The organism is Actinacidiphila acididurans, from assembly GCF_016918855.1.
Taxonomy (GTDB): domain Bacteria; phylum Actinomycetota; class Actinomycetes; order Streptomycetales; family Streptomycetaceae; genus Actinacidiphila; species Actinacidiphila acididurans.
This window is the reverse complement of record NZ_JADKYB010000013.1, coordinates 1-56,274: the sequence shown is the minus strand read 5'-3', so window position 1 is coordinate 56,274 and position 56,274 is coordinate 1. Positions and strand designations below refer to the sequence as shown.

At 73.7% G+C, this 56,274-nt stretch carries 53 protein-coding genes and 1 pseudogene (1 of these 54 only partly in view); 32 read left to right on the top strand and 22 right to left on the bottom strand.

Annotated elements, in window-relative coordinates; translation table 11 throughout:
* Positions 1 to 1,685, top strand: the 3' portion of a protein-coding gene (locus tag ITX44_RS23465) for an FtsX-like permease family protein (protein WP_307795466.1). It extends 844 nt beyond the left edge of the window; 1,685 of the gene's 2,529 nt are visible here — the last part of the coding sequence; its start codon lies off the left edge, out of view; it ends in the stop codon at positions 1,683 to 1,685.
* A 476-nt stretch (positions 1,686 to 2,161) separates the two neighbouring features.
* Here the strand turns inward: ITX44_RS23465 and ITX44_RS23460 are convergent, their stop codons facing one another.
* The 5 genes from ITX44_RS23460 to ITX44_RS23440 all read right to left on the bottom strand — a co-directional run bounded on the left by ITX44_RS23460 (position 2,162) and on the right by ITX44_RS23440 (position 8,479).
* Positions 2,162 to 2,692 (bottom strand): ATP-binding protein, encoded by a 531-nt coding sequence (locus tag ITX44_RS23460; protein WP_205359511.1) that lies wholly within the window; start codon positions 2,690 to 2,692, stop codon positions 2,162 to 2,164.
* 195 nt (positions 2,693 to 2,887) lie between these two features.
* Positions 2,888 to 4,228 carry an aminotransferase-like domain-containing protein gene (locus tag ITX44_RS23455; RefSeq protein WP_307795453.1) on the bottom strand — a complete coding sequence of 447 codons (1,341 nt, stop codon included), beginning with the start codon at positions 4,226 to 4,228 and terminating at the stop codon, positions 2,888 to 2,890.
* A gap of 154 nt (positions 4,229 to 4,382) precedes the next feature.
* Positions 4,383 to 5,960, bottom strand: coding sequence for a phospholipase C (locus tag ITX44_RS23450; protein WP_205359310.1), 1,578 nt, complete (start codon positions 5,958 to 5,960; stop codon positions 4,383 to 4,385).
* 66 nt (positions 5,961 to 6,026) lie between these two features.
* A complete protein-coding gene (locus ITX44_RS23445; protein ID WP_205359309.1) occupies positions 6,027 to 6,692 on the bottom strand; it encodes an NHL repeat-containing protein in 666 nt (221 codons plus the stop codon).
* A gap of 293 nt (positions 6,693 to 6,985) precedes the next feature.
* A complete protein-coding gene (locus ITX44_RS23440) occupies positions 6,986 to 8,479 on the bottom strand; it encodes an alkaline phosphatase family protein (protein WP_236061407.1) in 1,494 nt (497 codons plus the stop codon).
* Positions 8,480 to 8,799: 320 nt separating this feature from the next.
* Between ITX44_RS23440 and ITX44_RS23435 the strand changes: the two genes are divergently transcribed.
* The 5 genes from ITX44_RS23435 (at position 8,800) to ITX44_RS23415 (ending at position 13,311) form a co-directional block, all read left to right on the top strand.
* Positions 8,800 to 9,627 carry an alpha/beta fold hydrolase gene (locus tag ITX44_RS23435; protein WP_307795452.1) on the top strand — a complete coding sequence of 276 codons (828 nt, stop codon included), beginning with the start codon at positions 8,800 to 8,802 and terminating at the stop codon, positions 9,625 to 9,627.
* A gap of 170 nt (positions 9,628 to 9,797) precedes the next feature.
* Positions 9,798 to 10,562: a molybdopterin-dependent oxidoreductase gene (locus tag ITX44_RS23430; RefSeq protein ID WP_205359308.1), complete on the top strand. Its 765-nt coding sequence runs from the start codon at positions 9,798 to 9,800 to the stop codon at positions 10,560 to 10,562.
* Positions 10,546 to 11,208: a cytochrome b/b6 domain-containing protein gene (locus ITX44_RS23425; RefSeq protein WP_236061405.1), complete on the top strand. Its 663-nt coding sequence runs from the start codon at positions 10,546 to 10,548 to the stop codon at positions 11,206 to 11,208. The genes ITX44_RS23430 and ITX44_RS23425 overlap by 17 nt, the downstream gene beginning before the upstream one ends.
* Positions 11,209 to 11,326: 118 nt before the next feature.
* Positions 11,327 to 12,736 carry a GlnX family signal transduction membrane protein gene (locus ITX44_RS23420; RefSeq protein ID WP_205359307.1) on the top strand — a complete coding sequence of 470 codons (1,410 nt, stop codon included), beginning with the start codon at positions 11,327 to 11,329 and terminating at the stop codon, positions 12,734 to 12,736.
* A 215-nt stretch (positions 12,737 to 12,951) separates the two neighbouring features.
* Entirely contained in the window at positions 12,952 to 13,311 is a 360-nt protein-coding gene (locus ITX44_RS23415; RefSeq protein ID WP_205359306.1) for a hypothetical protein, read from the top strand.
* Between the two features lie 47 nt (positions 13,312 to 13,358).
* Here the strand turns inward: ITX44_RS23415 and ITX44_RS23410 are convergent, their stop codons facing one another.
* On the bottom strand, positions 13,359 to 14,201 hold the full coding sequence (locus ITX44_RS23410; protein WP_205359305.1) for a DeoR/GlpR family DNA-binding transcription regulator: 843 nt from the start codon (positions 14,199 to 14,201) through the stop codon (positions 13,359 to 13,361).
* Between the two features lie 455 nt (positions 14,202 to 14,656).
* Here ITX44_RS23410 and ITX44_RS23405 point away from each other — a divergent pair.
* Positions 14,657 to 15,092, top strand: a pseudogene (locus tag ITX44_RS23405) (hypothetical protein); the annotation flags it as partial.
* On the opposite strand, the gene ITX44_RS23400 reads toward ITX44_RS23405, so the two are convergent.
* From ITX44_RS23400 to ITX44_RS23380, 5 genes are all read right to left on the bottom strand, one after another.
* Positions 15,062 to 17,461 carry a right-handed parallel beta-helix repeat-containing protein gene (locus tag ITX44_RS23400; RefSeq protein WP_205359304.1) on the bottom strand — a complete coding sequence of 800 codons (2,400 nt, stop codon included), beginning with the start codon at positions 17,459 to 17,461 and terminating at the stop codon, positions 15,062 to 15,064. The pseudogene ITX44_RS23405 and the gene ITX44_RS23400 overlap by 31 nt on opposite strands.
* Before the next feature lie 293 nt (positions 17,462 to 17,754).
* Positions 17,755 to 18,354, bottom strand: a complete 600-nt coding sequence (locus ITX44_RS23395) for an Rv1733c family protein (RefSeq protein ID WP_205359303.1) — start codon at positions 18,352 to 18,354, stop codon at positions 17,755 to 17,757.
* Positions 18,355 to 18,449: 95 nt separating this feature from the next.
* Positions 18,450 to 19,280, bottom strand: coding sequence for an MOSC domain-containing protein (locus ITX44_RS23390; protein WP_205359302.1), 831 nt, complete (start codon positions 19,278 to 19,280; stop codon positions 18,450 to 18,452).
* A gap of 30 nt (positions 19,281 to 19,310) precedes the next feature.
* Positions 19,311 to 19,904 (bottom strand): DUF6643 family protein, encoded by a 594-nt coding sequence (locus ITX44_RS23385; RefSeq protein WP_205359301.1) that lies wholly within the window; start codon positions 19,902 to 19,904, stop codon positions 19,311 to 19,313.
* A 189-nt stretch (positions 19,905 to 20,093) separates the two neighbouring features.
* Entirely contained in the window at positions 20,094 to 21,257 is a 1,164-nt protein-coding gene (locus tag ITX44_RS23380) for a glycosyltransferase (RefSeq protein ID WP_205359506.1), read from the bottom strand.
* Positions 21,258 to 21,521: 264 nt separating this feature from the next.
* Between ITX44_RS23380 and ITX44_RS23375 the strand changes: the two genes are divergently transcribed.
* From ITX44_RS23375 to ITX44_RS23330, 9 genes are all read left to right on the top strand, one after another.
* The gene (locus tag ITX44_RS23375; protein ID WP_205359300.1) at positions 21,522 to 22,289 is read left to right on the top strand and encodes a glutamate racemase; all 768 of its coding nucleotides are present in this window, start codon (positions 21,522 to 21,524) and stop codon (positions 22,287 to 22,289) included.
* A gap of 45 nt (positions 22,290 to 22,334) precedes the next feature.
* A complete protein-coding gene (locus ITX44_RS23370) occupies positions 22,335 to 22,880 on the top strand; it encodes a hypothetical protein (RefSeq protein WP_205359299.1) in 546 nt (181 codons plus the stop codon).
* Positions 22,881 to 23,170: 290 nt separating this feature from the next.
* Positions 23,171 to 23,677 carry an NUDIX hydrolase gene (locus ITX44_RS23365; protein WP_205359298.1) on the top strand — a complete coding sequence of 169 codons (507 nt, stop codon included), beginning with the start codon at positions 23,171 to 23,173 and terminating at the stop codon, positions 23,675 to 23,677.
* Positions 23,678 to 23,810: 133 nt separating this feature from the next.
* Positions 23,811 to 25,031 carry an ABC transporter ATP-binding protein gene (locus ITX44_RS42270; protein ID WP_443609511.1) on the top strand — a complete coding sequence of 407 codons (1,221 nt, stop codon included), beginning with the start codon at positions 23,811 to 23,813 and terminating at the stop codon, positions 25,029 to 25,031.
* Position 25,032: 1 nt separating this feature from the next.
* Positions 25,033 to 25,926, top strand: a complete 894-nt coding sequence (locus ITX44_RS23350; RefSeq protein ID WP_265934284.1) for an ABC transporter permease — start codon at positions 25,033 to 25,035, stop codon at positions 25,924 to 25,926.
* Positions 25,927 to 25,952: 26 nt separating this feature from the next.
* Positions 25,953 to 26,765, top strand: coding sequence for an ABC transporter permease (locus ITX44_RS23345; protein ID WP_307795451.1), 813 nt, complete (start codon positions 25,953 to 25,955; stop codon positions 26,763 to 26,765).
* A gap of 234 nt (positions 26,766 to 26,999) precedes the next feature.
* Complete coding sequence (locus ITX44_RS23340; protein ID WP_307795450.1) at positions 27,000 to 28,637, top strand: MFS transporter; 1,638 nt, start codon at positions 27,000 to 27,002, stop codon at positions 28,635 to 28,637.
* Between the two features lie 130 nt (positions 28,638 to 28,767).
* Complete coding sequence (locus ITX44_RS23335) at positions 28,768 to 29,811, top strand: questin oxidase family protein (RefSeq protein ID WP_205359296.1); 1,044 nt, start codon at positions 28,768 to 28,770, stop codon at positions 29,809 to 29,811.
* A gap of 142 nt (positions 29,812 to 29,953) precedes the next feature.
* Complete coding sequence (locus tag ITX44_RS23330; protein WP_372440975.1) at positions 29,954 to 30,253, top strand: hypothetical protein; 300 nt, start codon at positions 29,954 to 29,956, stop codon at positions 30,251 to 30,253.
* Between the two features lie 86 nt (positions 30,254 to 30,339).
* Here ITX44_RS23330 and ITX44_RS23325 read toward each other — a convergent pair whose 3' ends face one another.
* The 4 genes from ITX44_RS23325 to ITX44_RS23310 all read right to left on the bottom strand — a co-directional run bounded on the left by ITX44_RS23325 (position 30,340) and on the right by ITX44_RS23310 (position 34,070).
* Complete coding sequence (locus tag ITX44_RS23325) at positions 30,340 to 30,786, bottom strand: PTS sugar transporter subunit IIA domain-containing protein (RefSeq protein ID WP_205359295.1); 447 nt, start codon at positions 30,784 to 30,786, stop codon at positions 30,340 to 30,342.
* Positions 30,783 to 31,439 (bottom strand): dihydroxyacetone kinase subunit DhaL, encoded by a 657-nt coding sequence (gene dhaL / locus ITX44_RS23320; RefSeq protein ID WP_205359294.1) that lies wholly within the window; start codon positions 31,437 to 31,439, stop codon positions 30,783 to 30,785. The genes ITX44_RS23325 and dhaL overlap by 4 nt, the downstream gene beginning before the upstream one ends.
* A gap of 36 nt (positions 31,440 to 31,475) precedes the next feature.
* The gene (gene dhaK / locus ITX44_RS23315) at positions 31,476 to 32,468 is read right to left on the bottom strand and encodes a dihydroxyacetone kinase subunit DhaK (RefSeq protein ID WP_205359293.1); all 993 of its coding nucleotides are present in this window, start codon (positions 32,466 to 32,468) and stop codon (positions 31,476 to 31,478) included.
* Positions 32,469 to 32,603: 135 nt separating this feature from the next.
* Complete coding sequence (locus ITX44_RS23310; protein WP_307795449.1) at positions 32,604 to 34,070, bottom strand: MFS transporter; 1,467 nt, start codon at positions 34,068 to 34,070, stop codon at positions 32,604 to 32,606.
* A gap of 156 nt (positions 34,071 to 34,226) precedes the next feature.
* Between ITX44_RS23310 and ITX44_RS23305 the strand changes: the two genes are divergently transcribed.
* Both ITX44_RS23305 and ITX44_RS23300 read left to right on the top strand, forming a co-directional pair.
* Entirely contained in the window at positions 34,227 to 34,721 is a 495-nt protein-coding gene (locus ITX44_RS23305; RefSeq protein ID WP_205359292.1) for a MarR family winged helix-turn-helix transcriptional regulator, read from the top strand.
* Between the two features lie 160 nt (positions 34,722 to 34,881).
* Positions 34,882 to 35,343 carry a MarR family winged helix-turn-helix transcriptional regulator gene (locus ITX44_RS23300; protein WP_205359291.1) on the top strand — a complete coding sequence of 154 codons (462 nt, stop codon included), beginning with the start codon at positions 34,882 to 34,884 and terminating at the stop codon, positions 35,341 to 35,343.
* Positions 35,344 to 35,370: 27 nt separating this feature from the next.
* Here the strand turns inward: ITX44_RS23300 and ITX44_RS23295 are convergent, their stop codons facing one another.
* The gene (locus tag ITX44_RS23295; RefSeq protein WP_205359290.1) at positions 35,371 to 36,522 is read right to left on the bottom strand and encodes an acyl-CoA dehydrogenase family protein; all 1,152 of its coding nucleotides are present in this window, start codon (positions 36,520 to 36,522) and stop codon (positions 35,371 to 35,373) included.
* Between the two features lie 82 nt (positions 36,523 to 36,604).
* On the opposite strand from ITX44_RS23295, the gene ITX44_RS23290 reads away from it, so the two are divergent.
* From ITX44_RS23290 to ITX44_RS23275, 4 genes are all read left to right on the top strand, one after another.
* Complete coding sequence (locus ITX44_RS23290; protein WP_236061402.1) at positions 36,605 to 37,315, top strand: TetR family transcriptional regulator; 711 nt, start codon at positions 36,605 to 36,607, stop codon at positions 37,313 to 37,315.
* A gap of 307 nt (positions 37,316 to 37,622) precedes the next feature.
* Positions 37,623 to 39,305, top strand: a complete 1,683-nt coding sequence (locus ITX44_RS23285; RefSeq protein WP_205359289.1) for an NAD(P)/FAD-dependent oxidoreductase — start codon at positions 37,623 to 37,625, stop codon at positions 39,303 to 39,305.
* Positions 39,302 to 40,846: an ATP-binding protein gene (locus ITX44_RS23280; protein ID WP_205359288.1), complete on the top strand. Its 1,545-nt coding sequence runs from the start codon at positions 39,302 to 39,304 to the stop codon at positions 40,844 to 40,846. Before ITX44_RS23285 ends, ITX44_RS23280 begins: the two co-directional genes overlap by 4 nt.
* The gene (locus tag ITX44_RS23275; protein WP_205359287.1) at positions 40,843 to 41,196 is read left to right on the top strand and encodes a UBP-type zinc finger domain-containing protein; all 354 of its coding nucleotides are present in this window, start codon (positions 40,843 to 40,845) and stop codon (positions 41,194 to 41,196) included. The genes ITX44_RS23280 and ITX44_RS23275 overlap by 4 nt, the downstream gene beginning before the upstream one ends.
* 164 nt (positions 41,197 to 41,360) lie before the next feature.
* Here ITX44_RS23275 and ITX44_RS23270 read toward each other — a convergent pair whose 3' ends face one another.
* Positions 41,361 to 43,511 (bottom strand): MMPL family transporter, encoded by a 2,151-nt coding sequence (locus tag ITX44_RS23270; RefSeq protein WP_205359286.1) that lies wholly within the window; start codon positions 43,509 to 43,511, stop codon positions 41,361 to 41,363.
* A 96-nt stretch (positions 43,512 to 43,607) separates the two neighbouring features.
* Here ITX44_RS23270 and ITX44_RS23265 point away from each other — a divergent pair, with 96 nt between their 5' ends.
* The 8 genes from ITX44_RS23265 to ITX44_RS23230 all read left to right on the top strand — a co-directional run bounded on the left by ITX44_RS23265 (position 43,608) and on the right by ITX44_RS23230 (position 51,013).
* Positions 43,608 to 44,360, top strand: coding sequence for a TetR/AcrR family transcriptional regulator (locus tag ITX44_RS23265; protein WP_205359285.1), 753 nt, complete (start codon positions 43,608 to 43,610; stop codon positions 44,358 to 44,360).
* 146 nt (positions 44,361 to 44,506) lie between these two features.
* Positions 44,507 to 44,977: a fluoride efflux transporter FluC gene (locus ITX44_RS23260; RefSeq protein ID WP_205359284.1), complete on the top strand. Its 471-nt coding sequence runs from the start codon at positions 44,507 to 44,509 to the stop codon at positions 44,975 to 44,977.
* A complete protein-coding gene (locus tag ITX44_RS23255) occupies positions 44,974 to 45,390 on the top strand; it encodes a DUF190 domain-containing protein (protein ID WP_205359283.1) in 417 nt (138 codons plus the stop codon). The genes ITX44_RS23260 and ITX44_RS23255 overlap by 4 nt, the downstream gene beginning before the upstream one ends.
* Complete coding sequence (crcB, locus tag ITX44_RS23250; protein ID WP_205359282.1) at positions 45,387 to 45,764, top strand: fluoride efflux transporter CrcB; 378 nt, start codon at positions 45,387 to 45,389, stop codon at positions 45,762 to 45,764. The genes ITX44_RS23255 and crcB overlap by 4 nt, the downstream gene beginning before the upstream one ends.
* Positions 45,765 to 45,836: 72 nt before the next feature.
* Complete coding sequence (locus tag ITX44_RS23245) at positions 45,837 to 46,691, top strand: oxygenase MpaB family protein (RefSeq protein WP_205359281.1); 855 nt, start codon at positions 45,837 to 45,839, stop codon at positions 46,689 to 46,691.
* Between the two features lie 248 nt (positions 46,692 to 46,939).
* Positions 46,940 to 49,129: a serine/threonine-protein kinase gene (locus tag ITX44_RS23240; protein WP_307795448.1), complete on the top strand. Its 2,190-nt coding sequence runs from the start codon at positions 46,940 to 46,942 to the stop codon at positions 49,127 to 49,129.
* Positions 49,130 to 49,231: 102 nt separating this feature from the next.
* Complete coding sequence (locus ITX44_RS23235) at positions 49,232 to 49,939, top strand: alpha/beta fold hydrolase (RefSeq protein ID WP_205359279.1); 708 nt, start codon at positions 49,232 to 49,234, stop codon at positions 49,937 to 49,939.
* A gap of 120 nt (positions 49,940 to 50,059) precedes the next feature.
* Positions 50,060 to 51,013 carry an IS481 family transposase gene (locus tag ITX44_RS23230; protein ID WP_205359278.1) on the top strand — a complete coding sequence of 318 codons (954 nt, stop codon included), beginning with the start codon at positions 50,060 to 50,062 and terminating at the stop codon, positions 51,011 to 51,013.
* On the opposite strand, the gene ITX44_RS23225 is transcribed toward ITX44_RS23230, so the two are convergent.
* The 4 genes from ITX44_RS23225 to ITX44_RS23210 all read right to left on the bottom strand — a co-directional run bounded on the left by ITX44_RS23225 (position 51,010) and on the right by ITX44_RS23210 (position 54,077).
* Positions 51,010 to 51,957 (bottom strand): phosphotriesterase family protein, encoded by a 948-nt coding sequence (locus ITX44_RS23225; RefSeq protein ID WP_205359277.1) that lies wholly within the window; start codon positions 51,955 to 51,957, stop codon positions 51,010 to 51,012. The genes ITX44_RS23230 and ITX44_RS23225 overlap by 4 nt on opposite strands.
* On the bottom strand, positions 51,951 to 52,547 hold the full coding sequence (locus ITX44_RS23220) for a DUF4865 family protein (protein ID WP_205359276.1): 597 nt from the start codon (positions 52,545 to 52,547) through the stop codon (positions 51,951 to 51,953). Before ITX44_RS23220 ends, ITX44_RS23225 begins: the two co-directional genes overlap by 7 nt.
* 152 nt (positions 52,548 to 52,699) lie before the next feature.
* Positions 52,700 to 53,275, bottom strand: coding sequence for a TetR/AcrR family transcriptional regulator (locus ITX44_RS23215; RefSeq protein WP_205359275.1), 576 nt, complete (start codon positions 53,273 to 53,275; stop codon positions 52,700 to 52,702).
* Between the two features lie 232 nt (positions 53,276 to 53,507).
* Positions 53,508 to 54,077, bottom strand: a complete 570-nt coding sequence (locus ITX44_RS23210; protein ID WP_205359274.1) for an isochorismatase family protein — start codon at positions 54,075 to 54,077, stop codon at positions 53,508 to 53,510.
* A gap of 195 nt (positions 54,078 to 54,272) precedes the next feature.
* Here ITX44_RS23210 and ITX44_RS23205 point away from each other — a divergent pair, with 195 nt between their 5' ends.
* Entirely contained in the window at positions 54,273 to 54,512 is a 240-nt protein-coding gene (locus ITX44_RS23205; RefSeq protein ID WP_205359273.1) for a DUF397 domain-containing protein, read from the top strand.
* Between the two features lie 134 nt (positions 54,513 to 54,646).
* Here the strand turns inward: ITX44_RS23205 and ITX44_RS23200 are convergent, their stop codons facing one another.
* Positions 54,647 to 55,342, bottom strand: coding sequence for a maleylpyruvate isomerase family mycothiol-dependent enzyme (locus ITX44_RS23200; RefSeq protein WP_307795447.1), 696 nt, complete (start codon positions 55,340 to 55,342; stop codon positions 54,647 to 54,649).
* Positions 55,343 to 55,505: 163 nt separating this feature from the next.
* On the opposite strand from ITX44_RS23200, the gene ITX44_RS23195 reads away from it, so the two are divergent.
* Positions 55,506 to 56,153, top strand: a complete 648-nt coding sequence (locus ITX44_RS23195) for a CGNR zinc finger domain-containing protein (RefSeq protein ID WP_205359271.1) — start codon at positions 55,506 to 55,508, stop codon at positions 56,151 to 56,153.
* The last annotated feature ends 121 nt before the right edge of the window (positions 56,154 to 56,274 follow it).

Sequence of the window (56,274 nt, the reverse complement as noted above, 5' to 3'; positions counted from 1 at the left end):
ACACCTTCGCGATCGTCGTCGCCCAGCGCACCCGGGAAAATGCGCTGCTCAGGGCACTGGGCGCAACCCGCCGCCAGGTGCTCGGTTCGGCTCTCGCCGAGGCCGCGGCGGTGGCGGTCACCGCCTCAGGTCTCGGGCTGCTGGGCGGCATCGGGATCGCGGCCGGACTGCAGGCGCTCTTCCCGGCGGCGGGTTTCCCGTTCCCGGACAGCGGGCTGGTGATCAAGGCCGTGGCGATGGCGGTGCCGCTCGCGGTCGGAGTGCTGGTGTGCGTCGGTTCGGCGGTGCTGCCCGCGGTACGCGCCGGCCGTACCGCCCCGATCGCCGCACTGCGCGACAGCGCGGCCGAGTCCGTCGGCGTCTCCCGGTGGCGGGCCCTTTCCGGCGCGGTCGCCGGCGCCGCGGGGGTGACGCTGACCGTGATCGGGGCGGCGGGCACCACTGTGCCGGCCGCCGCCGTCGGCGCGGTGCTCACCCTGGCCGCCTTCGTCGTCCTCGGCCCGGTCGCCGCGCCGGTCGCGGTCCGCGTGCTCGGCGCGCCCGTCGCCCGGCTGCGCGGGGTCACCGGACGGCTCGCCCGGCGCAATGCGCTGCGCAGCCCGCGGCGCACCGCCGCCACCGCGACCGCGCTCATGATCGGCGTGGCGGTGGTCTCGCTGTTCGCCGTGCTCGGCGCGTCCATGAAGGCCACGCTCAACCAGACGGTGAACCGGTCCTTCGCCGGTGATGTCGCCGTGAACGAGCCGGTGTACGGCGCCGGCGGCAGCGGCATCAGCCCGCGGCTCGCGCCCGCTGTCGCCAAGCTGCCGCAGGTCCAGCAGGCGGTCGGGCTCGGCCGCGGCATCGCCGAGATCGACGGTGCCGGGCGGCAACTGACCGTCACCGATCCGGTGGCCCTGTCCCGGCTGCTGGACCTGGGCACGGTCCGCGGCTCGCTCGCCGGGCTCGGCACCCGCTCGATCGCGGTCGCCAGGCCCGAGGCGGACAAGCACGGCTGGACCACCGGCAGTCGCGTCACCATCGCCTTCGCCGACGGGCAGCGGCTGCCCTTCACCATTGGCGCGGTCTACGGGCAGGCGGACCTGGCCGGCGACTACCTGATGACCCGCGCGGCCTGGGCCCCGCACCGCACCCAGGACAAGGACACGCTGGTCGCCATCTCGTTCCGGCCCGGGGTGTCCATTGCCGCCGGAAAGGCGGCCGTCGAGAAGGCGGTGGTGCCGTTCGGCAGTCCGGACGTGCAGACCAAGAGCGAGTACGCCACGTCGTCCGCGGCCGGCATCAACACATTCCTGACGTTGATCTACGCGTTGCTGGCGCTCGCCGTGCTGATCGCCCTGCTGGGCATCGCCAACACTCTCACCCTCGCGGTGCACGAACGCACCCGCGAACTGGGTTTGTTGCGCGCGGTCGGGCAGACCCGGGCCCAACTGCGGGCCATGGTGCGGTGGGAGTCGGTGGTGGTGGCCGCCTTCGGCACGGCGGGCGGGCTCGGGCTCGGCGCGTTCCTCGGCTGGGCGCTGGTGCGCGCCACGGACAGCTCCGGCACGGGTGCCTTCGCTGTGCCGCCGGTGTCGCTGGGCGTGGTGCTGTTGGTCGGGGTTCTTGCGGGGGTGCTGGCGGGCTGGCGCCCGGCCCGGCGTGCGGCTCGGCTCGATGTGCTCAGGGCTATTGCCGCGGATTGAGGTGGCCGCAGCTTATTGGTGGGCCGCGGGGGTGGGGTTGTTGCTGGTGTGGTCGGGCTGCCGGTTGTCGGTGGTTGGTCGCGCAGTTCCCCGCGCCCCTGGGGTCTCCGGTGGTGCCGCGGTGCGCTTGGTCGCCGTTGGCCGTGGGCCGCACCGGTGGGGTGGTTGCGGCTGTGGTCGGGTTGCCGGTTGTCGGTGGTTGGTCGCGCAGTTCCCCGCGCCCCTGGGGCTTCCCGTGGTGCCGCGGTGCGCGTAGGCACCGTTGGCCGTGGGTTTTCCGTGGTGCGGCGGTGCGCTTGGTCGGCTTCGGCCGTGGGCCGCACCGGTGGGGTGGTTGCGGCTGTGGCCGGGTTGCCGGTTGTGGGTGGTTGGTCGCGCAGTTCCTCGCGCCCCTGGGCCGTTCACCAAGGACCGGCCGCCGGCTCCCTGGGGGGAGACGGCGGCCGGTCCTGTGCGTCGTCGGCGGCCGGCGAGGGTCAGGCGGCGGCGGGCAGGGGGGTGGAGATGAGCGAGGTCGCCTGGGGGACCCGTTCGATCGCGGGCGGCTCGTGGGGGACGGCCGAGCGCAGGGGGACCAGTTTCGGCGCCGGGGCGGGGGCCGGGGCGCGCAGGACGAACCAGACCACCTTGCCGTCGTCGTCGGGCAGCAGGTCGGTGCCCCAGGCGTCGCTCACCGCCTCGACCATGGTCAGGCCGCGGCCGGTGGTCGCGGTGGGCTCCACCGGCCGCAGGTGCGGCAGGCGGGTGTCGTGGTCGGCGACGGCCACGGTGAGACGGCCGGTGTCCAGGGTCAGCTTGACCGCGCACTTCTTGTCGGGCCGGGCGTGCCGGTGCACGTTGGCCAGCAGCTCGCTGATGCCCGAGGACGCCGCGTCGATGAGCGGGTCGAGACGCCAGTAGCGGAGCTGGGCGGACACGATGCGGCGGATCTGCTGAATCCGGTACGGATGCGCCTCGAGCTCGAGCGCGCACTCCCTGACCGCCGGGTCGGCTTGGTCGGCTTGCATGATCACGGCTGCGACTCCCTCCGCGGCGGGGCCGGGCCGCGCTGGACGCGGCCCTGGCCGTGCGCCGCTCCGATGGGAACACCTGAGCGGATTGCTTAGAGTGACTGCTGCAGTACTCCGTGATGCGTGATGCGTCTTCAGGGTGACCCGTCCACCGGCCGGCCGCAACCGCAGCGGGCCTGCCCCCGTACCGGCTCACTCCACCAGGCCGTCGTCCGGGCCGCTACGGGCCAGCGCCGCCAGGGCGGTCAGCGCCTCGCGGAGCACCGGCAGCGGGGGAGAGGCGAGGCCGATCCGGACCGCGTTCGGCGCACGGTGCGGACCGACCACGAAGGCGGCGGCCGGGGTCACGGCGATGCCCCGGCGGGCCGCGGCGGCGGTGAAGGTGTCCGCCCGCCACCGCTCGGGCAACTCCCACCAGCAGAAACACGCGTGCGGGTCGCGGCGTACCGCGAAGCCGGCCAGCGCCTGCGCCGCCACGGACTGGCGGGCCGCCGCGTCCGCCCGCTTGCCGGCGGCCACAGTGGCCGCCGTGCCGTCGGTGATCCAGCCCGTCACGGCCTGGAGGGCGTAGCCGCCCGCCGTCCACGCCCCCGAGCGCAGCGCGGCCGCCAAGCGGTCGGCAAAGGCCGGCGGGGGCACCGCGAAGCCCAGGGCGAGGCCCGGGGCCAGCCGCTTGGACGTGCTGTCGGCGAGGATCACCCGCTCCGGGGCGTACGCGGCCAGCGGGGGCGGCGCGTCGGGCCGCAGGAACGACCAGACCGCGTCCTCCACGGCCGGCAGGTCCGTCGCGCGCAGGGCCGTCGCGAGGTCGGCGCGGCGCCGGTCCGGCATGGTCACCGTCAGCGGATTGTGCACGGTCGGCTGCACGTACACCGCCGACAGCGGCGCGTCGCGGTGCGCGGCCCGCACCGCGTCCGGGTCCAGGCCCTGCCGGTCGCAGGCGAGCGGGACCAGGACGATGCCCAGCCGGGCGGCGATCGCCTTCAGCACGGGATACGTGAACGCCTCCACCCCCAGCCGGCCGCCCGCCGGGACCAACGCGCCGAGCGCCGCGGCGACGGCCTGCCGGCCGCTGCCCGCGAACAGCACCGCGTCCGCCGCCGGCGTCCAGTCCTTCCGCGCGAGCAACGCGGCCGCCGCGCTCCGGGCCGCCGCCGTGCCGCTCGCGGATACCGGGCGCAGCGCGACCGCCAACTGGTCCGGCCGGGTCAGCGGTTCCAGGCCCGCGGCCAGCAACTCGCTCTGGCCGGCCGCCACCGGGTGGTTCAGCTCCAGGTCCACCCGTGCCTGAGCCGGCTCCGCCAGCGCCGGCCCCGGCACGACCTGCGCCGCCCGCACGAACGTCCCCCGGCCGACCTCCCCCACCACCAGCCCGCGCCGCGTGAGTTCGCCGTACACCCGGCTCGCGGTCGACTCGGCGATCCCGTACCTCTTCGCGAACGCCCGCTGCGTCGGCAGCCGTTCCCCCGCCCGCCACCGCCCCTCCCCGATCTGCCGCGCCACCATGTCGGCCACCCGCCGAAAGTCCTGCACGCTCCCTCTCCTTCCGACCGGTGAGGTCTTCCCGACCCGTGCGGTCGCCCGGCATCGTCCCGTAACCCGGCGTCCCGCCGACCCGGGAGGCGGGCCGGCGGGACGCCGGGATCGGGCAGGCGCCCAGGGTTTCAGGCGGCGGTCACTTCTTCGGTCACTTCTTCACCTGGAACGGCGCGCTCTGGTCCGCGCCCGGGAACGCCGGCAGCGGCAGGTTCGCCGACTCGGTCTGCGCCGCGACGTTCGCCGCCCTGACCGCGGGGTCGAACTCCGGGCTGGTCGGCGCGGGTTGTGCGGTGCCGGACAGGGCGCCGGTCAGGTCGCTGAAGGTCTGCCGGCGCCAGCGGCTGAGGTTGGGGTAGGTGACCGGTCCCCGGCCCGACAGCCCGCCGGCGGCGGCGACGGACTCGACGAGCCGCAGGCAGGAACCGTGGTCCGACACGTCGGAGAAGATCTTCCCCCCGGTCGACCAGGGCGAGACGACCCAGCACGGCACGCGGAACCCGGCGCCGACCGGCAGGTTGCCGCCCGGCGTGCCGAGCGGGGACGGCATGGTCACGAACTCCTCGGGGAACTCGTCCGGGTCCGGGGTGGGCGGGACCACGTGGTCGAAGAACCCGTCGTTCTCGTCGTACTGGATCACGAACACCGTCGTGTTCCACAGGTCCTGGTTGCTGAGCAGGGCGTCGAGCTTGCCCGCGAGGAAGGCGGCGCCCTTCGCCGGGAGGGACGGGGGGTGCTCGGAGGAGTTGTTGGCCGCGATGACGGACACGTCGGGCAGGACGCCGTTGGCGCAGTCCTCCTCGAAGGCCATGGTCGAGTGCGTCGCCGGCGTCGGGTTGGCCGGGTTGCCGATCCCACCGGGGGTTCCGTCACCGAACAGGGCGCCGCTGGCGTTGACCGCGTTCCACAGCTCGATCGGGATGCCCGTCCTGCTCTGGAGCTTGGGGAACCACTTGAAGGTGCCCGGGGCCCCGTAGCACTTGAAGCTGATCCCGGCCTTGAACAGGGTCTCGGCCCCGCTCTCGAAGGTGAACGTGTGGTCGCCGCCGGTCTCCAGCAGTGGGCCGCCGCCCAGTCCCTGCGGGTCGATGGTGCCGTTCTCCCAGAACAGCCGGTTGCAGTCGGTCGGGCCCAGCACCGAGCAGTGGTGGCCGTCGAGGAGCGTGAACGCGTCGGCCAGCGCCCAGTGGAACGGGATGTCCTCCCGCTTCAGGTAGCCCATGGTGTACTGGCCCTTGCCCGGGCCGCCGTACTCGATCTTGCTCCGCACCCAGCCGTCCATCGCCCCGCGGTTCCAGGACGCGTGCTGGGGCTGCCAGTTGTGGCTGAGCGACGGCACGGCCGCGCCACCGGCGTTGATGGTGTCGAGGTGGAACGGCTCCAGGTAGCCGTCCCGGTTGGCCGGGTCGGGCTGCTGGAACACCGACCGCCCGTTCGGCAGCTTGACGGCGTGGGGGTCGGAGAAGCCCCGGACCCCGGGGTAGGTCCCGAAGCAGTGGTCGAAGCTGCGGTTCTCCTGCATCAGGAACACCAGGTGCTTGACCTGACTCAGGTCGAAGGAGGAACGGGAGGAGGCGGCCGCGGCCTGCGCCTTCAGCACGCTTTCGGGCAGGTACCCGGCCAGCGCGGCGGCAGTGGCCAGCCTGGTCCCGGTCCCGATGAACCCGCGGCGGGAGATCTTGGCCTGCCAGGGCTTGGCGCGCAGCGGCTCAGCATTCCGGTCGGTCACGAGAAGGCCTTTTCGTTGTCGTCGTGACGGGCGGAGTCGTCGTCATGGGCGGATGAGCGGCTGCGCTCAGGAGGCGGGACCTGCCGGGGCGACCGGGCCGGGGGCCGAGCCGGACCGGGCCAGCCCGGTCACCTCCGCGACCTCGTCGTTGCTGGTGTCGGCGATGTAGACGTCGCCCGCGGCGTCCTCGGCGGTGCCCACCGGCTGGCTCAGCGTCGCCCGGCTCGCCGGCCCCCCGTCGCCGTTCTCACCCGAGCCCTCCAGGGTGCCGGCGATCGGTGTGGGCACCGACCCGTCCAGCCGAGTCACCACGTTGTCAGGGGTGTTGGAGACGTACACATGGCCCTGGAAGGCCGAGACGCCGATCGGCCGGACCAGGTCGCCGCCACTGCCGCCCGGGGCGTTGTAGGCGAGGGTGGTCAGCCGGGGCGCGGCCGCGGGACTCGCCGCGGCCCGGGCCGGGGCGGAGGTGGTGGCGGGAGCGGACGGGGCCGCGGCCGGGGTGGTGGGTGTGCCCGCGGCCGGGGCGGTGGACGCGTCGCCGGCCGGCGAATCGGCGGCAGCGGCAGTGGTGGTGGCCGTGGCAGCGGCGGTCGGGGTGGCACCGGAAGCAGCGATCGGATCGGCGGGACCGTCCGACGACGTGAGCACGCCGGTGGCCGCGGCCGCCCCCGTTCCGGCCACGCCGAGGGCGAGGACCGCCGCGGCGACGGCCGGGTTGCGCCGCCGCACCGACCTCCATCCCCGTGGATTGTCCGGTGTACGCATCAACATCTCCTCATTTCTCTCCCCGGACCGGCGGGTCCGGGGCAAGGCTTCGCTCGAGCGGGCGGCATCGCGGCTCGGCGGTGGTGTCGCCGAGCCACGACGAGGTGATGCCGCCGGGAAAGGTCTCCGGCGGACAGGTGCGGGCGGCCCCGGCGTACGGTCGGTCGCCCGCTCCCTGGTGCGCGGGGATGGTCCGGCGGGCGAGTGGGACGGGCGGCGGGTCGATGCGCCGAGCCCGTCGGGTGGTACCTCGGGGCTTACGGCACGCGGGGGCGGTTGCCGGGCTCCTGGTGGGGCATTTCCTGCTTGCCGGGCGGGGTGGGCATCGGCAGTTGGGTGGTTTCGAACTGGGCCAGGTTGTAGGCACCGGCGGTGTCCGGCAGCACCGGCGGCTGCGTCTGGCCCTCGTTGAAGCGGAACGCCGAGGTCAGGTCGCCGGTGGTGGACCGGCGCCAGGCGGAGATGTTGGGCTCCGCGACTCCGGTGATCTTCTCCAGGAACCGCAGCTGCGAGGTGTGGTCGAAGGTCTCCGAGCAGACCCAGCCGCCGGCCGTCCAGGGCGAGACGATGACGCACGGCACGCGGAAGCCGAGGCCGCTGGGCAGGCCGCCGCCGTCGACCCCGCTGGGCGAGGTGCCGGTGACGAATTCGCCGGGCGTGCCCGCCGGGGGCGTCGGGGGCACGACGTGGTCGAACAGCCCGTCGTTCTCGTCGTAGGCCACGATGAAGACGGTCTTGGCCCAGACCTCGGGGTTGGCCGCGATCGCGTCGATCTTGCCGGCGATGAACTGGGCACCGGCGGCGGGCAGGTGGGCCGGGTGCTCGTCACTGGCCGCGGGCGGCAGGATCCAGCTGACCGTCGGCAGCTGGTCGTTCATCGCGTCGTACTCGAACTGCCCGACCGGCGTGTTCGTCATGCCCTGGTCGAAGAGCGGGTCCCCGGCCTTGGCCTGGTTGTAGGCGGCGAGCGCCTTGAACGGGGCAACGCCCGTGTTGGTGCTGGCGTTGCGGTAGATCTTCCAGCTCACCCCGGCCTCGGTGAGCCGCTCGGGGTAGGTGGTGAAGGTGAAGTGCCCGTTGGGCACGCCGCCGGTCTCCAGCGACGGGCCGCCGTACTGCCCCTGCGCGTCGTGGGTGCCGGCGATCCACATGTAGCGGTTGGGCCAGGTGGGGCCCAGCACCGAGCAGTGGTAGGCGTCGCAGATGGTGAAGGCGTCGGCCAGCGCGTACTGGAACGGGATGTCCTCGCGGGTGAAGTACCCCATGACGTAATCGGCGTTGGCGCCGTCGGACTCGCGCCGGGCCGGCATCCAGTTGTCGTTGGTGCCGCCGTTCAGCACCGCGTGCTCGCCGCCCCAGGTGTGGTCCAGCGACGGAATGGCCTGCGCGGCACTGATCCTGGTGTTCAGCCGGTACGGCAGCCGGTATCCGTCCGGGTGGGTCGGGTCGGGCTGCTGGAACACCGACCGGCCGCCCGGCAGCCGGACCGCCTGCGGGTCGTCGAAGCCGCGCACACCGGACAGCGTGCCGAAGTAGTGGTCGAAGCTCCGATTCTCCTGGAGCAGCATCACCACGTGCTTGATGTCGCTCAGCCGGCGGGTGGTCGGCAGCGGGGTGGCGAGCGCCTTGCGGACATTGGTGGGCAGTACATCGACGGCCGCGGCCAGGCCCGCCACCGAGGCGGCGGCGCCGAGCATGCGACGCCGGGTCATGCCCGCGGATTCCGGCCGGGCACCCGTATTGCCTGTCATAAAACGTCCTTCGGATCATGGTTGCCTTGTGCAACTTCAGGACGTTTTCAGGCTGGGCTGTCAATCAAGTGGATCGTTCAAACACACTGATCAACGGCGCCGTGTACTACTGGGAGGTTCATTTCATCCGGCGGGTGATGCGCCGATCGCAGGGCCTCGTCCCTGTGTTCGCAGCTCACGACACATGCCACCCGCGCCCCCGTGGTCCGCCGATTGCACCGAGATCAATAGGGGATTGCTCCGCCGAACAATCGCTGAATAGCATCGAGCGGCGCTCGGGGAAAGCCCGGACGCCGGGCGATAAAGGGGAGGGCGCGGCAGTGAGCAGGGCGGTGGTCGGCGGGATCGAGGTCGGGTACGACGTGGTGGGGGAGGGGGACGGCGTGCCGGTGGTGTTCGTGCACGGGCACCCGTTCGACCGGAGCATGTGGCGGCCGCAGGTGGCGGCGGGGATCGGTGGGCGCCGGGCGGTGGTGCCGGATCTGCGCGGGTACGGGGAGAGCGCGGTGGTGCCGGGCGCCACGCCGTTGGGGACCTTCGCCCGGGACGTGGCCGGGCTGCTCGACCTGGTGGGCGTCGGGCGGGTGGTGGTGTGCGGGCTGAGCATGGGCGGGCAGATCGCGCTGGAGTTCCTGCGGCTGTTCCCCGAGCGCGTCGCGGGGCTCGTCCTGGCCGACACCTTCGCGCGGGCGGACACCGCCGAGGGGAAGAAGGAGCGGTACGACAGGGCCGACCGCCTGGAACGCGAGGGCATGGTGGGCTACGCCCACGAGGTGCTGGACTCGATGATCGCCCCCGCCAACGTCACCGCCCTCCCGGCGGTCGCCCGGCACGTGCTGGACATGATGCTGGCCGCCCCGCCGGCCGGCGCCGCCGCCGCGCTGCGCGGCCGGGCCGAGCGGCCGGACTACACCGGCCTGCTCGGTACGATCGCGGTGCCCGCGCTGGTCGTGGTGGGCCGGGAGGACGTGTTCACCCCGGTCGCGGACGCGCGGTTCCTGCACGAGCACATCCCCGGCTCCCGGCTCGCCGTGATCGAAGGCGCGGGCCATCTGCCCAACCTGGAGCGGCCCGCGGAGTTCACCGCGGCGTTCGCCGGGTTGCTGTCCGCGGTGGACGACCGCGAGGCGGCGCGGGTCGGGCCGTAGGGCCACCGCGCACCACCGCGGGCGCGGCGCCGTACCACTGCACCCTCCGGAGTCAATGCCGCCACACGCCGTGAATGCCGCCGCACAGCGAACGCAGAGAAGTTTACGAAAGGCTGACGTCCGCACTTTCGGAATTGTTCACCGCCCTCGCACCGTGTTCGAATCGGGGCATGGATGAAAGTGGGACGCCCCCGGTGGCCGGGGGAGGAGACCAGGAATCCGCCGAGGAGGGCCGGGGCAGCCCGGTGGGCCGGCGGCTGGTGCTCGGCATGCTGGGGCTGGGTGTGGCGGGTGTGGCGTACGGCGCCGGCATCCAGGACAAATTGGACAACGTGCTCGCCTCCGTCAGTGCCAAGGACCCCACCGGCGTCACCGACCTGCTGCCCGGCGGCGGCGGATTCCGGTTCTACTCGGTGTCGAACTCCATCCCGCACCGCGGTGAGAGCGACTACCGCCTGACCGTCGGCGGCCTGGTCGACCGGCCGGCCACGTACCGGCTGTCCGACCTGCGCGCCCTGCCGCAGACCCGGCTGACCCGGGACGTGCAGTGCGTCACCGGCTGGCGGGTGCCCAAGACGGTGTTCTCCGGGGTGACGCTGTCCACCCTGCTGGACGCCGCAGGAGTCCGCTCCGAAGGCACCGCCCTGCGTTTCACCTGCTTCGACGGCGTGTACACCGAGAGCCTGACCCTCGACCAGGCCCGCCGCCCCGACATGCTGGTGGCGCTCACCATGAACGACAAGCCGGTCACCGCCGCCCACGGCGGGCCGGTCCGGCTCTACGCCGCGCCCATGTACTTCTACAAGTCCGCGAAGTGGCTGTCGGGCATCACCGTCACCAAGGACGTCCAGCCCGGCTACTGGGAGCACTACGGATACGACGTCGACGGCTGGGTCGGCAAGTCGAACGGGCGCAGTGATGACCCGACTTCATGACGCCATGGCCGGGGCCGAGAACTCCCGGGCCGCCGCCATGGTGCGCCGCTTCACCCGCGCCGAGACCTGGGTGCACCGCTCGCTGGCCTGGCTGATGGGCGTGTGCGCGTTCACCGCCGCGGCCCTGTACGTCCCCCAGCTCGCCGAGATCGTCGGCCGGCGCCGGCTGGTGGTCACCGTCCACGAGTGGTCCGGCATCCTGCTGCCGGTCCCCGTCCTCGCGGGCCTCGTCTCGCGGGCCTTCCGGGCCGACGCCGGCCGGCTCGGACGGTTCTTCCCGCACGACTGGCGCTGGCTGCGTGCCCTGGTGCGCACCCGCAGGCGCGAGCCGTCGCTGGCGGGCAAGTTCAACGCCGGGCAGAAGCTGTACGCGGCCTTCAGCGTCGGCGCCGTCCTGGTCATGATCGGCACCGGGGTGCTGATGTGGTTCCCGCGGCTTTCGCCCCTGTTCTGGCGGACCGGCGCCACCTTCGTGCACGACTGGCTCGCACTGCTGATCGGCGTGGTGATCGCCGGTCACGTCTGGCTGGCCGCCAAGGACCCCGAGGCACGCCGGGGCCTGCGCACCGGCCACGTACCGCGCTGGTGGATCCGCCAGGAGCACCCGCTGTGGAAACCGGACAGGCCTCCGCCGCACCGGAAGTGACCACGCGTCACATCGTTTCCGCCCGGTTCGCCCTTCGCGTCGGTTCCATTACAGCCAGGAAACCCCCCGGCCACCCAGGGGCCACCGGAGCGTCGCCCGGTTTCCTTACGTTCCCGGTATGACGACGTCTCAGGTGAGCGGGCCGGTGACGCACAGCGAACACCCGGCGGGGGCCGCGACATCCGGTGGGGGACGGGCCGAGCCGCGTCCGGGGAGGCGATTGCGCACCCGGCGGCCCGGCCCGGCCCGGCTGAGCGCTCGGGCCGGCGTGGCCGTGGTCCTGCTCGGAGTGCTGTGCGCGATGGCCGTGATCGGCACCGTGTCCGTCCGGCACGACATCAGCCGGCTGCGTACCTCGGTCGCCGAACGGGCCGCGGTCGCCGACCAGCTGCGGTTCGCGCTGGCCGACCTCGACGCCCAGCGGGCCGACACCCTGGCGCCGGGCACCATCGTCCTCAGCCCCACCCGGAGCGTGGTCGTCGGCAACCAGATCAACGCGCTGATCACCGCCCAGCAGCGCCGTACCCAGGTCAGCGACCTGATGCGGCAGCTCAGCGCGGACACCGAGCACGCCGACCGCATCCACGCGATGCTCGACGCGCTCGGCCAGTACGACGACCTGAGCGGCCGGGCCTCCTACGTGGACGACCAGCACGCCGACCGGCCGCCGGGCCGCCCGCCGCAGATCACCGTGTCCATGAACGTCCAGGCCGGGTTCCTGATGACCGACACCCTGCTGCCGGACGCCGACGCGCTCTCCCGCGCCTACCAGGCCCAGGCCGCCGACCTGCGGGCCGGCGCCCACGACGCGGCCGTGCGCTGGGCCCTGGTGGTCGGACTGCTCGGCGCGGTCACCCTGCTCTACCTGCTGTGGTGGCAGCGCGAGCTGAGCCGTGACTACCGGCGGCGGCTGAACCCGGCACTGGCCGTGGTCACCGCGGCGGTGCTGGCCGTGGCGCTGGCCGGCACCGTGGTGCTCGGTTCCGTCGCCGGCTCGGTGTCCACCGCGCAGCGCGAGGGACTGCGGCCCTGGGACCGGCTCGCTGAGGCCAGGGCGGTCGCGGCGCAGGCGGCGGCCGCCGAGAGCCGGTGGTTCGTGCAGGACCCGGCATTCGCCGTGCAGGACCAGATCCGGTTCGACGCGATGATCGAGGAACTCGACACGCTGCTCACGCCGGACGGCTACGCCACCGCCGCCGAGCGGCCCGCGTACCAGGACGTGCTCACCCGCTTCGGGCACTTCCGCACCGACGACCGCACCCTGCGCAAGCAGCGGGCGGCGGGCCGGATCGACCAGGCCGCCCAGACCCTCACCGAAGTGGCCCGCGGCGACGTCGCCTTCGACTTCTGGGACTTCGCCACCACCCTCGACGGCCTGGCCGGGCGCCAGTTGAACGACTTCACCACGCATGTGGACGACGCCCACGGCGCCCTGGACCTGTGGCCGGCGCTGCCCGCCGGAGCGCTCGGCGTCGCGGTCGGCCTGGTCTTCGCCGGGCTCCAGCGCCGCTACGCCGAATACCGCTGAGGAGGCCCGGCGCCGGGCTCCGTACCGTGACCCGGCGCCGGGCTCCCCGCGGTGAACCGGCACCGGCCCCGTACCGGAACCGGCGACCGAACAGGAATCGATTTTGTCCACCGGCCGGTCGGGCGTCATAGTGGCCGCAGGCTGATTCGCGTGCGGGGGGCACCGAAGGACGGACCGTCTCCCCGGCCGTGTCCGGACAAGACGAGAAGGCCGCTGTGACCACTGATTCTTCGCCCGCCCCCGAGGACGAGCCGGCGCTGCCGGACGACGTGTGGGAGCGGTTCGTCCACGACTCCGAAAGCGCGATACGCGCCACCGCTCCCAAGGAACCCTCGGCCCGGGCCCGGATGGTCGCCCGGCGGCTGCGCGAGGAGGAGGAACGGGCCGCCGCCGAGAGCAAGCGCCGCCGCCGGTTCGGGCGGCGCTCGGCCGCCGTGGCGCCGGAGGCCGGTGCCTGGCGGTCCGGCCGCACGGACGCCACCGAGCGCAGGCTGCGCCGCCGCGGCCGCCTGCGCGCCGGAATCGGCATCGTGCTGGTGGTCGCCCTGGTGCTGGTCGCGCTCCGGACGTTCTGACCGGCGCCGACCCGGCCGCGGCGCCGGCCTCGAAAGGCGGTCCGGGATCAGGCCCCGGGCGCCCGGTTGTCGGCCGGCGGCTCACCGGCCACGATCAGGTCGGACAGGTGCTCGGCGATCTCCTCGCGCAGCACCTCCGGGATCCCGGCGTCCGTCACCAGGGTGTCCACGTCCTCCAGTGACGCGAACGAACTCAGGCCCACCGTGCCCCACTTGGTGTGGTCGGCGATCACCACGACGCGCCGGGCCGAGCGGACGAACTGCCGGTTGGTCTCGGCCTCCGCCAGATTCGGCGTGGACAGCCCTGCCTCCACCGAGATGCCGTGCACGCCGAGGAAGAGCAGGTCGAAGTGGAGTGACTGGATGGCCCGGTCGGCCACCGGGCCCACCAGGGTCTCCGAGGGCGTGCGCACGCCGCCGGTGATCACCACGGTCGCCGCCGCCTCGCGGTGGTTCTGGCCGCGCCGCTGCCCGGACTGGAAGACGTCGGCGACCCGTACCGAGTTGGTGACCACGGTCAGGTCGGGCACGTCCAGCAGATGATGGGCCAGCGCGAATGCGGTGGTGCCGCCCGCCAGCGCGATGGCGCTGCCCGGCGGGACCAGCGCCGCCGCGGCCCGGCCGATGGCCTCCTTGGCGCCCAGCTCCAGCCCCGACTTCGCCTCGAAACCCGGCTCGTGGCTGCTCGGCTCCACCACCGGCACCGCGCCGCCGTGCACCTTCTCCACCACACCCTGGCGGGCCAGTGCGTCCAGGTCGCGGCGCACGGTCATGTCCGAGACGTTCAGCCGCCGGGTCAGCTCATTGACCCGCACGCCGCCCCGGCGCCGCACCTCGTCCAGGATCAGGGCTCGCCGCTGCTCCGCGAGGAGGTTCTGGTTGTCGCTCACCCGTGACCCCGTCCCGTTCGTGTCGTCGTCGGTCGTGTCAACGTCGCGCATCGTCGAGCGACGCAGCGGCCGGGCTCCGTCCCCCGGTCACGGGAACGCCGGTCCGCTGCGGTCATCCTTCCACGCCATGGGGTGCCAGGTGTACGGCGCATGACCGTTCCGTATCGCTCCTGGCCGTCCCCTGGCCCGTCCTCGGCCGCCTCCGGCCGGTCGTATCACGATTGCAGCACGGCCGGCGCGCGGCACGGTGACCGCCGCGGCGCGGCGGGCACCACCGGGGAGGAGCACGGCGCACCGGAGCTGCCATGGCCGTGGACATGCAAACCGAGGCGGCCGACCGCCGCCCGCTCGCCCTGGAGTTGATCGTGCACAGCGTCGGCGGCGCCACCCCCGAGCGCATGCTCGACGACCCGCGTACGGTCCGGGTGGCCGGCGACGAAACGGCCGGAATCCATCGCCGCGCCTACCGCGACCCGGCGGCCCGGCGCACCGTCGCCATCCTGTGGGACGTCGGCCCCTTCTGGCCGCCCCTACGGCTGCCCGCTGGCCCGCCTCTACGGCCGCTGGTTCCCGGCCCGCTTCGGGCCCGCGCGGCTGCGCGACCTGCACCGGCAGATGCACACCTGGTCGAATCTGTGGCGCGGCACCGACCCCATCGGCGGCCCGGTCCGTGTCGGCACCGGCCAGGACCCGGTGGACTGCGGGCCGCTGCTGGACCCGGCCGGCTACGGGCGAAGCGCCCGCCACCCGCTGCCCGAGCCGATCCTCGGGCACTGCGACTACCGGGCCGACCCGGCCTTCGCCGAGCAGCGGGCGCTGCTGCTGGCCCGGCTGTCCTCGACCACCGGGCCGGTGCCCGCTCAGGGCAGCGCCGGCAAGTCCTCCGGGTAGAGCAACTGCAGCTCGTCGTGCGTGGGTTCGGCGACGTGGGCCAGCCGCATCGCGTGCCGCTCGACCATCGCCTCGAACGTCTGCCGGGCGGTGCGCCCGTTGCCGAAGGCCGGGCCCTTGGGCAGCGCGGTGAAGTACTTCAGCAGCGCCTCCCCGGTGTCGTCGCCCAGCCGGTACTCCTGCTCGCGCGCCTGCGACTCCACGATCGACAGCAGCTCGTCGGCGGTGTAGTCGCCGAAGGTGATCGTGCGGGAGAAACGGGACGCCACACCGGGGTTGGCGGACAGGAACCGCTCCATCTCGGCGGTGTAGCCGGCCACGATCACCACCACCGCCTCGCGGTGGTCCTCCATCAGCTTCACCAGGGTGTCGATCGCCTCGCGCCCGAAGTCCCGGCCCGCGTCCTCCGGCGCCAGCGCGTACGCCTCGTCGATGAACAGCACGCCGCCTCGGGCCCGTTCGAACGCCTCCTGGGTGCGGATCGCGGTGGAGCCGATGTGCTCGCCCACCAGGTCCACCCGGGCGACCTCCACCAGGTGGCCCTGGTTCAGCACGCCCAGCGACGCCAGGATCTCCCCGTACAGCCGCGCGACCGTGGTCTTGCCGGTGCCGGGGGAGCCGGTGAAGACCAGGTGCCGGCGCGGGGACGCGGCCTTCAGGCCGGCCTGCTCGCGCCGCCGCCCCACCGAGATCATGTCGATCAGGGTGCGTACCTCGCGCTTGACCCCGTCCAGGCCGACCAGCGCGTCCAGGTCGCTCAGCAGCTCCTCGCCGGTGCGCTCCACCACCTGCACGGCCGGTTCGGCGGCCCGCGGCGCCGGCACCGCGCCCAGCAGGCCGTACGACTGGACGGCCGGCTGCCGCGCCGGGGTCGTGGCCGGTACCGGCGCCGGGGTCTCCTCGGTCGCGGCGCGGTCGCTGGTGCAGTCCTCGGTGACCGGGCCCGGCTCGGCGAACTCGTAACCACCGCGCGCGCACCGTTCGGTACGGCACTTGGTCAGCGTGGACCGGCAGCCGTCGATGATGTGGAAGCCGAAGCCGCGGCTGCCGGTGACCCGGCAGGCGGTGAAGGTGCCGCGGCCCTCCGCGGACACGTACACCCCCGCCTCGCCCGGGTTGGTGATCGTGCAGCGCTCCAGGGTGGGGTCGGCGCCCTTGGTGACTATCACCCCGGTCGAGGTGTCGTCGATGGTGACCTGGGCCAGGGTGCCGCCGCTGCCGTGGTCGCGGAACCAGGCGCCGGTGGCCGCCTCCCGGATCCGGCAGTCGTCCAGTTGCACCGCGGCGCCGTCGCTCACCGACACCGCGGTGTTGCGGATCTGCGTGAAGTCGCTGTCCACCACGTCGGCCCGGGAGCCGCGGTCGAGCACGAACAGCGCGTCGGGCACGTCGTGCACCCGGCAGGTGTCCAGGATCGCCACCGCGCCGTCGCTGACCCACACCGCCGGGTAGTCCCCGGTGCTGTCGTGGATCTCGCAGCCGTTGGCGTCCACCCGGGTGCCCGGGTCCCACACCGACAGTCCGTTGCGGCCGAACCCGCGCACCGTGCAGCGGGTCAGGGTGAGCACCGAACGCGCGCGCAGGTCCACCGCGTTCTCGGGCACGTCGTGGATGTCGCAGTCGGACAGCGCCAGCACCGCGTCGGTGTCCAGGGAGATGCCGTCGCCGGTGGTGCGGTGCACCTGGCAGTCGGTGAACTGGCCGGTGGCGCGGGCCGACAGCTGCACTCCGGCGCCGCGGATCTCGAACACCTCGCAGCCGACGGCCTCCAGCGTGGAGCCCTCGCCGGTCACCGACAGGCCGGTGCCGGAGGCGTGGTGGACCCGGCAGCGCTCCAGCCGCGGCGCGGCGCCGGACCGCACGCTCACCCCGCTCTGGCCCGCGGACACCACCTCGCACTCCTCGAACAGCCCGCCGGCGCCGTCCAGGACGCTGATCCCGATCCCGCCGGGGTTGTCCACCGACGTGCGCCGCACGGTGGGCCGGGCGCCGTCCCGTATCTCCAGGCCCACCGCGGAACGGGTGTTGATCCGCAGGCCGGTCAGCTCCGGGGCGCTGTCCTCCACCAGGAGCGCGGCGGCCGTGATGTCCTGGCCCTCCACCAGCAGGTCGTGCACCGCGGCGGCGGCCCGGACCGTCAGGGCGACGCCGGCCGACGGGGCGATCCGCACGGTGCCGGGACCGTCCGCGCAGCGCAGGGTGACCGCGTGGTCCAGCACCAGATTCTCCCGGTACGTGCCCGCGCTCACCGTCAGCACGTCGCCGTCGACCGCCGCTTCGAGCGCGGCGGCCAGAGTGTCGTACTCACCGGTGCGGCGGCGCCACCGCGAGCCGTTCGGGTTCGTGACCTGCACCACGCCATGTGCCATCGGGCTGCTCTGCCCCCACCTCTTGCATCGGCCGACCGGGGACCAACGGTAGCGCGAGCGCGGGCATGGTCGTGACGCCTCCGGGCAGTCGTCCGCGGACAACCGGCCGAACCCGGCCGCGGTCCGGTCCGGTACGCCCCCACCTGCCCTGATCCGCCACGGGCCGGTGAACGCCCGCGCGCAACACGACTGTTACGCGCTTCTGTTCCGGGGCGTCGGCATGCCGATCCCCTGCGCGGTGGGTCGTTGCTCCCGGGGTCGTTGCTTGTGGGGTTGTTGCTCGGGGCTGCCGGTCAGCCGCCCGCGCCGGCCCGGCCCCAGTCCTGGCCCACCCGGGCCCATTCCCGCTCCCAGGACGCCATCCGGCGGCGCATCAGGCGCCACAGCACGACCCTGCGGGATATGAGCACCAGCCCGGCCGCCGAGGTCGCGGCGGCGGTGCCGGCCAGCACGGAATGGGTGGTCGCGGTCGCCGCGTCCAGCGGCGGCGGCACCAGGGCGCCCTTGTCGTCGGTCCACAGCATGATCCGGTCGGACTGCCAGACTTCGAGATCCACGGGGACCGCGGCGGTGTGCACCGAGTGGTCCGGCGCGGTCCAGCGCAGCCGCTCCCGGTGCCGCGGATCGGAGTCGGCGCCCGAGGACGAGCCGTGCCCGCCGGGCGGCGGCACCAGATGCGCGGTCACCAGCGTGCGCTCGGAGCGCTGGGAGCGCACCACCCGCTGGAGTGCCCGGTCCACCGCCTGGCCCGCCCACCAGCCGAACAGCGGCAGCAGGCACAGCACGACCACGGTGACCAGCCCCAGCCATGCCTCGACCAGGTCGGAGCGCCGGCGCAGCGGATTGCGCCGCCATCGCCATCCGAGCTTGCCGGTCCCTTCGCGACGACCCACCGACGGCCACCCCCTTCATGCGATGCCCTTCCGTCGGCGGCGCGAATCCCGCACGCCCGCGCCCCACGGGCCGCGGGCGTGACACGTCGCCGCCGTTACTCCACCGTGGTCAACGCATCGCCGACGCGCAGGGTTCCGGAATGCTCAGGAATCAGGTTCTGGCCGAAAAGCAGTTTCGTGCCGAAATTACGGTGCCGGGCCAGCGTCCGCAGCGGCTCGCCGCCGCGCCGCGCGCTGTCCTGGTCGTTGGTGGTCACCACGCAGCGCGCGCAGGGCTTGGCCACCCGGAAGAGGACCTCGCCGATCCGCACCTGCCGCCAGTCGTCCTCGGCCCATGCGCCGGTGCCGTCGATCACCACATTCGGCCGGAAACGGCTCATCGGCAGCGGCCCCTCGTGCGGCCGGTCGCCCTCGGCGATCCACTCGTTGAGGCGGTCCAGCGAGGCGGTGGTGGTGAGCAGCAGCGGGAAGCCGTCGGCCAGGCTCACCATGTCGCCGGGCCGCGACCAGTCCGGATCGATCGGCCGGCGCACCGCCGGGTCGTCCAGGTGGACCAGGCGCACCGGCAACCCGCCCAGGTAGTCCGCGAACCAGGCACCGGCCGCGTCGTCGGCGGGCAGCACGTCCACCTTGCCCGCGAAGATCCGCGCCGTCTCCAGCGGCGCCCAGCCGGGCACGGCCACCTCGGCCGGCGGCATTCCGGGCGCGGACAGCCGCAGGCTCCCGTCGGCCCCGGCCAGCGCGGTGACCAGCGCGAGGCGCGGCTCGTCCCGCTGAGTGACGACCCGCATGGTGCGCGTGTCGACCAGCGCCCAGCGGCGGTCCCCCGCGAGCCCCCACGGCTCCACGACCGCTTCCGGCGTACTGATCCCGCGCAACGACTTGACCGGGTACACGTGCAGCGCGCTCACTTCGGGCATGGTCATGCGACCATCCTCGCAGCCGCTGCCCGGCCGTCAGCCCTGGTAATAGCCCCCTTGCTGGGGCGGCTGCGCCCCCAGACCCAGATTGCGCCGCTGGTACGGCTCCTCCTGGTGACCGCCGGGCACCTGGCGCGGCGGCACCGGACGCGGCGGGACCGGACGGGCGGCCTCGTACCCCGCGGGCGACGGCTGCTGGCCGGGGCCCGGATAACCGCCCGCGTTGGGGTAGCCGTTGTAGCCGGGGGCCGGCGGCCGCTGCGGCAGGGGCTGCTGCTGCGGGATGTACGGGGCCGGCGGCTGCGGGTAGCCGCCCGCGTTCGGGTAGCCGCCGCCCGGCTGCTGCTGGTGCTGCTGTGGCTGCGGGTACTGGGGCGGCTGCTGCTGCGCGGAGGGCCCCGAAGGAAGCGCCGGAAGCGCGGGCAGGGCCGGGAGGTTGCTGCCGGATCCGTACGAGGTGTAGCTCCCCGAATCGTACGGAGTGTAGGCCGCGGGCACGCGGATGGGGGCGATCTGAGGCGTACCTCGTTCGGCGACGAGGCTGTCGTAGATCGGGGTGTCCGGAAAGGACGAGGAAGAAGGGTAGTAGCTGCCGGAGCCGCCACCATACGAGGCGCGGGGGGTGGTCATGAGCCATAAGTTAAGCCCACGATGTGGTCGTTGGGGAGACCGATCAGCAGGTTGTTTCGCGTGCGGGGAGTGGTCTAGGTGGCCAATACCGTCGAATCCCCGGAAACCGGTCGCCGTGCAGTGCTGTGATCAGGTAAAAGGCGTGCTTCGAAGGCGTTAAGCCCCGGTCGCCAATGGCCTGATGGTTCGTCACAAACCGGGGTCGGGGCGCGCATAGGTGCGGCCCTTCCAGGCCGCTCCCCGGCCGCGGTAGTGCTGCACCGCGGAATCGACGGTCATGCCGAGATAGAGCGCCGCCGTGTACGGCAGAACGGGCGCCAGCCACCACGGCTGCCCGTAGTAGCGCAGCATGGGCAGGTACGAGCCGGCCATCAGCGCCCAGGCCGCCAGCCCCAGGGCGGCGAGCGGCCACGCACCGGCCGCGGCGCCGCCGATCGCGGCCAGCGGCGGCACCAGGTACACCAGCGCCAGGCCCAGCACGGTGCCGGCCAGCAGGGTGGGGCTGTGCCGCAGTTGGGCGTAGGCGCTGCGGGACACCATCCGCCACAGTTCGCCGAGCCCGGGGTAGGGGCGGACGCTGTCCACCCGCTCGGCCAGGCCCAGCCAGATCCGCCCGCCCGAGCGCTTCACCGCCTTGGCCAGGGCCACGTCGTCGATCACGGACTGGCGGATCGCGTCCGGCACATCGGCCGCGGTGACCGCGGAGGAGCGGATCAGGACGCAGCCGCCCGCCGCGGCGGCGGTACGGGAGCGGGGCCGGTTGATCCACCGGAAGGGGTAGAGCTGGGCGAAGAAGTAGACGAAGGCCGGCACGATCAGCCGCTCCCAGCCGGTCTGCACCCGCAGCCGGGCCATCTGGGACACCATGTCCAGGCCGTTCTCGGCCGCGGCGGCGGTCAGGCCGCGCAGGCTGTCCGGGCGGTGCGCGATGTCGGCGTCGGTGAGCAGCAGGAACTCGGCGCCGGTGGTCTGCCGGGCCAGCTCGATGCCGTGCCGGACCGCCCACAGCTTGCCCGTCCAGCCCGCGGGCGGCTCGCCCGGCGAGGTCACGGTCAGCGGCAGCCCGCCGAGCCGGTCGGCGAGCTCCTTCGCGAGCTCACCGGTGCCGTCCGTGCTCCCGTCGTCCACCAGGAACACATGGGCCTGCCCCGGATACTCCTGGGCCAGCAGCGACGGCAGACTCACGCCGATCACCTCGGCCTCGTCCCGGGCCGGCACCACCACCGCCACGTCCGGCCACCGCTCCGGCTCGCCCTCGTGCCGCGGCAGCCGTACGTCCGTCCGCCAGAACATCCCCTGGGCGGCCACCAGCCACACCCACGCACCGAGGGCCACCCCGGCGATCACCGTCATCACGTCCACGCCCGCAGTCTGCACCACGCTGCGCGGGTGGCGGGCCGCACCACCCGCGTCTTCCGCTGCCGCGGCTTCTTTCCGGCTCGGGCACTTGTTCCGGGGGTCCGGTGGGTTCGGCACCGCCGGTCTTCGCCGTCCCGCTTCTCGCCGTCGCGGCGGAACGGGGGGAGGCGGCCTCCCCCCCCGGTCCCTTCGGCGTCCGGGTCGCTCCGGGGACGCTGTGTCCGGAGGCGGGGGTGAGGGGGCCGTAAGGTGGGCCGGGTGAAGATCGGGCTGGTGGACTCGGGGATCGGGCTGCTGCCCGCGGCGGCGGCGGTGCGCAGGGCGCGCGGGGACGCGGATCTGGTGCTGTCGGCGGACCCGGAGGGGATGCCGTGGGGGCCCAGGAGCGGGGCGGACGTGGCGCGCAGGGCGCTGGCGTGTGCGGAGGCCGCTGCGGCGCACGGGCTGGACGCGCTGATCGTCGCCTGCAACACCGCGTCGGTGCACGCGCTGTCGGTGCTGCGGGCCCGGTTCGAGCCGGACCTGCCGGTGATCGGGACGGTACCGGCGATCAAGCCGGCGGCGGCCGCGCACCGGGCGGTGGCGATCTGGGCCACGCCGGCGACCACGGGCAGCAGCTACCAACGGGGCCTGATCGCCGACTTCGGGAACGGTGCCGCGGTCACGGAGGTCCCGTGTCCTGGACTGGCGGACGCCGTGCAGAGCGGTGACGCCGAGGCCGTGGAGGCCGCGGTGAAGGCCGCGGCGGCGCTGACCCCGCGTGACGTGGGCGCCGTGGTGCTCGGCTGCACGCACTACGAACTCGTCGCCGACCGGATCGGCGCCGCGGTGCCGGGCGCGGTCCTGTACGGCTCCGCGGATGCGGTCGCCGCTCAGGTGCTGCGCCGGATCGCGGCGGGCCCGGCGGTGGAGGGCCGCAAAGGGGCCCTCGAGGTGATCCTCAGCGGGCACAAGGGGGAGCTTCCTGCGGCGGCGCTGACGTACTCCGAAGGTGCGGCTGTGGTGGCGTCCTCCGGAACGGCCTGAACCGCACCGGTGCCGTGGCGGCGTCCGATCGGTACCCTTCGTGCCATGACGCACCCTCCCCGGCCAGAGGCCCGCGCGCCACAGGAGTGGACGGGCCGGGCCCGCAACCGAGTGCAGTGGCTGCTCGCGGCAGCCGGTGGGGCCTGCCTGGCCCTGGGCATCCTGCTGGCCGTGAACGGGCCGGACACCTCGGGTCTGGCACCCTTGGTGATGTCGGTCGTCGGTTGCCTGGCGGTGGGCCTGCTGGTGCTGTTCGGCACCATCGCGTTCACCCATGTGCACGTACGTGTCGACCACGAAGCCGTGCTCGTGCGGTGCGGGCACATGGGACTGCCGCGCCGCCGTATCCCGCTCGACCAGGTGAGCGACTGCCGGGTCGCCCCGGTCGTCAGCCCCCGCACCTGGGGCGGTTGGGGCTACCGCTGGCGCCCCGACAAGGGCACCGCCGTGGTGGTGCGCCGCGGCCCGGGCCTGGTGATCGACCTGCCCGGCGGCCACCGCTTCACCGTCACGGTGGACGATCCGGAAGGCGCGGCCCAGGTCATCCGGTCCCTCGTCCGGCTCCGTACCCGCCCCTCCGGCCGGGCGTGACACCCTTCACCCGGTAACACCCGTACGCCATGGACGGCGGTCCTCACCCGCCCCCGTACGTCGCCTCGTGTCACCCGTCCGGCCGTACCCCCTCGTCCGTCAGCGGCCGGGCCGTCGCCACTCCCGCCAGAAATCCCGCCGCCGTGACCACGGCATGCGGGCGCCACTGTGTTTCGGGTCACCGTAACGGGTGACTCGCCCGGTTGTGGACAGGTTGTGCGTGGGGTTTGTCCATGCTGTGAAACGTGATGCGGATGTGGCGTTCACGCGCCGTCTCGTAGGCTCTGGTCATGGCGATCCCCAAGTTCATCCAGGACATCCGCGCCAAGGCGGGGGACACCCTGCTCTTCCTGCCGGGTGTCGTGATGGTGGTCTTCGACGGCCGCGGCCGGGTCCTGCTCAACCAGCGCACCGACACCGGGCGGTGGGCACTCGTCAGCGGCATCCCGGACCCCGGCGAGCAGCCGGCCGAGGCCGCGGTGCGCGAGATCATGGAGGAGACCGGCGTGTCCGCGGTCGTGGAGCGGGTGCTGAGCGTCTTCACCAACGAGCCGGTGGTGTACCCCAACGGCGACCACGCCCAGTACATCGACATTGTGCTGCGCTGCCGCGCGGTCGGCGGCCAGGCCCGGGTGAACGACGACGAGTCGCTGGACGTGCGGTGGTTCGCGCTGGACGAGCTGCCGCCGCTGGGCCCGATCGCCCGCGGCCGGATCGAGCTGGCGCTGCGCGAGGACCCCACCTGGTTCGCGCCCGCGCCGGCGCCCGGCCTGGACCCCGGCTTCCCGGTGCCGTGAACCTGAATTTCGTGGCCTCGTCCACTTGTTGCAGCTAAACCCTTTGAAATTTACGTGAGTTCTCTGATGGGATGCCGCTGCCCAGGCGCTCCCGGCCCGCGCCCGGGGCACGGCCCCCGTCGAGAGGACTCCGGTGTCGGACATCGAGGACACGAGCGCGGACCCAACCGCCGACACGGCCGCGGACTCGAGCCGCGCCGCGGCAGCCGGCTCCGACGGCGCGCCCGAAGCGGGGCCACGGGGCCGACCCCGCGCCGCCGACCGGGACGTACTGATCGAGGCGGCCGGCCTGCGCAAGGTGCACGCCGCCCGCGGCGCGGGCGCCCCCACCGAGGCGGTGGCCGGCATCGACTTCACCGTCCGCCGCGGCGAGGCGTTCGGCTTCCTCGGCCCCAACGGCGCCGGAAAATCCACCACGATGCGCATGATCGGCTGCGTCTCACCGGTCTCGGGCGGCCGGCTGACCGTGCTCGGCATGGACGCCGCCGCCCAGGGCCCGGCCATCCGCGCCCGCATCGGCTCGGTCCCGCAGGACGACACCCTGGACACCGAACTGACGGTGCGGGAGAACCTGCTGGTGTACGGCCGCTACTTCGGCCTGACCCGCGCGGTGATCAAGGAGCGCACCGAACGGCTGCTGGACTTCGCGCGCCTGGCCGACAAGGCCGGCGAACAGGTCGAGGCGCTGTCCGGCGGCATGCGGCGCCGGCTGACCATCGCCCGCTCGCTGATCAACCAGCCGGAGATCCTGCTGCTCGACGAGCCCACCACCGGCCTCGACCCGCAGGCCCGGCACCTGCTGTGGGAGCGGCTGTTCCGGCTCAAGAGCCAAGGCGTCACCCTGCTGCTGACCACCCACTACATGGACGAGGCCGAACAACTCTGCGACCGGCTGGTGGTCATGGACCACGGCCTGATCGTCGCCGAGGGCACCCCGCAGGAGCTGATCCGCCGCCACTGCACCCGCGAGGTGCTGGAATTGCGCTTCGCCCCGCCCGAGCGGCCCGGTGAGCAGGCCGGCGAGCGCGGCGACGAGAAGGGCGCTGATCAGCACGGCGACCGGCGCGCGCGAGGTCCCGCCGAACCGGCGCCCGAACCCGCCGTCGCTTCCGCCGGCCCCGCCGCCCGGCCCACCGGCTCCGGCCGCGCCACCGACCCCGATGTCACCGCCCTCGCCGACCTCGGCGACCGCGTCGAAGTGCTGCCGGACCGTGTGCTGCTCTACGCCGACGACGGCGAGGCCGCGCTGGCCGCCGTCCACCGGCGCGGCATCCAGCCGCTCACCGCGCTGGTCCGCCGGGCCGGCCTGGAGGACGTCTTCCTCACCCTGACCGGCCGGACCCTGGTGGACTGACATGACCGCCGCGCTCCCGACTCCCGGGACCACCCCCGAAGCCGCCCCCGGAACCACCCCCGCCACGGCCCCCGCCCCCGATCCGGCACCGGACCGCCCGACGCCGCTCGACACCTGGGTCGCCCGCGTCCCCGCCTTGCGTGAATTCGGCTACTGGATGCGCCGCTACCGCAGGATCTGGCGCGGCTCGGTGGTGATCAGCGTCGTCAACCCGCTGCTGTTCCTGGCCGCGCTGGGCGGCGGACTGGGCAAACTGGTCGACGCCCACCACAGCGGCCACCTGGCCGGCACCCCGTACCTGGACTTCCTCGCGCCCGGGCTGCTGGCCGCCTCCGCCATGCAGAACGCCTTCGTCGAAGGCGCGTTCCCCGTCTTCCAGTCGGCCCGCGCGCAGGGCAACTACCCGGCCGCCGCGGCCACCGCGATGCGCCCCGGCGACATCCTCGCCGGGCACCTGCTCTTCGTCGTCTTCCGGATCCTGACCAGCGGTGCCCTCTTCCTGGCGGTGACGGTCGCCTTCGGCGTGACCGGGCCGGGCCGGGCGCTGCTCACCCTGGGGCCGGTGCTGCTCACCGGAACCGCGTTCGCCATGCCGCTGGTCGCATGGTCGATCACCGTGGAGCGGCCCAGCCGGATCAACGGTGTCTACCGCTTCGTGCTGATGCCGCTCTACATGTTCTCCGGCACCTTCTTCCCCGCCTCCCAACTGCCGGGAGCGCTGCGGACGGTGGCCGCCTGCACCCCGCTCTACCAGGGCGTCGAGCTGACCCGGCACACCGCGCTCGGCACCGCCGGGACCGCTGCCAGTGCCGTGCACACCGGCTACCTGCTCACCCTCACCCTCACCGGAATCGTCCTCGCCCGCCGGGGCTACACCCGGCGGCTGCACCGCTGACCGAGCCGAAGCAGAAGGAGACCGCCGTGCTCACCGTGCTGCTCCGCCGGCCGCGTACCCCGAACGCCACCACCGGCGCCGCGGGCGCCGCCGCCCTGGTCGAACGCAACCTCACCATCTACCGCCACACCTGGTACCTGCTGCTCGCCGAGATCTTCGAGCCGGTGCTGTACCTGCTGTCCATGGGCGTCGGCATCGGCGCCCTGGTCGGCCACGTGCCCGGCCTCGGCGACCCCTCCGTCGGCTATGTGGAGTACGTCGCGCCCGCGCTGCTGGCCACCGCGGCGATGAACGGCGCCATGAACGAGACCACGTTCAACATGTACGCCAAGCTCAAGGTGCTGCGTACGTACGACTCGATCCTGGCCACCCCGCTGGGGGTGCGGGACGTGGCGCTCGGCGAGGTGCTGTGGGCGCTGCTGCGCGGCACCGTGGTGGCCATCGTGTTCGCGGCCGTCGTCGCCTGCGCCGGGCTGGTCCACTCCGCCTGGGCCGCGCTGATCGTGCCGGGCGCGCTGCTGATCGGCTTCGCCTTCGCCGCCGCGGGCCTGGCCGTGGTCACGTACCTGCGCGACTGGCAGGACTTCCAGCTCATCCAGCTCGTCATGCTGCCGATGTTCCTGTTCGCCACCACCTTCTACCCGCTGGGCGTGTACGCCCGGCCGGTGCAGATCGGCGTCGAGTGCCTGCCGCTCTACCAGAGCATCGAACTCGTCCGGGAGCCCTCGCTCGGCGTGATGGACGTGCGGGTCGCCGTGGCCGCCGGGTACCTCCTGGCCTTCGGCCTGCTCTCCACCGCCCTGGCGCTGCGCCGCCTGGAGCGCACCCTCGTCTCCTGACCGCCCGCGCCCTGAGCCTGCGTCGAGTCGCCGCCGAGCGGCACCGGGGACCGTGGTTCGACACGAGCCGCAGCACCTGCGACGCACCCCTCACCGCGGGCGGCCGTACGGATCACCGCGCGGACCGTACGGACCCGATGTCACACCCCGGGCCGCCGCGCACCTCCAGGGGGCATGGAGCCGGGCGTCGCAGGGCTGCGGCGCACCGAGCCCGCAAGCTCGCAAGGAGGAACTGTGAACAAGGTGCGGGGCAACCCGTGGGCGATCCTGACGGTGCTGTCCGTCGGGTTCTTCATGACGCTTCTCGACCTGACGATCGTCAACATCGCCATCCCCGACATGGTCGACCACCTGGACGCGTCGCTCGACGAGATCCTGTGGATCACCAACGCCTACACCCTGGCGCTGGCCGTGCTGATGATCACCTTCGGCCGGCTCGGCGACCTGATCGGCAAGAAGAACCTGTTCGTCTACGGCGTGGCGCTGTTCACCCTGGCCAGCCTGGCCTGCGGGCTGTCCGGCGATGCCGCCGTGCTGATCGGCTTCCGGGCCGTCCAGGGGGTGGGCGCGGCGATGCTGCTGCCGCAGACCCTCTCGATGATCGTCGACGTCTTCCCGGCCGAGAAGCGCGGGGCGGCGCTCGGCGTCTGGGGCGTCGTCGCCGGGGTGTCCGGCGCGGCCGGCCCGACCGTCGGCGGCGTCCTGGTCTCCGACCTGGGCTGGCGCTGGATCTTCTTCGTCAATGTGCCGCTCGGCGTGCTCGCCGTGGCCGGCGCGGTGCTCTGGATCCCGCCGGCCACCCGGCAGGTCCGGCACCGGTTCGACCTGACCGGCGTCGCGCTGTCCTCGGTGGCGCTCTTCCTGCTGTCCTTCGCGCTCATCGAGGGCCAGAAGTACAGCTGGGACGCCGGGATCTGGGCCACCATCGGCGCCGCCGCCGTGGTCGGCGCGGTCTTCCTGGGCCACCAGCGCCGCCGCCAGGACGGGGAGCCGCTGGTGCCGTTCTCCCTGTTCCGGGACCGCAACTTCACGCTGATGAACGCGGTGGGCATCGCCATCACCTTCGGCGTGGTGGGCCTGTTCCTGCCGATCACCGTCTACCTCCAGTCGGTGCTCGGCTACAGCGCGGTCAAGGCCGGGGTGATCCTGCTGCCGCTGTCCATCGGCTCCTTCGTCACCGCCGGCCCGGCCACGGTCCTGGCCGACCGGGTCGGCGGCCGGTGGGTCCTGTTCACCGGACTCGCGATGTTCGGCGGCGGGCTGGCCTGGATCATGGCGATCGCCGACGCGGGCGGGAGCTGGACCGGAGTGATCGCGCCGCTGTTCGTCATGGGCCTGGGTACGGGCTGCACCTTCTCGCCGATGGCCGGCGAGGTCATGCGCAACGTGCCGCCCCGGCTCACCGGCGCCGCCTCCGGCGTCAACAACGCGCTGCGGCAGGTCGGTTCGGTGCTGGCCGGCGCGGTCATCGGCGCGGTGCTCCAGGGCCGGCTGGCCGCCTCCCTGAAGGACCAGGCCGCCCGGTACGCCGGCGACGTGCCGGCCCCGTACCGCGACGGCTTCCTGCGCGGTTTCGACCACGCCGGCAAGCACTTGGCCGTGGCCGGGAACACCTCCGGCAGCACCCTGCCCCGCGGGGTCCCGGCCGGTGTCGCCCAGCGCGTGCAGGACACCGGCCGTACGGTCTTCGGCCACGCCTTCGTCGACGCCATGCACCCCACCCTGCTGGTCGGCGTGGCCGTGCTCGCCGTCGGCGCCCTGTCCTGCCTGTTCGTGACGAAGTCCGACGGCGCCTCCGCCAACCCGCACGGCCTGCCGCTGCCGGACCAGCACGCCGTGGCCGACGACAGCGCGGCGCCCGTGCACGGCTAGCCACCCGGCGCCCACCACGGCGAGCACGCCGCCCGCGCGGGCACCCGTACCCCGTACCCCGCGGGATGCGCGTGCCCGCCGCCGCGCCTACCGTGGTGGCGAGCGCGGATTCCCGAGGGGACTGTCCGTCATGGCCGAAACACAGTACGACATCGCCGTCAACGAAGCCCTCGAACGGCTGGACCGCGGCCACGCCGGGTTCTTCCTGGGCCACGGCAACACGTTGCGCGGCTTCGCCCTCCACGCCCCGATGGGCGCCGAGGCCCTGGCCACCCTCGGCCACGGCGACCTGGTGCCCGGCTGGGTGGACCGGTACGCCGCCTCCCGCGGGCTGGGCGCGCTGCCGGACCTGGTCGCCCCGATCGATCCCGCGGACCCGGCGGCCTGGCGTGCGGCGCTGGGGGAGACCCGGCGGCTGGCCGACTGGGCGGCGCTCTTCCGCCGCGAGATCGAGGCCCTGGGCTGGCGGCAGACGCTGGCCACCTGGTGGCCGCGGCTGACCCCCGGGATGCTGGCCGGGCTCACCCACGGCCTGATCCGTACCGCCCACGCGGTCCGGTCCGTCGCCGCCGCGGACACCCCGAGCCGGTACCAGCTCGACGAGCTCGCCAACGGCCTGGCATTCTGGGCCGGGCTCCACCAGTCGCCGCAGAGCGCCGCCTCCCGCGGTGCCAAGGCGGTCGGCGCGGTACGGACCCTCGGCCGCCGGACCCCCGGCAGGCTGTTCGCCGCGGCCGACGCCGCGCTGGACACCTCCGTGGACGCCGCGCTCGCCGAACTCACCGCCATCGGCGCCGGCCGCTACACGACCATCGGCCGCGGCAACCCGGTGCCGGCCGTCCACACCGTGACCGCGCCCGCGGCGCTGCGCATGGTGCTGCCGTACCTGCCCGCCGAATACGCCCGCCCCTCCTACGACGCGGTCCGCGACGTCAGCGCCACCCTGCTGAACATCTTCACCGCCTCCGACCGGCGTGAGCCGGCCACTCCCGCGGTGGACGGGGACGACCCGCAGGTGCGGCGGCGCACTCTGGAGCGGGCGGTGGAGCTGGGCGACGAGCACGCGATCAAGGTCTCCGAGGCGGCCCGGCGGGAGTACGCCGACCACCCCGATCCGCGGTTGTTCGCGGCCGCCCACCACGCCTGCGACCTGCTCGGCGCGCCGCCAGGCTGAGGGGCCCGTGAACCGGCCGGCGTACCGGCCCGGGACCCCCCCGAAGACCCGTCATACTGCCTCTGGCCAGGGGACTTTGTCAGTGCTTGGCGGTAAAATCGAAGTGTTCGAAAGGGTTGGCCGACGCCTGTGGAGGAAGCCGATGGCCGCTGCCGTACTGCCCCTGCCGAAGACCCGCCCGACTCAGTTGACACTGCCGGTCCAGCCGGCCCCGATGCCCAAGAAGCCGCTTCCCGCCGGACTGCCGCGCGAGTGGTACATCGCGCACAACCGCCGGCTGAAGACGATGCGGCTGACCATCGCCCTGCTCGACTCGGGCGTCTACGAGCCGGCCCGGGCCGGCAACGCCGTGATCCGCGCCACCGCCGCCCGTATCGGTGTCCACCCGCCGTCCGACATCACCTGCCGCATGGTCAGGGCACTGCTGCAGTACGGCCGCTGAGCCGTGCCGATGTCGTGCCGGCCGCCGAGGCGACGGCCGGCACGACATCGGCGAGCACGACCCGGGGGCACGCCCGGGGGAGCGGATCAGGTCTTGCGGTAGCTGTACGCCTCCTCGGCCGCCGCCGCGACCGTGTCGAGGTCCGCGCCCGCGGAGGCGGAGACCACCGCCGCTACCGCGCCCTCCAGGAAAGGGGCGTCCACCAGCCGCGAGTTCGCCGGCAGTTCCTCGTCGGCGAGCAGCGCCTTGACCGTCAGGACGGCACTGCCCAGGTCGGCGATCACCGCCACGCCCGCGCCGCGGTCCACCGAACGGGCGGCGGCGGCGATCAGGTCGGAACTGGTGCCCAGGCCCCCGTCGGGCCCGCCGCCCGCGGGCGCCACCGGCACGTCGGCCGCCCCGCCGGTCAGCCCGGCGGACAGCTCCGCGACCGCGGCGGCCACCGACGCGCTGTGCGAGACCAGCACCACTCCGACAAGCGGGGCCCGCCCTGAGGCGGGTCCCGGAGCGGCCGGATCGCTGGGGTACGTCATGCCGCCTCCTGTGCGGTCTGCGCGAGCGCCGCGATCAGCAGCGCCGACGAGGTCGCCCCCGGGTCCTGGTGGCCGATGCTGCGGTCACCCAGATAGCTGGCCCGGCCCTTGCGGGCGCGCAGCGGGATCGTCGCCTTCGCGCCGTCCTCGGCCGCCTGCGCCGCCGCGGCCAGCACCTCTGCCAGCGAGCCGCCGGCGTCCAGCGCCCCGGACAGCGCGTCGATCGCCGGCAGCAGCGCGTCCAGCATGGTCTTGTCCTCGGGCACCGCGCCGCCGAGCTGCGCCACCCCGTCCACGCCGGCCCGCAGCGCGTCCCGTAGCTGAGCGGCGGTCACCGTCGGCTCGTCGCCCAGCGACTTGCCCGCGCGCCGCAGCAGCGTCCCGTACAGCGGCCCGGACGCGCCGCCGACCGTACTGATCAGTTGCCGTCCCACCGCGACCAGGACGGCCCCCGGGGTGTCCGGGGGCTCCTGCTCGACGGCGGTGCGCGCGGCCCGGAAGCCGCGCCGCATGTTGCCGCCGTGGTCGGCGTCGCCGATGGGGGAGTCGAGCTCGGTGAGGTGGTCGGCCTCGCGCTCTATCGACTCGGTCGCCGTGCCGAGCCAGCGCCGCAGGAAGTCCGCATCGACGGCGGAACCGGTGGGGGCGTTCATACCGTGGCCTTTCAGCAAGGGGAAGGGGAGGTCGGCTCAGCAGCCCCAGCGCAGCGCCGGAGTGGCGACCGGCGCGTCCCACAACCGCAGCAGTTCCTCGTCGACCTGGCAGATCGTCACCGATGCGCCCGCCATGTCCAGTGAGGTCACATAGTTGCCGACGAGACTACGGGCCACCGGCACCTGACGCTGGGCCAGTACCCGGTGCACCTCGGCGGCGAAACCGTACAGCTCCAGCAGCGGGGTCGCGCCCATCCCGTTGACCAGCAGCAGCACCGGGCCGTCCGGCCGCAGGTCGTCCACCACCGCGTCCACCGCGAAGTCCGCGATCTCGCCCGAGGTCATCATGCCGCGCCGCTCCCGGCCCGGCTCGCCGTGGATGCCGATGCCCAGCTCCAGCTCGCCGTCCGGCAGGTCGAAGGTCGGGCCGCCCTTGGCCGGAGTGGTGACCGCGCTGAGCGCCACGCCGAAGGTCCGGGACATCTCGTTGACCTGATGGGCTATCGCGGCCACCCGGTCCAGCGGCGCGCCCTCCTCGGCCGCGGCGCCGGCGATCTTCTCCACGAACAGCGTGGCCCCGGTCCCGCGCCGCCCCGCCGTGTAGAGGCTGTCGGTTACCGCCACGTCGTCGTTGACCAGCACCTTCGCCACCTGCACGCCCTCGTCCTCGGCGAGCTCGGCGGCCATGTCGAAGTTGAGCACGTCGCCGGTGTAGTTCTTGACGACGAACAGCACCCCGGCGCCGCTGTCCACCGCGGCCGCCGCCCGCAGCATCTGGTCCGGCACCGGCGAGGTGAACACCTCCCCGGGACAGGCCGCCGTGAGCATTCCCCGGCCCACGAAGCCGCCGTGCAGCGGCTCGTGCCCCGACCCGCCGCCGGACACCAGGGCGACCTTCCCCTCGTAGGGGACGCCCTTGCGCATGACCACCCGGTGCTCGACGTCCACCGTCAGGTCCGGGTAGGTCACGGACATCCCGCGCAGGGCGTCCGCGACCACGGTCTCGGGGACGTTGATCAGCATCCTCATGGGTTCCTCCTGGTACGAAGCGGCCCGGCGGCGGAATGCATCGGTGGCAGTGCCCATCCGCTAGTACCCACGGTATGCCGATCGGAACAACGTGCCATACGAACGAGGTACGCCGGCGCATCCGCGAACCCCCGGTCAGCGCGCGCGGGTAGCCTCCGCTTCGCCCGCGCCGGTACGGTCCGTCACGCGCCCCCCGGACGGGGTCCGCCGACCGGGTATCGCCAGGGTCACCAGCGCGGCCGCCAGGGCGCCGACGCCGGCCACGACGAAGCCCGTGCGGAACGCGTTCTCGCTGGGGATCGTGGCCGGCCCGACCCGGGTGGTCATGTGAGACAGCACCACCCCGACCACCGCGCTGGAGGACGAGGTGCCGATGGAGCGCATCAGGGTGTTCAGGCCGTTGGCGGCCGCGGTCTCGGCGACCGGCACGGCGCCCATGATGAGGGACGGCATGGCCGCGTAGGCGAAGCCGATGCCGGCGCTGATGACGGCCGCGAAGACCATCACCCCCCACGCATGGCCCATCAGCGGCAGCGCGAGCGCGTACCCGGCGGCGATCACCAGGGAGCCGGCCAGCAGCGACGTCCGCGGGCCCCGGGCGGCCGACAGCCGCGCGCCCAGCGGGGAGACGGCCATCATGGCGAGGCCGGACGGCACCAGCCACACCCCCGCCGCCGTCATGGACTGGCCCAGGCCGTACCCGGTGGCACTGGACAGTTCCAGCAGTTGCGGGGCGATCAGCGACATGGCGTACATGGCGAATCCGACGACCACGGACGCCAGATTGGTCATCAGCACCTGGCGCCGGGCGGTGGTCCGCAGGTCAACCAGGGGCGCGGGGGCGCGCAGCTCCCACCACCCCCACACCACCAGCACGACCGCGGATGCCCCGAAGAGCCCCAGCGTCCGTCCGGTGGCCCAACCCCAGTCGCCGCCCTTGGAGATCGGCAGCAGCAGGCAGAGCAGGCCCACGCTCAGGCCCAGTGCGCCCACCGCGTCGAACCGCCCGGTGGCGGTGGGCCGCGGCGCGGGCACCAGCAGTACCAGCAGGACGGCCACCAGCAGCCCCGCCCCGGCCGAGCCCCAGAACAGCACGTGCCAGTCGGCGTGCTGGGCGATCACCGCCGCCAGCGGCAGCCCGAGCGCGCCGCCGACCCCGAGCGATGAGCTCATCAGCGCCACCGCCGAGCCGAGCTTGCGCGGCGGCAGCACGTCGCGCATCAGGCTGATGCCGAGCGGGATGACGCCCATGCCGAAGCCCTGGAGCGCCCGGCCGACCACCATCGGGCCCAGCGCGCTGGTCAGCGCGCACACCACGGAGCCGAGCACCAGCAGCAGGGAGCTGGCCACCAGGACGTGCCGTTTGCCGTACAGGTCACCGAGCCGTCCGGCGACCGGGGTGGCCACCGCGCCGGCCAGCAGGGTGGCGGTGATCGCCCAGGAGGCGTTCGCGGCGCTGGTGTGCAGCAGGTGCGGCAGGTCGGGGATCAGCGGGACGACCAGGGTCTGCATCAGCGAGACCGTGATCCCGGCGCCGGCCAGCACGCCGACGACCGCGCCGGTGCGCGGCAGGGCTGCCTCGGGGGGTGTCTCGGTACTCACGGTGGACTCCAGAAGGGGGAGGGCACTCAGGGCAGGGCAGGGCAGGGCAAGGGCAAGGGCAAGGGGCCAGCGATGCGATGTGCACCATGCATATCATGTGCATGGTGCATATCCAAGGTCCCGGGAGTGCCAGGCAGGGGCGATACGGTGGAGCCGATGAGCGAGACGGAGCAGCGGCGGGACCGGCGGACCGGCATCGCCGACCTGGAGCGGGAGCTGATGCTGCTCGGCCGGCACAGCGCGCTGCGCAGCCCGTACGGCGCCGAGCCCGAACCCGATGCCCGGCTGGAGCGGTCGGCGTACATCCTGCTCAGCCGGATCGAGCTGGACGGGCCGCTGTCCATCGGCCAGTTGGCGGACGCCTTCGGCCTGGACACCTCCACCGTCAACCGGCAGACGGCAGCGATGCTCCGGTCCGGTCTCGCCGAGCGCATTCCTGACCCGAACGGGGGAATGGCCCGTAAGCTGCGCATCACCCAGGAGGGGGAACGGCGGATGCAGGCCTACCGCGCCTGGGTCACCACCGGCCTGCACGGCCTGCTCGCCGACTGGACCCCGGAAGAGGTGGCGGACTTCTCCCGCGCGCTGATCCGGTTCAACGAGGCGATCGAGGCGCTGGAGGACCGCCCCTGGCCCCGGGCGGCCGACTGACCGCCGCGCGTTCCCGCGACGCCCCACCCCTGCGGACAGACGCCCACCCCCGCGGGATAGTTGCATCGTGCACGAGTCAATCGCGGGCTTTCGCCTCGGGCACCCGGAAAGCGTTACCCTGAACGGATCTGCGATCGGGGCGTACGAAGGGAGAAACGGGATGAGCACACCGAGCGAGCCGGACAGCCGGACCGTCACCCTGCTGCTCGACGACCAGCTCTGCTTCGAGCTCTACGCCGCCTCGCGCGCGGTGACCGCGCGCTACCGACCGCTGCTCGACGCCCTGGAACTCACCTATCCGCAGTATCTGGTGATGCTGGTGCTCTGGGAGCACGAGGCGGTCTCCGTCAAGGAACTCGGCGCCGCCCTCCAGCTCGACTACGGCACCCTCACCCCGCTGGTGAAGCGCCTGGAGGCGAACGGCCTGGTCCGCCGGGAGCGCCGCCCCGACGACGAGCGCTCGGTCGAGGTCACCCTCACCCCCCAGGGCAGCGCCCTGCGCGAGCGCGCGGCCGCCGTACCACCGGCCATCGGCGCGGCGATGGACCTGTCCACCGAGGACACCGCGCGGCTGCGCGAACTGCTGCGCCGGCTGACCGCGAACGTCTCGGCGCGGCCCTGAGGGGCGAGGGACCCGACAACCGGACGGTCAGGGCAGGTTGCGGGCCATCACGACGCGCTGGATCTGGTTGGTGCCCTCGTAGATCTGGGTGATCTTCGCGTCGCGCATCATCCGCTCCAGCGGGTAGTCACGGGTGTAGCCGTAACCGCCCAGGAGCTGCACCGCGTCGGTGGTGATCTCCATGGCCGCGTCGGAGGCGTAGCACTTGGCCGCGGCCCCGAAGAAGGTCAGGTCGGAGTCCGCGCGCTCGGAGCGGGCCGCGGCCGCGTAGGTGAGCTGGCGGGCCGCCTCCAGCTTCATCGCCATGTCGGCCAGCATGAACTGGATGCCCTGGAAGTCGGCGATCGCCTTGCCGAACTGCTTGCGCTCCTTGACGTACCCCTTGGCGTAGTCCAGGGCGCCCTGGGCGATGCCCAGCGCCTGGGCCGCGATGGTGACCCGGGTGTGGTCCAGGGTGCGCATCGCCGTGGCGAACCCGGTGCCCTCCTCGCCGATCATCCGGTCGGCGGGGATCCGGACGTTGTCGAAGTACACCTCCCGGGTGGGCGAGCCCTTGATGCCCAGCTTCTTCTCCGGCGCCCCGAACGACAGGCCCTCGTCGTCCTTCTCCACCACGAACGCCGAGATGCCGCGGCTGCGCTTGTCCGGGTCGGTGACCGCCATGACCGTGTAGAACTGCGACACGCCGGCATTGGTGATCCAGCGCTTGACCCCGTTGAGCACCCAGGAGTCGCCGTCGCGGACCGCACGGGTCTTCATGCTCACCGCGTCCGAACCGGCGTCCGGCTCGGACAGGCAGTAGGAGAACATCCCCTCGCCGCGGGCCAGCGCGCCCAGGTACCGGGTCTTGAGCTCCTCGGAGCCGGCCAGCTGCACCGGCAGCGAGCCGAGCTTGTTGACCGCGGGGATCAGTGAGGAGGACGCGCACACCCGGGCGATCTCCTCGATCACGATCACGGTCGACAGCGCGTCCGCGCCCGAGCCGCCGTACGTCTCGGGTACGTGCACGGCGTGCAGATCGTTGGCCTCCAGCGCCTCGCGGGCCTCGGCCGGGAACCGGCCGGCCTCGTCGACCTCCGCCGCGTACGGCGCGATCTTCGCCTCCGCCAGCGACCGCACCGCATCCCGGAGCATCTCGTGCTCCTCCGACGTCCGGAAAAAGTCGAACTCCGCAGCCATGCCGACTCCTTTAGAGGGTACTCAGTACCCTCATTATGCACACCGAGTGCCACCGCCGGAGGACCTGCGGTCTAATGGGGCGATGAGCCAGACCAAGGACCCCGGCGCCGAGCGGCCGCCCATGCGCGATCTGCTGGTCGCCGCCGCGTTCGACCTGTTCACCGAGCACGGCTACGAGAACACCACCATCGACGACATCGTCCGGCTGGCCGGCGTCGGACGGCGCTCCTTCTTCCGCTATTTCCCGAGCAAGGAGGACGTGGTCTTCCCCGACCACGAACGGGCCCTGGCCGACATGGTCGGCTACCTGGACCAGGACCACCCCGGGCAGGACGCGGTCACCGTCGCCTGCGGCGCCGCCCGGGTCGTGATGCGCATGTACGCCGAGAACCCCGCCTTCTCCGTGCGCCGCTACGCCCTGACCCGCAAGGTGCCGGCGCTGAAGGCGTACGAGATCTCGGTGGTGTGGCGGTACGAGCGGGCGCTGGCCGGTTATCTCGAGCGCCGCTTCGCCGCGCTGCCCGACGGCGGCGCCCGGGCGCACGCGGTCGCCGCCGGCGTGGTGGCCGCGCACAACTACGGGCTGCGCTCCTGGCTGCGCTCCGGCGGCAGCGGCGAGGTGGCGGCCAGCGTCGACCCGGCCCTGGACCTGGTCCGCCGCACCTGGCGCGACCCGGAGGACACGGTGGTGCTGATCACCCGTGCCGACACCCCGCTGTGGCAGGTCGTCCAGCGGGTCGAGACCGCCCTGCGGGCCCCCGACCAGGACCGTCCCGGCCCCGCCCGGGACTGACCCGGCCCCGCCCCGCCGGGGAACGCAGTGCCATCGCCATATGCGCCCCGCCCTCACCGGCGATCCGCGGGCGACCCGCACCCTGCCCGCGCCGGCGTGTCCGCCCATCGAGAAAGCGGGCCTGCGGTGCGCCGACGCCATGCATACGATGGGACTGCCGTTGATCGGCGACCTGTGCAGCGGCGGCGAGAGCGGCCGAGGGCAGCAATGCAGAAGCGAGGAGTACGGCACGCCGGACAGCGTGGCGGCGGCGCGCCGGGATCGGCGGGTACGGGCCCGTCCGGCCGGCCGTACGGATGGGGGCAGCATGCCGGCGACACAGACCGGCGGCGCGGCGCGTACCGTGATCGTGACCGTCGACGACGACCCCGCGGTGTCCCGTGCGGTCGCCCGGGACCTGCGGCGCCGTTACGGCGAGTCGCACCGGATCGTGCGCGCCGACTCCGGCGAGTCGGCGCTCGAGGCGCTGCGCGACCTGCGGCTGCGCGGCGACTCGGTGGCGGTGATCCTCGCCGACTACCGGATGCCGGAGATGAACGGCATCGAATTCCTCGAACAGGCCATGGACGTCTACCCCGGCGCCCGGCGGGTGCTGCTGACCGCGTACGCGGACACCGGCGCCGCCATCGACGCCATCAACGTGGTGGACCTCGACCACTATCTGCTCAAGCCCTGGGACCCGCCGGAGGAGAAGCTGTACCCGGTGGTGGACGACCTGCTCGCCGCCTGGCGCACCGAGGACCACCGGCCGGTGAAGGAGACCAAGGTCGTCGGGCACCGCTGGTCGGCCCGCTCCTCCGGGGTCCGCGAGTTCCTGGCCCGCAACCAGGTCCCCTACCGCTGGTACTCCAGCGACGAACCCGAGGGCCAGGCCCTGCTGACCGCCGCCGAGACCGACGGCACGTCCCTGCCGGTGGTGATCACCCCGGACGGCCGGGCCCTGGTCGAGCCGACGGACCCGGACCTGGCCGCGAGCGTGGGCCTGGCCACCACGCCCAGCGCCCGCTTCTACGACCTGATCGTGATCGGCGGCGGCCCGGCGGGCCTCGGCGCGGCCGTCTACGGCGCCTCCGAGGGCCTGCGCACGGTCCTGGTGGAGCGCACGGCCACCGGCGGCCAGGCCGGTCAGAGCTCCCGGATCGAGAACTACCTCGGCTTCCCCGACGGCGTCTCCGGCGGCCAGCTCACCGACCGGGCGCACCGCCAGGCCACCCGGTTCGGCGCCGAGATCCTGACCGCCTGCGAGGTCACCGGCCTGGAGATCAGCGGCTCCTCGCGGACCGTCCTGCTCGGCGACGGCACCTCGGTCGCCGCGCACACCGTCATCCTGGCCACCGGCGTCTCCTACCGGCAGCTCGACGCGGCCGGCGTGGACGAGCTGACCGGCCGGGGCGTCTTCTACGGCTCCGCGCTCACCGAGGCGGCCGGCTGCAAGGACCAGGACGTCTACGTCGTCGGCGGCGCCAACTCCGCCGGGCAGGCCGCGGTCTACCTGGCCCGCGGCGCCCGGTCGGTGACTTTGCTGGTGCGCGGCGAGTCGCTGACCGCCTCCATGTCGCACTACCTGATCCAGCAGATAGAGGAGACCCCGCAGATCAGGGTGCGCACCCGTACCGAGGTGGCCGCCGCGCACGGCACCCGCCAGCTGGAGGGGATCACCCTGCGCGACACCAAGTCCGGCGAGACCGAGACGGTGGACGCGCAGTTCCTGTTCGTGTTCATCGGCGCCGCGCCCCGCACCGACTGGCTGGACGGTGTGGTGCAGCGCGACGACCTGGGCTTCGTGGTGGCCGGGCCGGACCTGGCCGTCGCCGGGGAACGTCCGGCCGGCTGGCCGCTGGACCGGGCGCCCTACCACCTGGAGACCAACGTCCCCGGGGTGTTCGTGGCCGGGGACGCCCGCGCCGAGTCGGCCAAACGGGTCGCCTCCGCGGTCGGCGAGGGCGCCATGGCCGTGATGCTCGTCCACCGTTACCTGGAGCGGCTATGACCGTCAGCCGGATCGTGTGCAGCGTCGAGGAGCTGCGCACCCTGTTCCTGTTCGAAAAACTCGCCCCCGACCAGCTCCAGTGGCTGTGCGACAAGGGCCGCGTGGAGATCACCGAGCCCGGCGTCGTCTACCACGAGGGCGAGCCCGCCACCTGCTTCTACGTCCTGCTGGACGGCTCTTTGGTGCTCTCCCGCCGGGTCGGCGCGGACGACGTGGAGGTCAACCGGACCTCCCAGCGCGGGGTGTACGCCGGCGCCTTCCAGGCGTATCTCGGCGACCGGGTGCCGCAGATCTACAACAACACGCTGCGCGTCACCGAGCCGTCCCGCTTCTTCGTGCTGTCCGCCGAGCACTTCGCCGAGCTGATGAGCGAATGGTTCCCGATGCCGGTCCACCTGCTGGAGGGCCTGTTCTTCGGCAGCCGGTCCACCAAGCAGGCCATCGGCCAGCGCGAACGCCTGCTGGCGCTCGGCTCGCTGTCCGCCGGGCTCACCCACGAACTCGGCAACCCGGCGGCGGCAGCGCTGCGGGCCACCGCCACGCTGCGCGAACGGGTGGCGGGCATGCGGCACAAGCTCGGCCTGATCGCCGCCTCCGACCCCTTCGACCGGGCCACCCTGGAGGCCCTGATCAAGCTCCAGGAGAAGGCGGTGGAGAAGACCTGCGGCGCCGAGCACCTCAGCCCGCTGGAGACCTCCGACCGCGAGGACGAGGTCGCCGACTGGCTGGAGGAGCGCGGGATCGCCGCCGGCTGGGACCTGGCACCGACCTTCGTGCAGGCCGGCCTGGACACCGGCTGGCTGGAGGAGGTCGAGGCCACCGCGGGCGCCCGCACGCTGGACGGCGCGGTGCGCTGGCTGAACTACACGGTCGAGACCGAGCTGCTGATGAACGAGATCGAGGACTCGGTCAACCGCATCGACGGCCTGGTCGGCGCGGCCCGGCAGTACTCCCACCTGGACCGGGCGCCGTACCAGGTGGTGGACGTGCACGAGCTGCTGGAGAGCACCCTGCACATGCTCAGCGGCAAGCTGGGCGCCAACGTGCGGGTGGTCAAGGACTTCGACCGCGAACTGCCGCGGCTGCCCGCCTACCCCGGCGAGCTCAACCAGGTCTGGACGAACCTGATCGACAACGCGGTCGCCGCCATGGAGGGCACCGGCACGCTCACCGTACGGACCTTCCGCGACCACGAACAGGCGGTCATCGAGTTCCGCGACACCGGGCCGGGCATCGCCCCGGAGATCCGGGACCGGATCTTCGAGCCGTTCTTCACCACCAAGCCGGTGGGCCAGGGCACCGGGCTCGGCCTGGACATCTCCTGGCGGATCGTGGTCAACAAGCACCACGGCGACCTGCAGGCCGAGTCCGTGCCCGGCGACACCCGGTTCCTGGTCCGCCTGCCGCTCACCCAGCCACGCCCCGAGCCGGATCAGCAGTCCGGCGACGGGCGGCAGCAGCCGGGCGCGCAGCAGTCCGACCAGCAGCAGCCCGACGCGCAGCAGTCCCGTACCCAGCAGCATCAGGAGGAGCAGGCATGACCGCCATTCCAGGGATCGACCCGACCGCCGCGCCCAGCGGCCCCGGCTGCGCGGAGTGCGACAACACGTCCGGCTGGTGGTACCACCTGCGCCGGTGCGCCGAGTGCGGCCAGATCGGCTGCTGCGACACCTCGCCGGGCCAGCACGCCAGCGCGCACGCCGCGGCCACCGGCCACCCGGTGATCCGCTCCTACGAGCCCGGCGAGGAGTGGTTCTGGAACTTCACCAGCGAGGAGTACGTGGAGGACGGTCCGGAACTCGCCCCGCCGCTGAGCCACCCGGAGGACCAGCCCGTGCCCGGCCCGGCCGGCCGGGTCCCCGAGGACTGGCGGGACAAGCTGCACCGCTGAGCCGCCCGGGGGACACCAGGCCCTCGCCGCAACGCCACGACCGGCCGTCCGCTGCCGAGCAGCGGACGGCCGGTCGCCTGTGCTCCGGCGGGATTCGGGCCGTACTCCGGCGGGATCCCGGCCGGCCCGGACCCGGCTCCGGACCGGCCCCCGGCCCGGCCGGTCTAGCGGCCCGCTCCCGCGCCCACCGGCTCGGCGGAGGCCTCCTGCTCCGGATCGGGGTCCGACCCCGACTCGCTCAGGCCCACCCGGTCGTGCAGCCGGCGCAGGACGCGAGGGGCGGTCCAGGCGTGCCGGCCCAGCAGCCGCATCGAGGCCGGCACCAGGACGCCTCGGATCAGCAGGGCGTCCACCAGGATGGCCAGCCCGCAGCCGATGCCGAACATCTGCAGGAAGCTGACCGAGGCGGTGCCGAAGGCGAAGAAGGTGACCGCCAGCAGGCCGGCCGCCGTCGACACGATCCGGCCGGTGCGGGCCAGCCCCTCGGTCACCGCCGCGGTCCGGTCGGCCCCGGCGTCGTGCAGTTCCTTGATCCGGCTGGTGAGGAAGATCTCGTAGTCCATGGACAGGCCGAAGGTGATGCAGCACAGCAGCACCGTCATTGCCGTGTCCATGGGGCGCGGGGTGAAGCCCAGCCAGGACGCCAGGTGGCCGTCCTGGAAGATCCACACCATGGTCCCGGCCGAGGCGCTGATGCCGAGCAGGTTGAGCACCAGGGCCCGCAGCGGCTGGGCGACGCTTCCGGTGAACAGGAACAGCACCACCAGCGTGGTCAGGCCCACCAGCCCGGCCGCGTACGGCAGTCGGTCGCCGATGGTCTGCTTGGCGTCGACCAGCGCCGCCGCGTCCCCGCCGACCAGGACGGTGTCCCCGTGCGGCACCGGCAGCGCCCTGATGTCGCCGACCAGGTGCTGCGCGGCCGACGAGTGGCTGCCCAGGTCGGTGTAGACGGTGTAGAGGTGGGTGCCGGCCGCGTCGGCGTCCTGGACCCGGACCACGTGCGGCATCGCGGTGAGCCGGCCGGGCAGCGCGGCCGGGTCGCCCTTGACGACCACCTGGAGCGAGGTCGCCTGGTCGCCGGGGAAGTCGGTGCGCAGTTGCTCGGCGGTCTGCCGGGCCGGCGCCGAGGTGGGCAGCACCTGCTCGTCGGGGGTGCCGAACACCGCGTGCAGCAGCGGGCTCGCCATCGCCAGCAGCAGGGCCAGCGGCGCGAGTGCCAGCACCGGGCGGCGCATCACCGCTCCGGCCAGCCGGCCCCAGAACGGTGCCTCGCCGTCACTGCGCCCCTGCCGGCGCCGGGACCAGGGCAGCCGCCCGACCTCGACCCGCTTGCCGAGCACGGTGAGCAGTGCGGGCACGATCACCAGCGCGCTGATCGCGGCCACCGCCACCACGCCGATACCCGCGTAGGCGAAGGAGCGCAGGAAGAACAGCGGGAAGACGAGCATCGCGGCCAGGGCCGCGGCCACGGTCGCCGCGGAGAACAGGATGGTGCGGCCCGCGGTGCGCACGGTGGTGACCACCGCAGTGCGTGAATCCGCGCCGCGCGCGGTCAGTTCGCGGTAGCGCGCCACCATCAGCAGCGCGTAGTCCACGCCGAGGGCGAGGCCGAGCGCGGTGGTCAGGTTGACGGCGTAGACCGAGACATTGGTGAGCCGGCCGAGCACCGCCAGTTCCGCGAAGGTGCCCAGCGCCGCGACCAGGCCGACCGCAAGCGGCAGCATCGCGGCCACCAGGCCGCCGAAGGCCAGCACCAGCAGCACCAGGGTCACCGGCACCGCGATCCCCTCGGCGAGCCCCAGGTCCTTGACGACCTGTGAGCTGACGTCGTGATTCACCACCGCCTTGCCGCCGGCCCGTACGGTGACCGCGCCGCTGTCGTGCACGTAGGTGCCGAGCACCCGGCCGACCAGCTCCTTGTTGTCGCTGTCGACGTTGCCGAGGATCATCGCCGAGGCGCCGTCGCGGGACTTGAGCGCCGCGTCGTGGCCGGGCCAGTACGAGGTGACGTCGCGCACATCGGGGTCGGCGGACAGGGCGCGGGTGAGCGCGGCGCCCGCGGCGGCCGGGGCCGCGCCGTCGATGGAGCCGGCCTTGGCCTTGACGACCAGCACCAGGTCGGATCCGCCGTTGAAGGTGGTGTCGACGATGTGCGCGGCACGCGTGGAGGGCGCTCCCGGCACGTCGAAGCCGCCGCTCTTGAGCTGTCCGAAGGCGCCGGCGCCCAGGACCCCCATGACGGCCACGGCCAGTGCGGTCAGGACGAGGACGAGCTTGGCCCTGCGGTGAACCGCCGAGCCGAATGTGCCGAGCATGACGTGCCCCCAGTTGATGTTAACGGTGTTAACTCTCAGCGCCTCCAGTGTGCACGGTGATGTTAACGGCGTCAACTTTGGGGCATCATTGCTGACATGAGCCGCACCACATACCACCACGGAGACCTGGCCAACGCGCTGGTGGACGCCGGTGTCGGCCTGGCCCGGACGGGCGGTCCCGAGGCGGTCGTGCTGCGCGAGGCCGCCCGCCGGGCGGGGGTGTCGGCCACGGCGGCCTACCGGCACTTCAGCGGCCAGCAGGACCTGCTCGAACACGTCAAGCAGCGGGCGCTGGCCATGCTCGCGGCGCGGATCACCGCCGCGCTGGACGCGGTGCCGCCCGCCGCCGACCCCGGCGAGACCGCCGTCGCCCGCCTGGTCGCGGCCGGCTGGGCGTACACCGACTTCGCCCGCACCGAGCCGGGCTGCTTCGCCACCGCCTTCCGCCGGACCACCGCGGAGCCGGCCGGCCCGCTGGAAGGGGCGGGCGGGGACCCGGCGGGCGGTCCGGGGGAGGGCTCCGCCGCGAATTCCGGCGACGGTTCCGGCGGGAGCTCCGAAGCGAGCTCCGGCAAGGACGACGGCTTGGACGACGACGGCGACGGCGTGCGGGACGACGCCGCCTTCTCCCTGCTCGGCGGGATCGTGGACGAGCTGGTCGCGGCCGGGCGGATGCCCGAGGAGACGCGGCCCGACGCGGAGTACGCCGCCTGGGCCGCGGTCCACGGCGTCTCGGTCCTGCTGCTGGACGGTCCCCTGCGCCACCTGGACACCAAGGCGCAGGAAGCCGTGATCGACCGGACCATCCGCCTGGTGGTCGACGGGCTGGCCGGTCCGGGACTTCGCTAGACTCGTCCCGAGCGGTGCCCCCCGGGTTCCGCGCGGCGGTGGGGCCCGCCGTACCCGAACCGCGGCTCGGTGAGCCGCCAACGGTCCCTGCTTGCGACACGCACGTCGTGCGACTTTGTGCCGTGCCCTGCGAGTAGGAGAGTTCTGTGCCCAACCCCCCGACAGCCGGCCGCCCCGCGCCTCGGTTCCGCGTCCCCGTCCAGCGCGCCGCCGCGCGGTCCGGACAGGGCCCGGTGGTCGCCGTGGTCGCGATCGGCGGTGCGATCGGCGCCAGTGCCCGTTACGGCGCCGGCCTGCTGTGGCCGACCGGCACCGGCACCTTCCCCTGGACCACCCTGATCATCAACGCGGTCGGGTGTGCGGTCATCGGTGCCTTCATGGTGGTGATCACCGACGTGTGGGCCGCGCACCGCCTGGTCCGGCCGTTCTTCGGCACCGGCATCCTCGGCGGCTTCACCACCTTCTCGACGTACGCCGTGGACATCCGCCGGCTGACCGACGGCGGTCACCCCCGGATCGCCCTGGCCTACCTCGCGCTGACCCTGGTCACCGCCCTGTTCGCGGTCTGGGCCGCGGCCACCGCCACCCGCAGGATCTTCGCCCGGAGGCAGAAGTGAGACTCACCGGCCCCGCCCTGCGGCTGACCGTCCTGGTTGGCGAGAACGACCGCTGGCACCACAAGCCGCTGTTCGCCGAGATCGTGCACCGCGCCCGCGCCGCGGGCCTGGCCGGCGCGTCGGTGTTCCGCGGCATCGAGGGCTTCGGCGCCTCCAGCGTCGTCCACACCGCCCGGCTGCTCTCGCTCAGCGAGGACCTGCCGGTCGCCGTGGTGATCGTGGACACCGAGGACCGCGTGCGCGCCTTCCTCCCCGAACTGGACGAACTCGTCACCGAGGGGCTGGTGGTCCTCGACCCCTGCGAGGTGATCCGGTACACCGCCCGGGACGTGGGGCCGGCCCCCGCCGACGTACCGGACCCGGACGCCGGGGACGGCCGGGGCGGCGCGCCCGGAACGGGGGAGCAGGCGTGACGAACTGGCTGCTGGTGATCGCCGGAGCGGTGGTCGGCGCGCCCCTGCGCTACCTCACCGACCGCGCCGTGCAGTCCCGGCACGACACCGTCTTCCCGTGGGGGACCTTCGCCGTCAACGTGACCGGATCGCTGATCCTGGGTGTGCTCAGTGGCGCCGCGACCGCCGGCGCCGCCTCCCCGCACCTGCAACTCCTCATCGGCACCGGCCTGTGCGGGGCGCTGACCACGTATTCGACCTTCTCCTACGAGACGCTGCGGCTGGCCCAGGACGGCGCCGGTTTCTACGCGGTCGTCAACGTCGTCGGCAGTGTCGCCGCCGGGCTCGGCGCCGCCTTCACCGGCGCCGCGATCGGCGAGGCCGTCTGGGGCTGAACGGGCGATCCCGGGACTCCCGTACGGGTGGCGCGCCGCGGCGGATACCGTGGGCGGCGGAAGGAGGGCGTGATGGGTGACGCGGACCCCGGCCTGTTCGGGCCCGGCTCGGTGACCTGGCAGATGCACGGCGACCCGATCATGTGGGTCGCCGGGGTGCGGGCGCTCTACCTCCAGGCGCTGCTGCCGCGGGCCGTGCGCGGGGTGACGCAGAACTCCGACTACCGCCGGGACTCCTGGGGCCGGCTGCTGCGCACCGCGTCCTTCGTCGGCGAGACCACCTACGGCACCGCGCCCGCCGCCGAGCGCGCCGGCGCCCGGGTCCGCGGCATCCACCGCCGGCTCACCGCCATCGACCCGGAGACCGGCGAGCGGTACGGCGTGGGCGACCCGGACCTGCTGTTGTGGGTGCACTGCGCCGAGATCGACTCCTACCTCGGCGTGGCCCGCCGCTCCGGCTACCCGCTCACCGACGCGCAGGCCGACGCCTACGTGGACGAGCAGCGCGAGTCGGCCCGGCTGGTCGGCCTCGACCCGGCCGACGTGCCCGCCGGCACCGCGCAGCTCGCCGACTACTTCGCGGCGATCCGCCCGCGGCTCGCCGCCACTCCCGAGGCGCACGACGTGGTCGCCTTCCTCAAGGCGCCCCCGGTGCCGTGGCCGCTGCTGCCGATGCGGTTCACGCTGTGGCCGGCCGTCGCGGGCACCGCCTTCGCGGCGCTGCCGCCGTACGCCCACGAGCTCTACGGCCGCACCCCGCCGTCGGCCGCGTCCGCCGACCGCAGGCTGCGCGCGACCGGCCGGATCCTGCGGGCCGTTCCGGCCACCCTGCGCTGGCAGATCCCGCCCGGCCACATCCTCGGTGCGGTCGGCCGGCTGGGCCCGGGCACCCGCCCGTCGGCGCGGCGGCTGCCCGCGAAGCCGTGACGCCGGCCGCCGTGTGTGTCCAGCGACGCGTGCGGCATTCCGTGACGGGAGTGGCCCGACGGCTTTCCGCAAGGGCGTGAAAGGAGCGCACGCGCAGGGGAATTGCGGGGGAAAACGCCCTCATGTGCGGTCCCGCGCACGGCCCGGCACGGCCATACTGGGACCGGGGAAGCACCGAGTAACCACGGGGGCGACGGCACCTTATGGCGGCTGGAGACAACGGCGGACACCACAGTACGGACCCGGCAGTGCCCGGGTCCGCGGCAGGTGACGAGGGCGACGGGGGCACCCTCGTCCAGGGCAGGTACCGGCTGCTGGAACTGATCGGCCGGGGCGGGATGGGCGAGGTCTGGCGCGCGCTGGACGAGGCGCTGGGCCGCCGGGTCGCCGTCAAGTGCCTGAATCCGGTCACCGGGCGCGCCCACGACACCACCTTCACCCGCATGGTCCAGGAACGCTTCCGCCGTGAGGCCCGGGTCGCCGCCTCCCTCCAGCACCGCGGCATCACGGTGGTGCACGACTTCGGCGAGCACGACGGAGTGCTGTTCCTGGTGATGGAACTGCTCGACGGGCGCAACCTGCTCCAGGTGCTCGACGACGCCCGCCGCCAGCCGCTGCCCGTCCCCGACATCGCCGACATCGCCGAACAGGTCGCGGCGGCGCTCGCGTACACCCATGGCCAGGGCATCGTGCACCGTGATCTGAAACCGGCCAACATCATCCGGCTCACCGACGGCTCGGTGAAGATCTGCGACTTCGGCATCGCCCGGCTCGGTCACGACATCGGCTTCAGCTCCCGGCTGACCGGTCCCGGCGTCGCCATGGGCACGCCCAACTACATGTCGCCGGAGCAGATCGGCGGCTCGGGGGTCGACCACCGCAGCGACCTGTACTCGCTGGGCTGCGTGCTCTACGAACTGGCCACCGGCGCCGCGCCGTTCGACCTCGGCGACGCCTGGGCCGTCCTGGTCGGCCACCGCGACACCCCGCCCGAGCCGCCGCGCGGCAAGCGCCCCGATCTGCCCGCCGACCTCGAGCGCCTGATCCTGGACCTGCTCGCGAAGGACCCCGAGGACCGGCCGCAGAGCGCCGCCGACGTGTGCGGCCGGCTCAAGGCGATGCGGGCCGCCGCCGGCACGCCGCCTTATCAGTCGCCCGCCCCGGTGCCGGCCTGGGCCAGCGGCCTGACCACCGGCGCCCTCGCCCACTCCACCCGCGCCCACCGCATCGCCGTGCCGCCCACCCCGGGCATCACCGGGGCCTGGTCCACCCGCGCCGTCCCCGCCCAGGCCGCCCCGGGCGTGTCGGCCGCGCTCGCCGCCCGCCACACCGAGGCCACCACGCTCGCCGCGGCCGGCCGCTGGCAGCAGGCGTACGACCTGCACACCGAGGTCGCCGCCGGCCGCGACCGCGCCCTGGGCGCCGACCACCCCGACACCTTGACCAGCCGTTACGAGGCGGCCTGCTGCCTGACCCGGCTCGGGCGGCTCGAGGAGGCGCTGCCGCTGCACGAGTACGTCGCGGCCGTACGCGCCCGGGTGCTCGGCCCCGACGACGCCGCCACGCTCGCGGCCCGCCACGAGGCGGCCTTCGCCATGGAGCGGCTGGGCCGCCACGAGGAGGCGCACACGGTCTACCGCGAGGTGCTCGAAGCGCGGGAGCGCACGGTGGGCCCGCAGCACCCCGACACGCTGCACTGCAAGCACAACCTGGCCTTCAATCTCGGGCAGCTCGGCCGCGCCCAGGAGGCGTTCACGATGGCCGTCGAGGTGGCCGAGGCCCGCGCGCGAGTGCTCGGCGCGGACGACCCGGACACCCTGGTCACGCGGTTCGAGGTCGCGCACGCCTTCGGCCGGGCCGGGCAGTGGGAGCAGGCGCTGGAGACGTACCAGGAGATCGCCCGGGCGCGGGCCGCCGGTCTCGGCCCCGACCACCCCGACACGCTCGCCGCCCGCTACGAGACGGGTATCTGCATGGGCCGGCTGGACCGCACCGCCGAGGCGCTGGCGCTCTTCGAGGACCTGGCCGAAGCCCGCACCCGCACCGCGGGGTCCGCCGACCCGGAGACCCTGCGGGCCCGGCACGCCCTCGGCGTCAACCTCGGCCGCCTCGGCCAGTGGGACCGGGCCCTGGTCGAGGCCCGCGACGTGGCCGCCGTCCGCGAGCGCGTCCTGGGCCCCGCCCACCCCGACACCCTGGTCAGCAGGCGCGAGGTCGCGGTGGCCCTCGGCTGGCTCGGCCGCTGGCCCGCGGCGCTCGGCCACTACCACGAGGTCGCCGAGGCCCGCGAGCGCGTCCTCGGCCCCGCTCACCCCGACAGCATCAGCAGCCGCAAGGACGAGGCCGACTGCCTGGAACAGCTCGGCCGCACCGCCGAGGCCCGCGCGCTGCACCGGCGCATGGCGGAACTGCGGCAGGAGGCGGCGGAGGAGCGGTAGGTCTGCTTCCGGCGGGCTCTTCCCGCGCGCCGCCGCGGGCCGGGATTGCCCCGAGCGCGAACAGCGTCCGGGAGCCGGTGGCACCGCGCCTACGCTCACCCCATGGGCGACTTGACCACCTACCAGGTGAACGGCATCACGCTGGCCTGCGAGGCCGAGGGTCCCGCGGGCGGCCCGCCGCTGCTGCTCCTGCACGCGCTCGGCGAGGACCGCACCTCGTGGCGGGCCGTCACCGCGGGGCTGGCCGCCGACGGCTGGCGCACGCTCGCGGTGGACCTGCGCGGGCACGGGGAGAGCGGCCACCCCGGTTCGTACCTCTTCGAGGAGATGCGGGACGACGTGCTGGCGCTGCTCGACGCCCTGGACCTGGCCGAGGTCACCGTGGTGGCGCACTCGATGGGCACGGTGGTGGCGTCCCTGGTCGCCATGGACCGGCCGGCCGCCGTACGCCGCCTCGTCCTGGAGGAGGGCCCGCTCCCCTTCCCCGCCGACCCGCCACGCCCGGTGCCCACCGCCCCCGACGGCCCCACCCCGTACGACTGGCGCGTCGTCCCCGCGATCGCCCGCCAGCGCAACGCCCCACCGTCCCGCCACTGGACCGGCCTGGCCGCGATCACCGCCCCGACCTTGATCGTCGCCGGCGGCCCCACCAGCCACCTCGACCAGCGCGACCTCGCCCGCGTCGCCGCCCGCATCCCCGACGCCCGCCTGATCACGATTGACGCCGGCCACATGATCCACGATGAGCGCCCGGCGGATTTCCTGGCGGCGGTGCGGGCTTTTCTGGGTGAGCCGCCCCGAATGGCCTAGGTGTTCTGTCTCGGGAGGTTGTGGACGGGTGAGCCAGGTCTCGGCTGAGGGATCTTGAATAGGTGAGGGCCTTCCGGTTCGGTGTGGATTGCGACGTCTACACCTGACCGAAAGGCCCTCGTGCCCCACCGTAATGCACCTTTGACCGAGACCGGACGGCTGCGCCTGGCCCGTTGCGTGGTCGAGGACGGCTGGCCTCTTCGCCGGGCCGCCGAACGCTTCCAGGTCTCGCCGACCACGGCCCAGCGCTGGGCCGACCGCTACCGGCAGTTCGGTGAGGCCGGGATGGGCGACCGCTCCTCCCGCCCGCGCACCAGCCCGCGCCGCACCCCGACCCGCACCGAACGCCGGATCATCAAGGTCCGCGTCCTGCGCCGCTGGGGACCGGCCCGCATCGCACACCTGCTGCACCTGGTGCCCTCGACCGTGCACCGCGTCCTGGCCCGGTTCGGCCTGGCCCGCCTGTCCCACCTGGACCGGGCCACCGGCCGCGTCATACGCCGCTACGAACGCGACCGTCCCGGCGAGTTGGTGCACGTCGACATCAAGAAGCTCGGCAACATCCCCGACGGCGGCGGACACAAGGCCCTGGGCCGGCAGGCAGGCCGAAAGACCCGCGCAAACGTCGGCTACAGCTACCTGCACACCGCCGTCGACGACCACTCCCGCCTGGCCTACAGCGAAATCCTCACCGATGAAAAGAAGGAGACCGCCACCGGCTTTTGGACCCGGGCCCAGGCGTTCTTCACCCACGCCGGGATCACCGTCGAGCGGGTGCTGACCGACAACGGCGCCTGCTACCGCTCACGCGAGTGGCGCGACCTGCTGGCGGCAGCCGGGATCGCCCACAAGCGAACCCGGCCCTACCGCCCGCAGACCAACGGCAAGGTCGAACGCTTCAACCGCACCCTGCTCGACGAGTGGGCCTACGCCCGCCCCTACCGCTCGGAGACCGAACGACGCGAAGCGTTCCCTCACTGGCTGCACACCTACAATCACCACCGCGGACACACCGCCCTGAAGGGCCAACCACCCGCCAGCCGCGTCCCCAACCTCACGAGGCAATACACCTAGGGCGTGGTCCAGCGGGCCGAGAAGGCGCGGGCCGGGTTGGTACGGAAGACGGCGGTGGCGGCTTCCTCGCCCAGGGCGCGGGTCAGGCGGGGGCGCAGGGTGCGGAGGAGGTAGGGCATGCCGGGGCCCTCGCCGGTGGTGGCCCGGGCGGTGGCGGTGACGGTGTCGCCGCCGAGGAGGAGTTGGTGGAGGTGGCCGGCCTCGGCGAGGGCGACGAGGCCGGCCAGCAGGCGCCAGTCGGTGGCGTGGTGGGCGCGTGAGGGGCCGTCGAAGGCCAGGAAGGCGCCGGAGGCGGCCAGTTCGCGGTGCAGGCCGGGGTCGGGGAAGCGGTTGAGGTGGCCCAGGAGCAGGGCGGAGGGCGGCACGCCCAGCCGGCCGTGCAGCAGGTCCAGCACGTCCGGGGCGGCGGTGCCCATCTCGTGGTGGACGCCGATGGGCGCCCCGGTGGCGTGGTGTGCCTCCGCGGCCGCGGTCAGCATCCGCCGGGCGTGGTCGTCCAGGCCGTGGAAGCCGCCGGCCACCTTGATCATCCCGGCCCGGGCGGTGCCGCGCGGGGCGTCCGGGGTGTCGCCGTCGAGCATGCCCTCGGTCAGTTCGGCCACGAAGAAGGCGGCCAGGCCGTCGCGGCTCAGCCGGTCCAGCAGCGCCGGATCGTAATGGTGCGCCTGGTGCAGCCCGGTCGCCGCCACCACATGAACCCCGGTCGCCCGCGCGATGGCCGGCAGCCGGCCCGCGGCCCGGCCCAGCCCGAAAGGCGTCCACTGCGCGACCGCCGCCCCGCCGAGCCCGGCGAAGACCTCGACTTCCGCCTCGGCCGCCGCCGGGTCGTCCAGTTCCTGCCCGGCCAGTGACGGAACGGCCAGGAAGAGGTGGTCGTGGGCGTCGGTGACGCCGAGGTCGCCGGGCGCGATGTCGCCCAGCACAGTACGGACCGCGGTCACCACTGCCGTCCCGCCCCGAGCGCGTCCAGGCCGGGCCGGGACAGGTGCAGGACGCGACAGCGCTCGGCCCCCGGCTCGTCGGGCACCTGCGTCGGCTCCGGCTCCCAGAGCGTGAACCGCACCAGCTCCCAGTGGCGCGGGTCGATCACGACCGCCGCCGAGTGGACGCCCGGGCGCCCGGCCTCCGCGGCCAGTTCGTCCACCGCCCGGGCCACCGCGTCCGCGGGGTCCTCGCCGGGCGCCAGCCGCTCGGCCCGGCGCACGGCGGCCAGCGGTTCGGCCGCCACCGCGGGCCCGGGCCGGAAGGCGAGCCCGGTCCAGTGCTCCACCACGGGACGCCCGAAGTCCGCGACCAGGCCGCGGAATCCGGGCCCCCACAGGAAGGAGTTCATGCCCTCCGCGGTGTGCCACAGATAGAAGGGGGCGTACTGGTTGACCGCCGAGCCGGCCACGCCGCGCTCCTTGATCAGGTACGCCTTCAGGCCCAGCCCCGGGAAGTCGTCCAGCGCGTGACCACGGGTGGCCACCCGGTGGCGGATGATCCCCATGTCGTAGTCGGCCGGCAGGGTGATGCGGTAGTTCATCGCGAGCACGGGGTGGCTTCCTCGGTCGGGGCCGGCGGACCGGCCGCACGTTTCGGGGCGGTGCGGGGTCCGTACTGATGCCCGTGGGCACGTACGGGCGCACGGCGGCGGGTGCCGTACGGGCGTCGTGCGGGCCGGAGGTACGGTCCGGCGCGCGACGCTCAGGCGGCGGGCGGGGCCGCCCAGCCCGCGAGCAGGTGCGCGGCGCCGCGTACGGCCTGGTCGAAGGGCTCCTGGGAACCGGCCGCTCGGGCGAGCACGTACCCGCCCTGGACCACCGCGGCGAGCGCGGCGGCGGTCTCCACCGGGTCCAGCCCCGGCCGCAGTTCGCCGGCCGCGACGCCCTCGGCGATGATCCCGGCCAGCCGCTCGCGCAGCCAGCCGAAGGTCTCCGCGACCGGCTCGCGCAGGTCCTCGTCGGCCACCACGTCCGGGTCCATCGCCATCCGGCCCACCCGGCAGCCGCGCAACGCGTCGCGCTCGCGCAGGAGATACGCGGTCGCGCGGTCCAACGCCGTTGTGCCGGCCGACAGTTGGGCGTCGGCCTGGGCCCGCAGCTCGGCGGCGCTGCGGCGCATCGCGGTCAGCGCGAGGTCCGGCTTGCCCTTGAAGTGGTGGTACATGCTGCCCTGGCCCGCGCCCGCCCGCTCCTGGATGGCCCGCGGGCTGGTCCCGACGTATCCGCGCTCCCACAGCAGTTCCTGGGCGCTGCCGATGAGGCGTTCCACCGTGTCCATGCGGCTCAGTGTACATACCAGTAGGTACAGAAACGGGGGAGGGGCGGGCGGCGGTCTCCGCCGCCCGCCGCCGGTCACCTGCCGCCGGCCCGGCGGGGTCGAGGGGTCGCCGTGCTGTGCGGTGGCGCGGTGCCGAGTTCGTGCGGTGCGGTGCTGTGGGCGCTGCGTGCGCGGTGGGGGTGCGGCTCGGTGCGGTGGTGCGGGAACGGACGAGGAGCGGGCGGGGCGCGGCTCAGCGGGCGAACCGGACGTCCGCCGCCGCGACCACCGTGCCGAACCGGGGGAAGTCCAGGGCCACGGCCGCCTCGTGTTCGGCGGCCGTCAGGCCGGACATCGCGTCGTGGGCGAACACCAGGCGGTAGCCGAGGTCCGCGGCGGCGCGGGCAGTGGACTCGACGGCCATGTTGGTGGCGATCCCGCCCAGTACCAGGGTGTCCACGCCGCGGTCGGTGAGCCATTGGTGCAGGTCGGTGCGGTGGAAGGCGCCGACGGCCTGCTTGACGACCACCGTGTCGGCGGTCTCGGCGACTTCGGCGACCACGTCGCTGCCGGGCGGCTGTTCCGCCGCGCCGGGTCTGCGGACGCGTACGGCCGCCACGGGCGCGCCGGCCGCCCGGAAGGCCCGGGCCAGTCCCAGCGCGGCGGAGACCACACCCGTACCCGGGTGGGGAGCCAGCGGCAGGGCGACCAGCCGGTCCATCAGGTCGACGAGCACGAGTGCGGTGCGGGCGGGGTCGAGGCCGGCGCCGAGCGGGGACTCACGTCCGGCGCCGAACCGCCCGTAGTGATCATGTGCGGTCATGATCGGGACCCTACCGGCCGGGCCGGTCCCGCGCCCGGTGATCCAACACGCCGATTCCCAGGGGAAGTTGTCACTCCTGCGGGTGTCCGCAGGGGTGAAGCGGCCCACCGCGGGGCGCCTTGGCGCATCGTGTACGACGTGGCGCCCCGGCCGTTAGGCTGAGCGCGGACGACAAGTCGTGGGAGGAGACCGGACGTGGCCGAAAGCACCGCCGGACAGCCGTTGGCCAACGGGAAGAAGCCGCAGATCGACCTCACCGGTGCGGAGTGGCTGTCCAGCAGCCAGGGCACGGGCGATGTGCAGATCGCCTTCGTGGAGGGGTACATCGCCATGCGGGACGGGCGCAACCCGGACGGCCCGGCGCTGATCTTCACCCCGGCGGAGTGGCGGGCATTCGTCCTCGGGGCGCGGGACGGCGAGTTCGACCTGACCTGAGCGGCCCGGTTTCGTCGGTACGCACCGGCCCCGGCTCCTTCCGCGGAGCCGGGGCTTTCGTGTGTCCGGGGCCGATGCGCTCCGGCCGGGTTCGGGCCGGCCGGGTACGGCCCGGTCAGGTGTGAACGGCCGGATCAGGGCCAGTTGCCCAGCGGCGGCAAGGGGTCGCCGGTGAGCGCGCCCACCGGGTGGCGGCCGGCCAGCCAGGCGGCGAGGTCGGTGGTCGCCCCCTCGACGTGCAGCGGGGTGCCCGAGCCCCAGGTCCAGGTGGCGGGACCGTCGGTCGCGGTGAGGGTGACGTGCAGGCCGGCCGGGACGCGCCGGCCCAGGTAGTCCACCAGGTGCGCGCAGAATTCCGGGGACCAGTCGGTGGTGGACCGGCCCAGCAGGGCGTCGGTGGAGTGGATCTCCAGTTCCCGCCACCAGGCCAGGCCCGCGTCCAGCAGGACGCCGTCGCGGTAACTCACCGGGCGACCCCAGTCCTCGGGGCCGACCGCGGCCCACGACGCCTCGGTCTCGTCCAGCGCGGCCGACAGCGCGGCGGTGAGCACCTCGACGGAGCGGCGGTGCCCGGCCTCGATCGCGGCGTCCCGGCTCGCGCGGCCGCCGTCGTACACCTCGACGGTCCGGCCGCGCAGGGCGTACCGCGCCTGGCGGGCCAGCGCGAGGCCCACGCCCTCCATGTGGGTGAGGACATGGCCGCGGGTCCAGCCCGGCAGCGCGCTGGGGGCGCGAAGCGCTTCGTCGGTCAGGCCGGTGAGCAGGCCGCGCAGCCTTGTCTGGCCCTCGGCGTAGACGTTGAGCAGGTCGATGGGGGCCGTCACGGTCACCGCGGCCTCCGCGAGCGGAGGCGGGGCGATGCGGGGGTCAGGTGCGGTGCGTGCTTCACGCGTTCTACGTGCGGGTCGTCTGACGCGTGCGGTACGTCGGGGCGGTCGGGCACGTGCATCCCCCTTGGTGTTAATGGTTTTGGCCGACGATACCATTAGCCATATGCGCGTTGATCACTTTTCCCTCACGCTCGCCCTCGCTCTCGCCACGACCATCCGGCACGACGGGCAGGACGGCATCACCGACGAGATCGCCTCGCCGGCCGGGCTGGACGCGTGGGTGCGCGCGCACGAGGGGGAGTTGGCGGAGGCCGGGTTCGCGGTGCCGAGCGGGTTCACCGCTGACGGGGGCGTGCTGGCCGCGGTTGTCGAGATCAGGACGGCGGTCCGCGCGCTGTTCGCCCGTGCCGTGCTGCCCGGGGAGCCCAGCTCCGCCGACGCCGGGCGGCTGCCTCCGGCCGGCCTCGCTCTCGAACGCCTCAACGCGGCATCCGCCTTCGTGCCGGTGGCCCCTCTGCTGGACTGGCCGCCCGACGCCGCGCCGACCGTCCTCCTCGCCCCGGCCCCCGGCGCCCTGCCGCCCGCCCGACTTCTGGCCGCCGCCTTGGCCCGCGCCGCCGTCGCCTTTCTGGCCGGTCCCGACCGTGCCCTCCTGCGTGCCTGCCCCGCTCCGCGCTGCGTCCGCTACTTCGTCAAGGAACATCCCCGCCAGGAGTGGTGCAAGCCGTCCTGCGGCAACCGCGCCCGCGTCGCCCGCCACCACGCCCGCCGCAGTTCCCGTCTTGACCCCACGGACTCGGCTCGCCCCTGACGTCGCCTTTCCCAAGGGCACCGCAAATGCGGTCGAGCCCCTGTGCCGACAGGGGGCGCATAGGGGGCGCGTAGGAGCTTGAGGGTGGTGCGGGGGTGGTGGGGCGGCGGGGGAGGGTGGG

Excerpts from the sequence above, each read along its gene's own strand:
- ITX44_RS23300 (WP_205359291.1), top strand. The coding sequence starts at position 34,882 with ATGAGCACACCGAGCGAGCCGGACAGCCGGACCGTCACCCTGCTGCTC.
- ITX44_RS23275 (WP_205359287.1), top strand. The coding sequence starts at position 40,843 with ATGACCGCCATTCCAGGGATCGACCCGACCGCCGCGCCCAGCGGCCCC.
- ITX44_RS23295 (WP_205359290.1), bottom strand. The coding sequence starts at position 36,522 with ATGGCTGCGGAGTTCGACTTTTTCCGGACGTCGGAGGAGCACGAGATG.
- ITX44_RS23235 (WP_205359279.1), top strand. The coding sequence starts at position 49,232 with ATGGGCGACTTGACCACCTACCAGGTGAACGGCATCACGCTGGCCTGC.
- ITX44_RS23210 (WP_205359274.1), bottom strand. The coding sequence starts at position 54,077 with ATGACCGCACATGATCACTACGGGCGGTTCGGCGCCGGACGTGAGTCC.
- ITX44_RS23365 (WP_205359298.1), top strand. The coding sequence starts at position 23,171 with ATGGCGATCCCCAAGTTCATCCAGGACATCCGCGCCAAGGCGGGGGAC.
- ITX44_RS23290 (WP_236061402.1), top strand. The coding sequence starts at position 36,605 with ATGAGCCAGACCAAGGACCCCGGCGCCGAGCGGCCGCCCATGCGCGAT.
- dhaK (WP_205359293.1), bottom strand. The coding sequence starts at position 32,468 with ATGAGGATGCTGATCAACGTCCCCGAGACCGTGGTCGCGGACGCCCTG.
- ITX44_RS23425 (WP_236061405.1), top strand. The coding sequence starts at position 10,546 with ATGACCCGACTTCATGACGCCATGGCCGGGGCCGAGAACTCCCGGGCC.
- dhaL (WP_205359294.1), bottom strand. The coding sequence starts at position 31,439 with ATGAACGCCCCCACCGGTTCCGCCGTCGATGCGGACTTCCTGCGGCGC.
- ITX44_RS23270 (WP_205359286.1), bottom strand. The coding sequence starts at position 43,511 with ATGCTCGGCACATTCGGCTCGGCGGTTCACCGCAGGGCCAAGCTCGTC.
- ITX44_RS23380 (WP_205359506.1), bottom strand. The coding sequence starts at position 21,257 with ATGACGGTGATCGCCGGGGTGGCCCTCGGTGCGTGGGTGTGGCTGGTG.
- ITX44_RS23325 (WP_205359295.1), bottom strand. The coding sequence starts at position 30,786 with ATGACGTACCCCAGCGATCCGGCCGCTCCGGGACCCGCCTCAGGGCGG.
- ITX44_RS23335 (WP_205359296.1), top strand. The coding sequence starts at position 28,768 with ATGGCCGAAACACAGTACGACATCGCCGTCAACGAAGCCCTCGAACGG.
- ITX44_RS23430 (WP_205359308.1), top strand. The coding sequence starts at position 9,798 with ATGGATGAAAGTGGGACGCCCCCGGTGGCCGGGGGAGGAGACCAGGAA.
- ITX44_RS23285 (WP_205359289.1), top strand. The coding sequence starts at position 37,623 with ATGCCGGCGACACAGACCGGCGGCGCGGCGCGTACCGTGATCGTGACC.
- ITX44_RS23305 (WP_205359292.1), top strand. The coding sequence starts at position 34,227 with ATGAGCGAGACGGAGCAGCGGCGGGACCGGCGGACCGGCATCGCCGAC.
- ITX44_RS23195 (WP_205359271.1), top strand. The coding sequence starts at position 55,506 with ATGCGCGTTGATCACTTTTCCCTCACGCTCGCCCTCGCTCTCGCCACG.
- ITX44_RS23215 (WP_205359275.1), bottom strand. The coding sequence starts at position 53,275 with ATGGACACGGTGGAACGCCTCATCGGCAGCGCCCAGGAACTGCTGTGG.
- ITX44_RS23460 (WP_205359511.1), bottom strand. The coding sequence starts at position 2,692 with ATGCAAGCCGACCAAGCCGACCCGGCGGTCAGGGAGTGCGCGCTCGAG.
- ITX44_RS23265 (WP_205359285.1), top strand. The coding sequence starts at position 43,608 with ATGAGCCGCACCACATACCACCACGGAGACCTGGCCAACGCGCTGGTG.
- ITX44_RS23420 (WP_205359307.1), top strand. The coding sequence starts at position 11,327 with ATGACGACGTCTCAGGTGAGCGGGCCGGTGACGCACAGCGAACACCCG.
- ITX44_RS23350 (WP_265934284.1), top strand. The coding sequence starts at position 25,033 with ATGACCGCCGCGCTCCCGACTCCCGGGACCACCCCCGAAGCCGCCCCC.
- ITX44_RS23280 (WP_205359288.1), top strand. The coding sequence starts at position 39,302 with ATGACCGTCAGCCGGATCGTGTGCAGCGTCGAGGAGCTGCGCACCCTG.
- ITX44_RS23440 (WP_236061407.1), bottom strand. The coding sequence starts at position 8,479 with ATGACAGGCAATACGGGTGCCCGGCCGGAATCCGCGGGCATGACCCGG.
- ITX44_RS23370 (WP_205359299.1), top strand. The coding sequence starts at position 22,335 with ATGACGCACCCTCCCCGGCCAGAGGCCCGCGCGCCACAGGAGTGGACG.
- ITX44_RS23390 (WP_205359302.1), bottom strand. The coding sequence starts at position 19,280 with ATGACCATGCCCGAAGTGAGCGCGCTGCACGTGTACCCGGTCAAGTCG.
- ITX44_RS23245 (WP_205359281.1), top strand. The coding sequence starts at position 45,837 with ATGGGTGACGCGGACCCCGGCCTGTTCGGGCCCGGCTCGGTGACCTGG.
- ITX44_RS23400 (WP_205359304.1), bottom strand. The coding sequence starts at position 17,461 with ATGGCACATGGCGTGGTGCAGGTCACGAACCCGAACGGCTCGCGGTGG.
- ITX44_RS23385 (WP_205359301.1), bottom strand. The coding sequence starts at position 19,904 with ATGACCACCCCCCGCGCCTCGTATGGTGGCGGCTCCGGCAGCTACTAC.
- ITX44_RS23330 (WP_372440975.1), top strand. The coding sequence starts at position 29,954 with ATGGCCGCTGCCGTACTGCCCCTGCCGAAGACCCGCCCGACTCAGTTG.